General features: G+C 48.6%; 51 protein-coding genes, 10 pseudogenes and 2 riboswitches (1 of these 63 cut by a window edge). Of the genes and pseudogenes, 17 read left to right on the forward strand and 44 right to left on the reverse strand.

From position 1 onward, the window contains the following. Positions 1-188 (forward strand): hypothetical protein (locus METLU_RS28875; RefSeq protein WP_231383722.1); only part of this gene is annotated, 188 nt, incomplete at its 5' end. Between the two features lie 35 nt (positions 189-223). On the opposite strand, the pseudogene METLU_RS29260 reads toward METLU_RS28875, so the two are convergent. The 5 genes and pseudogenes from METLU_RS29260 to METLU_RS0123565 all read right to left on the reverse strand — a co-directional run. After that, positions 224-412 (reverse strand): annotated as a pseudogene (locus METLU_RS29260) (transposase); the annotation flags it as partial. Between the two features lie 319 nt (positions 413-731). Next, positions 732-1697: a ParB/RepB/Spo0J family partition protein gene (locus METLU_RS27005; RefSeq protein WP_051300324.1), complete on the reverse strand. Its 966-nt coding sequence runs from the start codon at positions 1695-1697 to the stop codon at positions 732-734. A 17-nt stretch (positions 1698-1714) separates the two neighbouring features. Next, on the reverse strand, positions 1715-2599 hold the full coding sequence (locus METLU_RS0123555) for a ParA family protein (protein ID WP_027160334.1): 885 nt from the start codon (positions 2597-2599) through the stop codon (positions 1715-1717). A gap of 220 nt (positions 2600-2819) precedes the next feature. Continuing rightward, positions 2820-3448: pseudogene (locus METLU_RS28880) on the reverse strand (IS630 family transposase); the annotation flags it as partial. Positions 3449-3857: 409 nt separating this feature from the next. Beyond that, positions 3858-4211: pseudogene (locus METLU_RS0123565) on the reverse strand (helix-turn-helix domain-containing protein); the annotation flags it as partial. Between the two features lie 338 nt (positions 4212-4549). Between METLU_RS0123565 and METLU_RS29265 the strand changes: the two are divergent. The 3 genes from METLU_RS29265 (at position 4550) to METLU_RS26420 (ending at position 6249) form a co-directional block, all read left to right on the forward strand. Beyond that, the gene (locus METLU_RS29265; RefSeq protein WP_407939124.1) at positions 4550-4804 is read left to right on the forward strand and encodes a hypothetical protein; all 255 of its coding nucleotides are present in this window, start codon (positions 4550-4552) and stop codon (positions 4802-4804) included. Then, the gene (locus METLU_RS0123575; protein ID WP_027160336.1) at positions 4794-5747 is read left to right on the forward strand and encodes an IS5 family transposase; all 954 of its coding nucleotides are present in this window, start codon (positions 4794-4796) and stop codon (positions 5745-5747) included. The genes METLU_RS29265 and METLU_RS0123575 overlap by 11 nt, the downstream gene beginning before the upstream one ends. Positions 5748-5841: 94 nt before the next feature. Further along, the gene (locus METLU_RS26420; protein ID WP_081679265.1) at positions 5842-6249 is read left to right on the forward strand and encodes a transposase; all 408 of its coding nucleotides are present in this window, start codon (positions 5842-5844) and stop codon (positions 6247-6249) included. Positions 6250-6363: 114 nt separating this feature from the next. On the opposite strand, the gene METLU_RS0123585 is transcribed toward METLU_RS26420, so the two are convergent. Continuing rightward, a complete protein-coding gene (locus METLU_RS0123585; protein ID WP_231383724.1) occupies positions 6364-7896 on the reverse strand; it encodes a cobyric acid synthase in 1533 nt (510 codons plus the stop codon). A 39-nt stretch (positions 7897-7935) separates the two neighbouring features. Here METLU_RS0123585 and METLU_RS28190 point away from each other — a divergent pair, with 39 nt between their 5' ends. Then, positions 7936-8550, forward strand: coding sequence for a hypothetical protein (locus METLU_RS28190; RefSeq protein ID WP_155920780.1), 615 nt, complete (start codon positions 7936-7938; stop codon positions 8548-8550). Between the two features lie 303 nt (positions 8551-8853). Here METLU_RS28190 and tnpA read toward each other — a convergent pair whose 3' ends face one another. From tnpA to METLU_RS0123685, 18 genes are all read right to left on the reverse strand, one after another. After that, complete coding sequence (gene tnpA / locus METLU_RS0123605; RefSeq protein WP_027160339.1) at positions 8854-9285, reverse strand: IS200/IS605 family transposase; 432 nt, start codon at positions 9283-9285, stop codon at positions 8854-8856. An 80-nt stretch (positions 9286-9365) separates the two neighbouring features. Continuing rightward, on the reverse strand, positions 9366-10775 hold the full coding sequence (gene cysG, locus METLU_RS0123610; RefSeq protein WP_027160340.1) for a siroheme synthase CysG: 1410 nt from the start codon (positions 10773-10775) through the stop codon (positions 9366-9368). 54 nt (positions 10776-10829) lie between these two features. Continuing rightward, positions 10830-11822, reverse strand: a complete 993-nt coding sequence (gene cobD / locus METLU_RS0123615) for a threonine-phosphate decarboxylase CobD (RefSeq protein ID WP_027160341.1) — start codon at positions 11820-11822, stop codon at positions 10830-10832. Next, a complete protein-coding gene (cbiB, locus tag METLU_RS0123620) occupies positions 11815-12732 on the reverse strand; it encodes an adenosylcobinamide-phosphate synthase CbiB (protein WP_027160342.1) in 918 nt (305 codons plus the stop codon). Before cbiB ends, cobD begins: the two co-directional genes overlap by 8 nt. Next, entirely contained in the window at positions 12729-13148 is a 420-nt protein-coding gene (locus METLU_RS26425) for a (2Fe-2S) ferredoxin domain-containing protein (RefSeq protein WP_231383725.1), read from the reverse strand. Before METLU_RS26425 ends, cbiB begins: the two co-directional genes overlap by 4 nt. Next, the gene (gene cobJ, locus METLU_RS0123630; RefSeq protein WP_027160343.1) at positions 13141-14502 is read right to left on the reverse strand and encodes a precorrin-3B C(17)-methyltransferase; all 1362 of its coding nucleotides are present in this window, start codon (positions 14500-14502) and stop codon (positions 13141-13143) included. The genes METLU_RS26425 and cobJ overlap by 8 nt, the downstream gene beginning before the upstream one ends. Beyond that, on the reverse strand, positions 14499-14891 hold the full coding sequence (locus tag METLU_RS0123635; protein WP_027160344.1) for a cobalamin biosynthesis protein: 393 nt from the start codon (positions 14889-14891) through the stop codon (positions 14499-14501). The genes cobJ and METLU_RS0123635 overlap by 4 nt, the downstream gene beginning before the upstream one ends. Before the next feature lie 10 nt (positions 14892-14901). Next, positions 14902-15639: a cobalamin biosynthesis central domain-containing protein gene (locus tag METLU_RS0123640; protein ID WP_027160345.1), complete on the reverse strand. Its 738-nt coding sequence runs from the start codon at positions 15637-15639 to the stop codon at positions 14902-14904. Further along, positions 15632-16408: a precorrin-2 C(20)-methyltransferase gene (gene cobI, locus METLU_RS0123645; protein ID WP_027160346.1), complete on the reverse strand. Its 777-nt coding sequence runs from the start codon at positions 16406-16408 to the stop codon at positions 15632-15634. Before cobI ends, METLU_RS0123640 begins: the two co-directional genes overlap by 8 nt. Next, positions 16398-17705 carry a bifunctional cobalt-precorrin-7 (C(5))-methyltransferase/cobalt-precorrin-6B (C(15))-methyltransferase gene (locus METLU_RS0123650; RefSeq protein WP_027160347.1) on the reverse strand — a complete coding sequence of 436 codons (1308 nt, stop codon included), beginning with the start codon at positions 17703-17705 and terminating at the stop codon, positions 16398-16400. The genes cobI and METLU_RS0123650 overlap by 11 nt, the downstream gene beginning before the upstream one ends. Before the next feature lie 2 nt (positions 17706-17707). Then, positions 17708-18805, reverse strand: coding sequence for a cobalt-precorrin-5B (C(1))-methyltransferase (locus METLU_RS0123655; RefSeq protein ID WP_027160348.1), 1098 nt, complete (start codon positions 18803-18805; stop codon positions 17708-17710). A gap of 10 nt (positions 18806-18815) precedes the next feature. Further along, entirely contained in the window at positions 18816-19484 is a 669-nt protein-coding gene (locus tag METLU_RS0123660) for a precorrin-8X methylmutase (protein WP_027160349.1), read from the reverse strand. 6 nt (positions 19485-19490) lie between these two features. Beyond that, complete coding sequence (locus METLU_RS0123665; protein WP_027160350.1) at positions 19491-20312, reverse strand: sirohydrochlorin chelatase; 822 nt, start codon at positions 20310-20312, stop codon at positions 19491-19493. After that, complete coding sequence (cobM, locus tag METLU_RS0123670) at positions 20309-21124, reverse strand: precorrin-4 C(11)-methyltransferase (protein ID WP_027160351.1); 816 nt, start codon at positions 21122-21124, stop codon at positions 20309-20311. Before cobM ends, METLU_RS0123665 begins: the two co-directional genes overlap by 4 nt. Further along, positions 21121-22422 carry a cobyrinate a,c-diamide synthase gene (locus METLU_RS0123675; protein WP_036244112.1) on the reverse strand — a complete coding sequence of 434 codons (1302 nt, stop codon included), beginning with the start codon at positions 22420-22422 and terminating at the stop codon, positions 21121-21123. The genes cobM and METLU_RS0123675 overlap by 4 nt, the downstream gene beginning before the upstream one ends. Further along, complete coding sequence (locus METLU_RS0123680; protein WP_231383726.1) at positions 22422-23117, reverse strand: CbtA family protein; 696 nt, start codon at positions 23115-23117, stop codon at positions 22422-22424. The genes METLU_RS0123675 and METLU_RS0123680 overlap by 1 nt, the downstream gene beginning before the upstream one ends. Then, positions 23071-23247, reverse strand: coding sequence for a CbtB domain-containing protein (locus METLU_RS29270; protein ID WP_081679266.1), 177 nt, complete (start codon positions 23245-23247; stop codon positions 23071-23073). The genes METLU_RS0123680 and METLU_RS29270 overlap by 47 nt, the downstream gene beginning before the upstream one ends. A gap of 88 nt (positions 23248-23335) precedes the next feature. After that, positions 23336-23465, reverse strand: a riboswitch (cobalamin riboswitch). A 126-nt stretch (positions 23466-23591) separates the two neighbouring features. Continuing rightward, positions 23592-24545 carry an IS5 family transposase gene (locus tag METLU_RS0123685; RefSeq protein ID WP_027160336.1) on the reverse strand — a complete coding sequence of 318 codons (954 nt, stop codon included), beginning with the start codon at positions 24543-24545 and terminating at the stop codon, positions 23592-23594. A 461-nt stretch (positions 24546-25006) separates the two neighbouring features. Between METLU_RS0123685 and METLU_RS0123690 the strand changes: the two genes are divergently transcribed. After that, the gene (locus METLU_RS0123690; protein ID WP_027160354.1) at positions 25007-25957 is read left to right on the forward strand and encodes an NAD-dependent epimerase/dehydratase family protein; all 951 of its coding nucleotides are present in this window, start codon (positions 25007-25009) and stop codon (positions 25955-25957) included. A gap of 56 nt (positions 25958-26013) precedes the next feature. Continuing rightward, a complete protein-coding gene (locus METLU_RS0123695; RefSeq protein ID WP_081679267.1) occupies positions 26014-27162 on the forward strand; it encodes a nucleotidyltransferase family protein in 1149 nt (382 codons plus the stop codon). Between the two features lie 82 nt (positions 27163-27244). Here METLU_RS0123695 and METLU_RS0123700 read toward each other — a convergent pair whose 3' ends face one another. The 4 genes from METLU_RS0123700 to METLU_RS0123715 all read right to left on the reverse strand — a co-directional run bounded on the left by METLU_RS0123700 (position 27245) and on the right by METLU_RS0123715 (position 32287). Beyond that, positions 27245-28198 (reverse strand): IS5 family transposase, encoded by a 954-nt coding sequence (locus METLU_RS0123700; RefSeq protein WP_027160356.1) that lies wholly within the window; start codon positions 28196-28198, stop codon positions 27245-27247. Between the two features lie 245 nt (positions 28199-28443). Further along, positions 28444-30228 carry an ATP-binding cassette domain-containing protein gene (locus tag METLU_RS26430; protein ID WP_051300330.1) on the reverse strand — a complete coding sequence of 595 codons (1785 nt, stop codon included), beginning with the start codon at positions 30226-30228 and terminating at the stop codon, positions 28444-28446. Beyond that, a complete protein-coding gene (locus METLU_RS0123710; protein WP_027160357.1) occupies positions 30225-31220 on the reverse strand; it encodes a nucleoside-diphosphate kinase in 996 nt (331 codons plus the stop codon). The genes METLU_RS26430 and METLU_RS0123710 overlap by 4 nt, the downstream gene beginning before the upstream one ends. 170 nt (positions 31221-31390) lie before the next feature. After that, positions 31391-32287 carry a nucleoside-diphosphate kinase gene (locus METLU_RS0123715; protein WP_081679269.1) on the reverse strand — a complete coding sequence of 299 codons (897 nt, stop codon included), beginning with the start codon at positions 32285-32287 and terminating at the stop codon, positions 31391-31393. Between the two features lie 18 nt (positions 32288-32305). On the opposite strand from METLU_RS0123715, the gene METLU_RS26435 reads away from it, so the two are divergent. Further along, positions 32306-33424, forward strand: coding sequence for a hypothetical protein (locus METLU_RS26435; protein ID WP_051300331.1), 1119 nt, complete (start codon positions 32306-32308; stop codon positions 33422-33424). Here the strand turns inward: METLU_RS26435 and METLU_RS27615 are convergent. The 7 genes and pseudogenes from METLU_RS27615 to METLU_RS0123755 form a co-directional block, all read right to left on the reverse strand. Continuing rightward, on the reverse strand, positions 33381-34202 hold the full coding sequence (locus METLU_RS27615; protein WP_081679270.1) for a gamma-glutamyl-gamma-aminobutyrate hydrolase family protein: 822 nt from the start codon (positions 34200-34202) through the stop codon (positions 33381-33383). The genes METLU_RS26435 and METLU_RS27615 overlap by 44 nt on opposite strands. Next, on the reverse strand, positions 34189-35118 hold the full coding sequence (locus METLU_RS0123730; RefSeq protein WP_027160360.1) for a nucleoside-diphosphate kinase: 930 nt from the start codon (positions 35116-35118) through the stop codon (positions 34189-34191). Before METLU_RS0123730 ends, METLU_RS27615 begins: the two co-directional genes overlap by 14 nt. Beyond that, positions 35099-36205 (reverse strand): aminotransferase class V-fold PLP-dependent enzyme, encoded by a 1107-nt coding sequence (locus METLU_RS0123735; protein ID WP_027160361.1) that lies wholly within the window; start codon positions 36203-36205, stop codon positions 35099-35101. Before METLU_RS0123735 ends, METLU_RS0123730 begins: the two co-directional genes overlap by 20 nt. A 37-nt stretch (positions 36206-36242) precedes the next feature. Further along, positions 36243-36425, reverse strand: a pseudogene (locus METLU_RS29275) (IS3 family transposase); the annotation flags it as partial. A gap of 24 nt (positions 36426-36449) precedes the next feature. After that, on the reverse strand, positions 36450-37118 hold the full coding sequence (locus METLU_RS26445) for a transposase (protein WP_196806648.1): 669 nt from the start codon (positions 37116-37118) through the stop codon (positions 36450-36452). Positions 37119-37163: 45 nt separating this feature from the next. After that, complete coding sequence (locus tag METLU_RS26450; protein ID WP_155920782.1) at positions 37164-38066, reverse strand: GHMP family kinase ATP-binding protein; 903 nt, start codon at positions 38064-38066, stop codon at positions 37164-37166. 735 nt (positions 38067-38801) lie between these two features. Further along, positions 38802-39356 (reverse strand): hypothetical protein, encoded by a 555-nt coding sequence (locus METLU_RS0123755; RefSeq protein WP_027160362.1) that lies wholly within the window; start codon positions 39354-39356, stop codon positions 38802-38804. Between the two features lie 708 nt (positions 39357-40064). Then, a riboswitch (cobalamin riboswitch) is annotated at positions 40065-40273 on the forward strand. Between the two features lie 248 nt (positions 40274-40521). Between METLU_RS0123755 and METLU_RS0123760 the strand changes: the two genes are divergently transcribed. Then, a complete protein-coding gene (locus tag METLU_RS0123760; protein WP_036244113.1) occupies positions 40522-42633 on the forward strand; it encodes a TonB-dependent receptor in 2112 nt (703 codons plus the stop codon). Positions 42634-42780: 147 nt separating this feature from the next. Continuing rightward, entirely contained in the window at positions 42781-43734 is a 954-nt protein-coding gene (locus METLU_RS0123765) for an IS5 family transposase (protein WP_027160336.1), read from the forward strand. 125 nt (positions 43735-43859) lie between these two features. Here the strand turns inward: METLU_RS0123765 and METLU_RS0123770 are convergent, their stop codons facing one another. Then, on the reverse strand, positions 43860-44117 hold the full coding sequence (locus tag METLU_RS0123770; protein WP_027160364.1) for an acyl carrier protein: 258 nt from the start codon (positions 44115-44117) through the stop codon (positions 43860-43862). A 181-nt stretch (positions 44118-44298) separates the two neighbouring features. Here METLU_RS0123770 and METLU_RS0123775 point away from each other — a divergent pair. Then, positions 44299-44666 (forward strand): annotated as a pseudogene (locus METLU_RS0123775) (transposase); the annotation flags it as partial. 17 nt (positions 44667-44683) lie between these two features. Here METLU_RS0123775 and METLU_RS26455 read toward each other — a convergent pair. After that, a pseudogene (locus METLU_RS26455) lies at positions 44684-45031 on the reverse strand (IS110 family transposase); the annotation flags it as partial. Positions 45032-45497: 466 nt separating this feature from the next. After that, positions 45498-46481, reverse strand: a pseudogene (locus METLU_RS26460) (IS481 family transposase); the annotation flags it as partial. Between the two features lie 233 nt (positions 46482-46714). Here METLU_RS26460 and METLU_RS0123790 point away from each other — a divergent pair. From METLU_RS0123790 to METLU_RS0123800, 3 genes are read left to right on the forward strand one after another with little or no spacing between them, the layout of a single operon-like run. Beyond that, a complete protein-coding gene (locus tag METLU_RS0123790) occupies positions 46715-47794 on the forward strand; it encodes a zinc-dependent alcohol dehydrogenase (RefSeq protein WP_027160366.1) in 1080 nt (359 codons plus the stop codon). 8 nt (positions 47795-47802) lie between these two features. Continuing rightward, positions 47803-48492 carry a cupin domain-containing protein gene (locus METLU_RS26465; protein ID WP_051300337.1) on the forward strand — a complete coding sequence of 230 codons (690 nt, stop codon included), beginning with the start codon at positions 47803-47805 and terminating at the stop codon, positions 48490-48492. Beyond that, on the forward strand, positions 48493-49689 hold the full coding sequence (locus METLU_RS0123800) for a Gfo/Idh/MocA family protein (RefSeq protein ID WP_027160367.1): 1197 nt from the start codon (positions 48493-48495) through the stop codon (positions 49687-49689). 3 nt (positions 49690-49692) lie between these two features. Here the strand turns inward: METLU_RS0123800 and METLU_RS0123805 are convergent, their stop codons facing one another. Further along, the gene (locus METLU_RS0123805) at positions 49693-50640 is read right to left on the reverse strand and encodes a phosphotransferase enzyme family protein (RefSeq protein ID WP_027160368.1); all 948 of its coding nucleotides are present in this window, start codon (positions 50638-50640) and stop codon (positions 49693-49695) included. Between the two features lie 37 nt (positions 50641-50677). On the opposite strand from METLU_RS0123805, the gene METLU_RS0123810 reads away from it, so the two are divergent. Together METLU_RS0123810 and METLU_RS26470 are read left to right on the forward strand one after the other, a co-directional pair. Beyond that, positions 50678-52348 carry a class I adenylate-forming enzyme family protein gene (locus tag METLU_RS0123810; RefSeq protein ID WP_027160369.1) on the forward strand — a complete coding sequence of 557 codons (1671 nt, stop codon included), beginning with the start codon at positions 50678-50680 and terminating at the stop codon, positions 52346-52348. After that, the gene (locus tag METLU_RS26470) at positions 52335-54539 is read left to right on the forward strand and encodes a N,N-dimethylformamidase beta subunit family domain-containing protein (protein ID WP_051300339.1); all 2205 of its coding nucleotides are present in this window, start codon (positions 52335-52337) and stop codon (positions 54537-54539) included. The genes METLU_RS0123810 and METLU_RS26470 overlap by 14 nt, the downstream gene beginning before the upstream one ends. Before the next feature lie 13 nt (positions 54540-54552). Here the strand turns inward: METLU_RS26470 and METLU_RS0123820 are convergent, their stop codons facing one another. Both METLU_RS0123820 and METLU_RS27625 read right to left on the reverse strand, forming a co-directional pair. After that, complete coding sequence (locus tag METLU_RS0123820) at positions 54553-54858, reverse strand: hypothetical protein (RefSeq protein ID WP_155920783.1); 306 nt, start codon at positions 54856-54858, stop codon at positions 54553-54555. A gap of 195 nt (positions 54859-55053) precedes the next feature. Continuing rightward, positions 55054-55303 (reverse strand): annotated as a pseudogene (locus tag METLU_RS27625) (helix-turn-helix domain-containing protein); the annotation flags it as partial. A 99-nt stretch (positions 55304-55402) separates the two neighbouring features. Between METLU_RS27625 and METLU_RS27630 the strand changes: the two are divergent. Beyond that, positions 55403-55492 (forward strand): annotated as a pseudogene (locus tag METLU_RS27630) (transposase domain-containing protein); the annotation flags it as partial. 126 nt (positions 55493-55618) lie between these two features. Here the strand turns inward: METLU_RS27630 and METLU_RS0123835 are convergent. The 3 genes and pseudogenes from METLU_RS0123835 to METLU_RS0123850 all read right to left on the reverse strand — a co-directional run. Then, on the reverse strand, positions 55619-56518 hold the full coding sequence (locus tag METLU_RS0123835; protein WP_081679274.1) for an alpha/beta fold hydrolase: 900 nt from the start codon (positions 56516-56518) through the stop codon (positions 55619-55621). 526 nt (positions 56519-57044) lie between these two features. Further along, positions 57045-57382 (reverse strand): annotated as a pseudogene (locus tag METLU_RS0123845) (transposase); the annotation flags it as partial. Positions 57383-57416: 34 nt separating this feature from the next. After that, positions 57417-57671, reverse strand: partial view of an IS5 family transposase gene (locus METLU_RS0123850; RefSeq protein WP_027160356.1) — the end only. The gene runs 699 nt beyond the window's last position; the window shows 255 of its 954 coding nt (coding positions 700-954); its start codon lies beyond the right edge, outside the window; the stop codon is at positions 57417-57419.

Raw genomic sequence — 57671 nt, forward strand, 5'->3', positions numbered from 1 at the left:
CCACGAATCTTCTTGCCACCCTCCTATCCTCTGACGCCGCCTTGTTCGGTGGTCTTCACCGTCTGGCTGTCGATGACCCCAGCACTCGGTACGCGACGGCGCCCGGCGGCTTCGCGCACATTCTCTCGCAGCGTGTCATGGATGCGTTCCTAGACACCGGTACCCGCCACTCCCGAAAGTACGTGTAAACGGTCTGATATGGCGGATATTCCTTTGGCATCATTCGCCATTGACAGCCGCTCCGTAGGAGATAGACGATCGCATTAACGATGCCGCAGATATCCGTCGTCCGAGGCCTTCCGTTCGGTTTCGGCCCCGGAATAAGCGGTTCCGACACCGTCCATTCTGCATCCCCAAGTCGGTCGGATAGTCCTGTGCCACTGGAGGCCCTCCCATTCAAAATGGGTGACACACTACCATTCGGAGGATTTTTCAAACAGCCTCTTAAGAATGATAAATGGCTGTCCAATCGATGGGATCCACTTCTAACAACATAAAAACTGAGCGATCTTTACAGCGTCAGAATGATAAAACTCTACCGCGTCATACCGTTGTACACGAGTCGATCTTATTCCTGTGGTATTCTTTCTGAACTGTCTAACGGTGGTACACCTGATTGAGTTTTTCACTGGGCTGTCTAACCGTGGTACATTTGAGCTGGTCTTATTTTTGCGGGGATTTGGTTCAGAATGTCCTAACGGGACATTCTGAATTAATAATCCTATTTTTGATTATGCTGTAGTGATTTTTTGGGCAGAGAGTTTATTGGCAATAAAGTCGGATATTTCATTTACTAGATTGTCCGACAGGGCTGCTTGATCGATTTTGATTGTTATGCCTTTCACATCTGAAACAAAGCTGCCCACCTTTTTACCTTGCACTTGATAATGGCTTTTTACTGCTTCTGAGCTCATGCGTCTTGGATAGCTGATCTCGCGGACACATCGTTCAATGTCAGCCATGAATAAGGTAGTGGTTAATGCGTCTGTCTCAAGTTTTGTTAATGAATTCCTGATCGCCTCATCATAAGCTTCTTTATTTGCGGCATATTTGGCTGAAATAATCAATGTTGCTAATGGATCCGCGATTCGACGGCCAAATAAAAACGGATTGTTTTCAAGTCGCGAGAGAATCCAGTCAGGCAACTTAAAAAAGGCCAGATATTTATAGATATCTGTACGTGCCTTATTCATATGCTCGGCCATCTTTATTTTTGACTCAAAAAATTGCTCATTCTTTTGAATAGCTAATGCAACCTCATAATCGCTCAGATCTTCCCTTTGGATATTCTCAGCCAATGCCATTTCGGCCATGATCTTGTCATTTACTTCAAACACGGTCGCCAGTATTTCTGGCTTTTCACAAAGTTTAACTGCTTTAAGTCGACGTTCACCAGCTATCAATTGATATCGGCCATCATCCATTATGCGAACAGCGATCGGTTGAATTTGCCCGATCTCTTGGATAGATTTTGCCAGTTCTTCAATCTTCAGTGGATCAAAGCGAATTCTGGGTTGATAGGGATTGGGGTCGATCAAATCGACCGGGATATTTGTTTTTTGCGCATCTGGAGATTGGGCTGCCTTCTCAAAGTCCTGACGATTCCTCGCCTGCAACTCGCGAGAGGTATTGCCAGAAATGCTATTTTGCAATGCTGCCAATCTTTTATTGACAGGCTTTTGTTGATCTTTATTCATCTTCCAGAATCCTTTTATTAAGCGACTTCATCAATCATAGATTTTTGTAAGGCCAATTTTTCCATTAAGAAATGAGCAAGATTTTTATAATCCTCAGCCACTTTATTTGATCGTGCAATTTTACGAACAGGCACCCTTAAGATGGATGCTTCACCCACTTTGCTAGAATTATGAATGTATACGGGAAGCACGCCCCCATTCCCGGTCGAACCTCTCATGTTTTCTTCGATAGACGAGACTTCAAATGCGACAGCCTTTTGGGCATTGATTGATGCTGAGTGACGCGTCAACAAAGCCCCTAGATACATTAAGTCAGGATTAGTATCAGTCGATGTATATTCAATAAAGTTTGCCAATCGGAGCAAACCGCTTCTTGAGTAATCCGTACTGGTATCAACAGGAATAATATAATGTGTTGCGGCCGAGATGGCGTTACCTGTTAGCAGATTTAGCGAAGGTGGGCAATCTATTAAGATAATATCGAACACGTCACGTATTAACTGGAGCCTGGCTTTTAGTTCTTCAACTGGTCTATTAGATTTTGTTCTTAGCGTTTCGGTAATACTGTCCATATCTTCACTGGAAGGAATATAGCTAACATTTTCAAAACCAGGATTAACATCGGTTTGAATAAGTTCAGCAACCAATCTTTTATCAAGTCGAGTGTTGCGATCACAAAACAAGTTCATGGCATTTTTTTCATACATATTGGGATCGATTTTTCCAATATGCGATGAAGCATTTCCTTGTGGGTCAAGGTCAACTACAAGTACAGAACAGCCTTTTCTGCTAAATTCAGCAGCAAGATTAACAACCGTAGTAGTTTTGGCAACTCCGCCTTTATGGTTTGCGCAAGCAATAATTGGAGCCAAGTATTGTGTTTCTTCTTGTTTATTTGGCATTGTTATGATTCCTTTTTTATTAATTATTTGTGTGCCACTGTGTCGATTGGGGTACCACCGTGGGACAGTTGCTTTTAAATAAATACCTTGTATTCATTCCATAAAAATTGTAACAATGACTACAAATAATGCAAGACAACCTTTTTCGTGTACCACCGTTAGACAGTTAGATTGAAAAACTCAATCAGGTGTACCACCGTTAGACAGATCTAGTACTCAGTCATTCTTTTAATGTCGGGTAAAGTTTTTTCAATTTTACCCGAGCCTCTTCAGTGATAAATCGCCAGTCCATAGGGCGAACCATGGCATTTCTGGTTGCTTGCCAGGCAGCGATTTCCTGCTTCAATGCTTCCTGGTCGGGAATGCGCCGATCCAAACATTGCCGAGACAGAATACTCAGTTCTATTTCCGCCATGTTGAGCCAACTGCCATGCTTGGGTGTGTAGTGGATGTCCAGCTTATCCAGGATTCTCCGCGCTTCCCCAGGCGGGAAAGCCTTATACAGCGAAGCACCGGTGTGCGTGTTTAAATTATCCATCACCAAGGTAATGCGCTCAGCCTGAGGGTAAAGCCCATCGACCAGCTGTTTAATTTGGTGCGCCCAGTCCACCGCCGTGCGTTGATCGTTGATCGTTGATCGGTGACCGCCACATGCCGTTGTCCCGCTAACGGATCAAAGAACATAAACAGATGACTGACGCCATTACGTTCATATTCCGTATCGTATTTTTCCACTGAGCCTGGCTTGGCCGGTATCGACTGTCGCACTTCTTTAATCTGTTGCTTGCTGCTTTCGTCCATGCAAATCAACGGATGAGTTGCGTCATAGGAACGCTTGTAAACAGCCAGGCGCTGCGAGGCGGGAAGCCGAGTAGTCCCCAGAAGCGATAGGGCTGGGCGTTTTCCCGAAGCGCTGTTTGCGTAGGGAAAATGCAAAGCTATCCGACATCGCGTCGAGTCATTGTGGACGGATGCCTTAACCCCTGGCTGGGTTAAGGCGAAGACCGCAGGACGGCTGGGGCGCCGCAGGCATGAGCGGTCGCGTGATTTTTGCTGCTTGCTTGGGCTGGGATGCCCAAAACAAGCTGTCGCAAAAATAGCGACTCCCCGGATGTCTTCCATGGCACAGACAAACTCAGCATTCTGTTGAGCAGGAATGCACCATTCTTTATGTTGCCAGGGTTTTAATTCGTTTTTTTAAAGTCTGTCGAATGGTTTCGTGGGATACGCTTTCCACATAGCCCAACTCTACCATACGTTGTCCAAGCAGACGTAAGGTCCAACGGCTGCGGCCATCAGAGGCATCTCCACAAGCTAACGCGATGAGATGGGGTTCATTTTCGCCATCAATTACACAACTTCTGACTCGGACCGGCTTGGCTCGATTAAGGGCGGCCTCTAGCCCTTCTTGCACTAAACGCTGCCTGACCCGTTCAACCGTGCGCGTTGAAACACCAAAGGCGTCACTGATTCGGCTATCTGTCCATTTTTCACCGAAGTCACTGACATCTGCCTTGAGCAAAATTTCAGCATGAAGCCTTTTATGAGCCGCTACTTTGCCTTTGTGAATCAAACCTTCCAAATACCTACGCTCATCCTTCGTTAGTCGCACAATATATTGCTTAGCCAAACCGGTACTCCCATCATGTAAATTCCTTTACATGGGGGGCACTTACCCGACATATCAAGACTGACTGAGTACTAGTACTACAGTTGTAGATTAAGGGATATTCCTATCGCCTCGGTAGTCCGATGAGTTTCGGTTTCTGTGCCTTGGCGGGATGAGATGAATGCGATAACCAGACAGTTCGCGGTCCGGTCGGCGAACTGGCAAGCGGACCTGCAGGCCGGGTTTGCCAGAATCGGCCGGCACTTTGGCCGGCAGGCCATGCGGCAGCGAGCGCTCGATTACGTGACGGGCTTGCTCAGCCCGGTTGAGTGCAAGACCAGTTGGCAATTGTCGGAAGTGGCGGGACGCCAGACGCCCTACAGCATCTGCTGGACTGGGCACGCTGGGAGGCCGATGCGGTGCGTGATGACGCGCGAGGCTATGTGATCGAGCATCTGGGCCAGCCGGACGCAGTGCTGGTGGTCGATGAAACCGGCTTGGCGTTGTTGAATAAATCAGGTTTTCAGCATTCAAGTCGTTTATATGACATTATCTTGGATCCATTACTTCAATCGATTTCACCGCATGCCGTATAAACATAACGAGAGCCGCCGCCATAAAATCAAAAAATCTCGTTATCAAGTGACGAACTGGCATGACTACAATAATGGGTTACGGCGACGTGGTGATTTTACGATCTGGTTTACTGAAGAAGCGATAGCGGGGTGGCGCCCAATCAAGACTGGTGCTCGCGGGCGGCCACGTGAATATTCTGACATCGCGATAGAAACCGCCGGGTTTATTCGCCAGGTTTTTCATTTGCCGCTACGTCAAACCGAAGGTTTCATGAATTCGCCGGCTCGTGTTATGAACGCAGGTATCACTATTCCTGACTTCAGTAGCATTGCCAAGCGCAGCATTGTCTTTCCCAGGCATATCCTGAGCAAGGCGAAGGAAGCAGGCAGTATTGTGATCGTTGACTCCACCGGACTCAAAGTCTATGGCAAAGACGAATGGCACCAGGAAAAACATAATGTTCCTGCTCGGCGCACCTGGCGTAGACTGCATCTTGTGATTGTTGAAAATCATAACGTTCTGGCCTGTGAACTCACTACGCCAGAAGTGGGCGACCCGACTGCAGTTCCCGATTTGCTCGACCAAATTGACACGCCTTTCGATATTTTCATGGGCGATGGCGCCTACGATGGAGAGCCAGTTTATAAGGCGGTTTTAGCTAAACAGTCGCATGTACATGTAGTGGTTCCGCCGCCCAGGAACGCAGTTTGTTCAGACGCTGGTGACACGCAGCGAGACCAGCATATTCAAACCCTTGCTGAACAAGGTCGCATAGCGTGGCAACGAAAAACGGGTTACAACTTTCGAAACTATGTTGAGCTTGCCATGCAGCGTTATAAGCGCATTTTTGGCAACACCATGAAAGCACGTGCGTTGCCTCAACAAAAAACTGAAGCATGGTGCAGTGCGTCTGCTCTCAACAGAATGACAGGCCTGGGTATGCCTGTGTCTATCAAAATCTAGTGCAAAAGCTAGAAATGATGTGCTTCGGCCAAATTTCGATTTATTCAACAACGCCGAACAAGGCGGCGTCCGAGGATAGGAGGGTGGCAAGAAGATTCGTGGGCGCAAGCGGCATCTGGGGGTCGATGTCTTGGGGTTGCTGCTGATCATCAATGTTCATTCGGCGGGCCTTCAGGATCGTGAGGGCGCCAAGTCGGTTCTGGAAATGTGGGCGGCGAAATTTCCCGCATTGGAGCTGATCTGGGCGGACGGCGGTTATGCCGGCAAACTGGTGGACTGGGTATCCACGAATCTCCAGCGGGTACTTTCGATCGTGAAACGGCCTCGCAAAAGTGGCTTCAAAGTCCTGCAATGGCGCTGGATTGTGGAACGTATGTTTGGTTGGCTGAATCGTTCCCGCCGCTTAAGCAAGGACTTTGAGGCGTTATGCGAGACCTCGGAAACCTGGATTCGAATTGCCATGATTCAGCTCATGATCAGGAGGTTAGCCAAGACAACATAGACTTTTCAAACAAGCTCTAACATTTTTTAAGAGCAGCAAATATCATGCTTATCTTATATACTCAAATCGAATGTTTCTGCACAAATAAGCGGATAGTCCAACTACTTGCCCGAGCTATTTTGCGTGGAATTTCTCCAATTTTGCTTTAAGGGTATCAAAATTAAAGTGTTCAGATAGTTCATCGGCAAGTCGATTGATGCTATCCTCGCGTAAAGCATTTAAGTCAACGGCTTGTTTTAATTTGTATCCTGCCCAATATAATAGAGCGTTGCAAGATTCCGGCAAATCGAATAATCCATGTAAATAACTACCTGCTACGTTATTGTCAGCAGAAATTGCGCCATCCTTTTCATTGCCAAGTTTGAACAAGGGTTCCGATAATGCTGGTCCATAGCTAATTCCCATATGAATTTCATATCCGGAAACGGCGGTATTGTGCCTAAAAAAATGCCCTGTCACCTGCCTTAAAATTTTGTGTTTCTGTAATGTGGTTTCCATGTCCAATAAACCTAAACTTTCGACGCTACCAGATGGGCCTTCAATGGCATCTGGATCATGAATAGCCTTGCCCAGCATCTGGAAGCCGCCGCAAATACCCAACAGCTTACCACCATAACGCAAATGACGATGAATATAAGCCTCCCAGCCCTGCTGTTTTAGGTGAGCGAGGTCTCTGTGCACCGCCTTGCTGCCTGGTAATATGAGCAAATCAACTCCCTTAATCTGTTCCGGGTTTTTTGCAAAACTTACTTTGACGCCTGGATGCAATTGCAGCGCATCAAAATCCGTATAATTGCTAAGGCTGGGCAGATGCGGAACAACAATATGGAATGCTTCTGATTGATGCTGTTGAGCATAACGTATTGATAAGGCATCCTCTGCCTCCAAAAACAGATCGTGCATATAGGGCAGTACCGCCAGAACTGGCTTGCCGGTTTTAGCCTCTAGCCAATCCAAACCGGGTTTCAGCAAGGCCATGTCGCCGCGAAAGCGGTTGATGACAAAGCCGATTACCCGTTGCTGTTCCGTTTTGGATAGCAAGGCCAACGTGCCTACTAGATGTGCAAAAACGCCACCTCTATCAATATCGGCAATTAAAATCACAGGGCAGTTTACGGCTTCGGCAAACCCCATATTGGCAATGTCACCCTTGCGTAAATTTATTTCTGCTGGGCTGCCGGCACCTTCAACTATCACGGTTTGGTAGTTGGTGGTCAATCTCTGCCAAGAGGCCAGCACCGCGTTCATCGCGACTTTTTTGTAATCGTGGTATTGCTGGGCTGACTGATTTTCCAATACTTTTCCGTGAATAATCACCTGAGCGGTTCTATCGGCAGTTGGTTTGAGAAGTACGGGATTCATATCACTATGCGGAGACAACCCGCAGGCCACTGCTTGCACGGCTTGTGCGCGCCCAATCTCACCACCGTCTATCGTCACCGCGCTGTTAAGCGCCATGTTTTGCGGTTTGAAAGGGGCGACACGGATACCTTGGCGTTGAAAATAACGGCACAATGCCGTAACCAATGTGCTCTTCCCTGCATCAGAAGTAGTGCCCTGTACCATCAATGCTTTGATCAATACATTATTACTCATGGGAATTTTTAAGTGAAAAAGATAAATGGTTAATTGTTTAGTCCCATCCATAAATGGTGTAATCTATTCCCAACTGAAAGAGGAAAAGCGATGGGACGGCTACTACACGGAACAGCCACGACCACGCACGCTATCCGAGAAAAAATTCAAGACTCTCAAGAGAGTCTCGTTAAACTCACCAAGCGCTACGGCACCAACCCCAAAACCGTCCAGAAGTGGCGGAAACGGGAATCGGTCGAAGACCTCAAGTGCGGCAGCAAGCCCGGTCAAGGCAGTGTGCTGACTCCGGTGGACGAAGCCGCCATTGTGGAAACCCGACGTAAGACCTTACTGCCCCTGGATGATCTGTACGATCTGTTGCTGCCGCAGATACCGGTGCTGACCCGCTTCAACCTGCTCCGCTGCCTGCAACGCCACGGTGTCAGCCGCCTTGCCGACCTGTTGCCGGATGAGGAAAAGACCACCCCCCGCACGTTCAAAACCTACGAACCGGGCTTCCTCCACCTCGATACGACCCAAATCAACTTGGGCAAAGACAAGTGGTACCTGTTCGTTGCCATCGACCGCGCCACCCGCTACGTCTCTGGAGCTACACGACAACAAGCGCATGGAGACCGCTACCGCCTTTCTGGAAAACGCCCTGGCGCAATATCCGTTCAAGGTCGAAAAGCTGCTCACCGACAACAGCATCGAGTTCAGCTATAACCCCGCCCGACGGCAAGAAGCCTAAGGAACAGCCGTTCGTGGCCCTGTGCAAGGCCAAACAGATCGAACACCGCCGCCACCCTGGTTAAACACCCGTGGACAAACGGCATGGTCGAGGCGATGAACAAAAAGGTCAAGGCCAACACGACCCAACGCTTCCACTATGACAACGTGGACGCGCTAAAGACACATCTGTACCACTACCTGCTAAACTACAACTTCAACTAAACAACCACCCGCTCAAGCGGGTGGGTTCGAATAACGGACTGAAAGTCCGGATACGCGTCGACTAAACGACGCGTCTTAATCCGGCTCCATTTTAAAATTGTCGTTTGGATTAGGTTCAAAATGATGCTCCAAATAGTGTTTGATCATCTCATCGGTCATCTGGCCAACGGTGGCGCAAAAATAACCGCGCGCCCAAAAATGGCTTTCCCAATACCGCTTTTTCAAGTGAGGAAACTCCTCAAACAGATAACTCGAAGTTCGTCTCTTAATCCGCCTCATGATTTCGCTGGGCGCCATATTCGGCGGGGCACTCACCAAAATAGGGACATGCTCTTTACTGACCACGCCTTTTATAATCCGTATCTCAAACGCTTCGCAGGTTTGGCGCACCAAGTCTCTTACTCGCTCTGCTATTTCACCACTCAGTACTTTGTAACGATACTTGGTTACCCAAACAAAATGGTACTCAATTTGGTAAACCGTATGGCTGCCGTATCTATAGTCCATTGCCACCTCCTTGGCCAGATTATCGCAGCTAAAGCTGACCGGCTAAAGCCGGTGGTTTAAACCTTATGATGGAAAATTAATCAGTTTTCTTGTAGAAAATTGTTCTTGTTCGATTGAAACCAGTCCAATTGTTGCCGAAGGCTGACTACTGTACCCACTATAATCAAAGCCGGCGGTTTTATTCCGGCAAGCTCTGGATGTTTAGGCATATCCGTTAAGGTGCCTGTTAAAACTAACTGGTTACTGGTTGTGCCTTGTTGAATGATAGCAATAGGTAAATCGGCAGGACAGCCGTGGTCTATCAGTGACAGGCAAATATAGTCCAATCCCACCAACCCCATATAAATAACCACTGTTTGGTTGGGTCGAGTCACTTGCGGCCAATCTAGATTGACAGTGCCGTCTTTTAGGTGGCCGGTGACAAAAACACAGGATTGAGCATGTTCACGGTGAGTTAGAGGAATACCTGCATAGCTTGCACAACCCGCTGCAGCTGTGATGCCGGGAACAACCTGAAAGCTGATACCTTCTTGCATCAAGGTATCGATTTCTTCACCACCTCGGCCAAAAATAAAAGGATCGCCGCCTTTCAGCCTCGCCACTCTTTTGCCGGACAGAGCTAGATCGGCTAGTAAGCGATTAATCGACTCCTGAGGCAGACTATGATTATTACGCTGTTTGCCAACATAAATTTTTTCCGAATCACGCCGCACCAACTCCAGAACGCCCGCTGAAACCAGTCTGTCATAAACAATGACGTCAGCCTGTTGCATGAGTCGCAAGGCTTTGAATGTCAATAAATCCGGATCACCAGGTCCGGCGCCGATTAAATAGACCTCACCTCGAATTTGAGTATTTTCAGTTTGTGCTAATTGAGTACGAAATTGATGTTCTGCTGTTTGATCCTGACCTAAAAAAATCAGTTCGGCGACACGACCTTGCAAGATATTTTCCCAAAATATTCTACGCTGTGCGGGTTGTGTAATGTGCTGTTTGACTAGTTGCCTGAATTTTTCGGCGAACTCGGCTAACCGTCCATAAGAAGCTGGAATGGCACTTTCGATTTTCGCTCGTAGCAACCGAACCAGCACAGGGGATGCACCGCCCGATGAAATGGCGGCAATCAAGGGAGAGCGGTCAATAATGGCTGGAAAAATAAAACTGCACAAATCCGAATTATCAACGACATTGACCGGGATTTGCCGTGAATTTGCCGCATTTGCAATCTCAACATTGGTCGAACGATGATTAGTGGCCGCTACAACCAATCGCATACCGTCAACCATATCACTCGTAAAAGTTTGTTGTCGAATGACAATTTGGCCCATATCGACCATTGCCACCACCTGATTGCCAATATCCGGGGCGACAACGACTACGTGGGCACCAGCCTTCGTTAATAATTCAATCTTACGGGCAGCCACTTCTCCGGCACCCACCACTAAACAAGGTTGATCTTTCAATTTCAGAAAAAGCGGGAAATATTCCATAAAAGGTTGTTTTTGCAGATTGAAAATATGAATTTTTATGATTTGTTAAAGCTTTCAGAGCGCAACCATATTCGGTTGGGACAAAGCCTGTGTCAAACGCCACCAGGCTGATTCATCGCCTGGTAAACCAAAACGTAAACTCGACGAATCATTAAACAATCTTGTCAAAATACCGTGCCTAGCCAGTGCATGATACACATTTACAGCATTGGTATGCTCTATCCATTGAAACAAAGCGCAGCCACCGTTTGGTTGCCATCCGCTTTCGGTCAACAATTTCTGCAAGCGTTGGCCCTGACGATTTAACGAAAACGCTGTTGCTCGTTGCCATTTACTGTCTGCTAAAGCCATGGCAGCTATATAGCGAGAGGTATGACTAATCGCCCATGGTCCTAAGCGTTCAGCCATAGCATCAAGCAGCTTATGTTCGGAAATCACAAATCCACAACGAATCCCCGCCAAGCCGAAAAACTTTCCAACCGAGCGTAATATAATCAATCCCTTTTGCACGGGCAGCGATGACAAGCTATGCTCAGGCATTCCATCAATAAAAGCCTCATCCACAATCAGCCAGCCGCCCTTGCCATTTAGTGTTTGGTGCCAATCCAATAACTGCTGACGGCTCCATAATTTGCCCGTGGGATTATTGGGATTGATGAGAATCAATACATCAAGAACCGCCAATTCCACTTCAATCTTATCCGCATCGACAGTCATCATCTGATGCCCGGCCTTTTGCCAAGCTGCGGCGTGTTCAGCGTAAGCTGGATTCAGTATGCCGACACGGGACTTTGGCCGTAATAATGGCAATACTTGAATAGCGGCTTGAGAACCGGCTACCGCCAAAAGCGACTCATTTTGATAATAGTGGTGGGCAGCAGGCAATAGCTCGTCATCGTCTTCCGGCAAGCGTTGCCAGCATTCAGCCGGCAATGCGGGAACCGGCCAACCATTAGGATTTATACCAGTCGAAAGATCAAGCCAGTCAGCTAATGGAATACCATATTTTCTTGCCGCTTGACGCAAGCGTCCACCATGCTCAAGCAAGGCTTTCTCCTATGAAGATCAATACCAGCCATAAACACAACGCTTGATAAACTAATCGCACGGCACAATCGATATCGGTATCTTGAGGTGTTTCAACGCCTCCAAACCAGGGTTTGTCTTTGTGTTGGCCGTGATACCAAGCGGGGCCTCCCAATTGTAGATTCAACGACCCGGCACCCGCAGCCATCACCGGCCCGGCATTGGGGCTTTCGAGTTTCGGTGCGTGGTAGCGCCAGGCTTGTAATGCGCTTGAGGTATTGCCAAGCACGGCATAACTAAGGGCTGTAAGCCTGGAGGGTATATAGTTCAGCAAATCATCGAAACGTGCGCTTGCCCAGCCGAAATGATTATATCGCGTGTTTTTGTAACCCCACATTGCATCTAGCGTATTGCTCAAGCGGTATAGCACCGCACCAAACGGCCCAAGCAACACAAACCAAAACAAAGGCGCAAACAATGCATCTGCGCCATTCTCCAACACCGATTCGATCGTTGCTCGGCGTACATCAAGCAAGGTCATTTTCTCGGTCTGGCGACTGACAATCTTGCCGACCTGTAAGCGAGCAAACGGCAAATCCTCAGTTTGTAAGACTATCCGAACTGCTTGCGCGTGTTGTTGCAGGCTCCGGGCCGCAATGCAAAAATAAAGCGTTAGCACGTTGGACAGGGTTTCCAGTAATGATGGCATAGCTAGCGTCCCTAGCCAGGCTAGACTAGGTAGCAGCGCCAAAACCAAGGCAAGAATCCCGGAAAATCGCTGGCGAATAGCCGAATCATTAAGATTGAGATAACGGTTTTCCAAACGTTTTGACCACCTGCCGAATACAACCAGCGGGTGATAGGCGTTTCCGGGTTCGCCCAACCAATAGTCCAGTGCAACCGCCAATAGAATGATTAAGCTAAGTGTCATACCGCTGCATTTATTAACTGAAATTCGATGCGTTTAAGGTCGGCAGGATCACTGATTGCTTCATTCGAACAAGGGCTCTGATGGTAAATATGCTCTTCAACGGGTTTACCACCCACAAAATGTTCATCGATAATGCGCTGTAAATTCACTTCGTTGACGTTGTAGTACCAGACACCATCCGGTTGTACGCACATGATAGGTCCGGATTTGCAGGTGGCGAAACAGTGGGTGCGGGTACGCTTAACCCTGAGCTCGCCTTTATCGATGCCGGCCGATTTAAACTTCTCGCCCAGTGTTTCGAATAAGGCCTGCGCTTCGCCATTCTCGGTGCAACGAGGGCCGGTACACACCAGCAAGTGGCGTTTGTAGTCACCCATTTTGGGTTTTTCTGGCATGGGTATGTTGTTATCAGTCATGGTGCGGAGGTTCCGTGGAAGTTAGGGCGCTAAATTGCCTTCGGTTGTCGCGGTAATGCTGTAGGGCTGTGTTGTCGAAGCCTGCATCGTCAGCAACTAACCATAAGTTGAATAAGGCGTCGCCTTGCTGATCGAGCACCTGAATGCCATAAGCTTGATCCTGTCGGCTCACAAACCAGATCTGCCATGCTTTGCGCCAGTCGATGTGCAAATGAAAGGCGTCGTTGACGATACTCACCCAGCCGTTTTTGGTTTGCAAATCAGCGGCGTTGATCAGCAATTCCGCCACGGAGCCGGCTTCGCTACGAACCACGGCACGTAATTTGCCCCAACCCTGGAATGACGCTAGTAAACGTTCATGACTGTCCGAGGCTGCACGTTGCGCACAGAAGATGCCGGCCTGATCATCCGGCGTGGCTTGGCTGACAGCATCGAGAATTTCCGCCAACGGTTGCGCGAAGTATGTCGCCGCCTGTTGTAACGTCACTTTAGGCGTGTCGCGCAAATATTGCCGGACACAGCCTTTCCAGCCGTCCAAGCCCATGCTCAGCGAGCGACCTGCCTGTTCACCTTTCCGTGTCTCGCCCGTCATCGCATCGTATTTGTTGGCGTAGCCACGCGGTGTCACCATCAACCCTTCGCGAACAAAGGTGCTGCTGTTACCGACCAATACCGTGGTCAACATGCCGATGTCGCAATCAGCCATCTCCGCCAAACGGACGATCTGGATTTGTTGCCGAGCGCGATAACCGGATTTGACGATGGCAACCGGCGTGCCCGGACTACGGTGACGCAGCAATATCGTTTGCGCTTCGACGATGTGCTGAGTGCGACGGCCGCTTTTCGGATTGTAGAGTGCCACGACAAAGTCGCCGCGTGCAGCGCTTTCCAGGCGGCGGGCGATCACCGGCCAAGGCGTCAACAAGTCGGACAATGAGATTGAACAAAAATCATGGGTCAGCGGCGCACCAACCAAGGATGCACAACTCGACAGCGCGGTACTACCGGGCACCACTTCCACTTGAATCGGATCATCCGGCGTCCAACCGCTGTCCAGCAGCAATTCGTAAGTCGGCCCGGCCATGCCGTAAACGCCGATGTCGCCGGACGACACCATCGCGACAATCTTGCCCTGCTTGGCATGTTCGAAGGCTTCGATACTGCGATCCAGTTCTTCGGTCATACCTTTTTTGATCACTTCCTTACCATCTAGCAGGTCTTGCACCAGTTTGATATAAGTGCTGTAACCAATCACCACATCCGCTTCCGCTATCGCCTGGCGAGCGCGGGCTGTCATCTGCTCGTGCGCGCCGGGGCCGATACCCACCAGTAAAATTTTTCCTGCTTTTGTCATTTAATTCTCACTATCGAAACGGTGGCGTTCTTGCCGTCAGCACCGCAATATTTATGTTTCTCGACCAGTAAATCCGACAACTCGGCATTGGCCGCTTTCAAAGCGGCCGCTTCGGCAACGGCCGGTGTGCCCATGTATTTCATGACGACCTCGGATGGATTCGGTACCGGGACGGCCGCCAACTCGTTGGCGGTGTAAAAATACAACGGCCAGCCATGTGCTTGGGCCAGTTGCAATAAGGCCACTTCATCGTTTTTTTTATCGATGCTGGCTAATCCTGCGACCGCGACCGCATCCAGACCGCATTGCTGCAGGGCCTGAACCAAGGCTTGCCGTAAGGTTTCCAGGCTGGCATTGCGGTCGCAACCCATGCCAATCATGACTTTCATACGACTGCTATTACTCTTGATCCCTGGGCGGCCGATACACCACCAGTCGCTCATCCAGTTGTTGCCAAACAGCCGGATCGATTTCCTGGTGTGTGACCCATAGAATCGACCGGAATTGCTCGGTATCGACATCCTCGAAGCGTTGGAACAAATGAATATTGGCCGGCAACGGCGTCGGCCGCGTCCACCAGTTTGAACTACCGGCTTCCTGCACAAAGGCAATCGGCAATTGATTGACCACATCCGCCGATACGCGAGTGATGTTGATTTTCGGCGCTTCCACTTGCCAACCCAACTCGCGGCCCAATATGTCCACCGGTATGGTTTTGCCAACATCCGAAGCAGTCGTCAGCACCGGTGTGGCATTTAACAACGTGGCGACTTTTTCCGCATAGGCATTGGCGCCGCCGACATGACCCGACAGCACTGGAATCACGAATTCAGCCGCATCGTCGATCACCAACACACCGGGGTCTTCATCCTTGGATTTGAGATGTGACGCGATCAGACGCACCACTGCGCCCAGTGACACCAGAAAAATGATTTGATCGTAAGATGCGAACAGCTCGCCGATTTGGGCACTCAATGCACCTTGATACACGCGGCGCGGATTGGCAAAATCCTCCAAATGCTCGGCTTGTTTCTCAGACACCACCACTTCCGCTTCGGGGAGTTGTGGTGCCAGCTGAGAGGCAATACCGGCGCCGTGTTTGGTAATCGCCACAATGGCAACACGCACATCATTCATTGCTTGTGTCCTTTTTCTTGCGGCAACCGCGCTGCATTTCGCTGCGCTGGCGACCTGGGTTTTTAATAATTAGTAAAGACAAGTAATTAACCTTTTGCCCTTGCAGGCTGGCGATGTCATGCACCATGCGCTCTTCCGGCGCCCCGGCTTTTTCAACGAACCAGCCGTGGGCCAGTAAATCGCTGCGGCGCAACAGATCGATAATGTCATCCAATAATGGTTTGACCTTGAGCAATACCAAGGTATCGAAGTCATTCAACATACGTTCGATCTGCGCTATGCCGTAACCGGCCGGCACAATGGCAATAGTATCGTCAACATCGGCCAAGGGTTTGCCCGCACGCGCCGCAGCGGCATGAAAAGACGACACGCCGGGCACGACCTCCACGCGGACATCAGGTTGCAACGCGCGTACGCCCCGTTGCAAATGGCCGAAGGTGGAATAGGTCGAGGCATCGCCTTCCACCAAAAACAGCACATCTTCGCCGCGTTGCAGTATTGCCAGCACGGTTTGCGCCGCTTCCAACCAGTAGTGGGCCAGAATATCCGCATCGTGAGTCATCGGAAAATGCAGCGCGGCATGAGCTTGGGGTAATTCAAGACCGGCGCGCAAGGCAATGTCCAGGGCATAACTGTCGCTATTTTTCTTACGCACCGGATAAGTCCAGTGACCAGCGCCGGAGAGTAAATCCCAGGCGCAACGAGTGATTAGGCCGGGGTCGCCGGGGCCGAGTGAGACGCCGTAGAGGGTGCCGAGTTTAGTGTTCATCGTGACCGCTTGTTATGGGCTGTAAAGGATTGGTGGCCGACACGATCCACACCGGATTTTCGGCCTGTAAGCGATGCATTTTCAAAATCGGGCTACTGCGCGAGGCTTGAATCTGACAGACGTCCCAGTCTGCGCCGAGCTGTTTCAGGGTATCGACGGCGGCCGACAGGTTTTCCAGCGTGACGAAGTTCATTACCAACCAACCCGCCGGGCGCAAACGCCCTAAACACAATGCGATCAATTCCGCCAATTCGCCGCCGGAACCGCCGATGAATACCGCATCCGGATCGGGCCAGGTGTCGAGACATTGCGGAGCTTTGCCATGCACAAAGCTGTAATTGCTGATGCCCCAGGTGGCCTGATTCTGCGCAACATTGGCAATGTCATCGGCGTTTTTTTCAACTGAAAATACATGCCCGTCTGGACACAATCGGGCCGCTTCCAGACCCACCGAACCGGAGCCGGCGCCAATATCCCAGATAATGCTGGATCTTGTCAATTGCATGCGGGCTAGCGACACCGCGCGCACTTCGCGTTTGGTGATCAGGCCTTTTTCCGGCTTGCGTTGCTGAAACCTGTCGTCGCTAACGCCAAACAGTACCGGTGTGGGCACAGCCGTTTTGCGTTTCAGAATGACTACGTTGGGATCGCGATAGGTGTTTTGAGCCACCTCAGCGATGGTCAGCCAAGCGCTGACGCGCTGTTCCTGTTGTTTTAGGGCCTCGGCAATCGCCATCTCGAACACATTGGCCAAGCCCTCGATTTGCAATAAGCGGGCGATGCGCGCCGCCGTGTTGTCCGGGCTGGTCAATATTGCCAGTAAATCCTGCTGGCGGCAGCGCTGAGCCAATTCGTACAAGCCGTGATTGGACATAGCTCCGCGTGTCCATTCGCCGGTATCCCGGCTATGTACCGAGACGATTTTTGCGCTTTGCCAAGATAGTTTCAATTCGGCAAAGGCTAATTGTATCGTGCTCAGATTCGGCAAGATGCGCACACGGTTTGGGTCCAATTTGTCGACCAGAAAACCGGCGATGCCGTGACACAAGGGGTCGCCGGTCGCCAAAACCGCTACCGCTTCATTGCGTGCCAATGCGGCATTGATCCAGTCCGGCACTTGTTTGAGCTGCCCGGTCAAATCGTAGTGTTTGGCCTGGGCGATGTCGTCAGCCAGGGTGTGAAGCAGACGATGACCGGCGATCACATATTTGGCTTCGCGTAAAACCAGCAAGGCCTCTTGACTCAGGCTGGCGGCGCCGCTGTCGAGTACGCCGATAAAACTGCACATCGCTTGCATGATCAATTCCTTCCGGCTTCGGCCAGTTTGTTGCCATCAAAATCACAGACCAGAACGCGGATATGGAAGCGGCCGGGGTAGCGGTTTTCCAACGCGGCGATGACTCGGCTGGCCAGCTCGACATGAAACTCGTATTCCAAACCCAGCTCCGCCATGCATTCGGATGCATAACGGGCAGTTTCCTGCGTGGCGATGGCGTTGCACACATCGTCCGGCGCACCGATACTGCGAGCAATATCCGCAACCAGTTCCACGTCGACCGGCGCGCGACCGGCGTGAGTAATGGTTTCACCTTGAGCCATTTTAGTCAGTTTGCCGACCATGCCACCGATAATGATGTTTTGAATACCGCAACGATCGGCGGCGTCCAGTGCCGGTGTCAGGAAATCACCCATTTGCACGAAACAGCTTTCATCCAGCTCGGGCAATTCGCGCATCACGAATTTCTCGGTACGGCCGCCGGTGGTCAGTACCACACTATCCTGACCCTGATTAGCCGCCACTTCCACGCCTTGCACCACACTGGCACGGAACGCCGCCGTGGAATACGGATGGACGATCCCGGTCGTACCCAAAATGGAAATGCCACCGAGAATGCCCAAACGATAGTTCAGGGTTTTTTTCGCCATTTCTTCTCCGCCCGGCACGGAGATGGTCACTTGTAAGCCTCTGGTTTTTAGGGCTTCTCCGGCAATCAGGCGGATGTTGTGTTCAATATTTTTGCGAGGTACCGGATTGATGGCCGGGCCGCCGACCACCAGCCCCAAACCGGGACGCGTGATTTGGCCGATGCCTTCGCCGCCTTGCAATACGATCTTGTCCGGTTGTTCTATCCACATCACATCTGCCGTCAGCCTGGCATGATTGGTGCAATCCGGATCGTCGCCGGCGTCTTTTTCGATGACGGCATGCGCTTGCCCGTTCTGTACGAAGCCTTCTTCGACTTTGAACACCACGTCTTGTCCATTTGGTAGCACACAGTCGATAGTGTCCGGCACGCGACCATTCAGCAAACCCTGCACTGCCGCCCGCGCCGCCGCCGCCGAACAGGCGCCGGTGGTGTAACCCTTGCGAGTACCTTTGGGTTTTCGTTCAGGCATTGCCATGCTATTATTCGGTTTTTTGCCAGGTTTCCGCCAGACTCAGCAAGGCATGGATTGCCGCAACCACCAGCGTCGAACCACCTTTGCGGCCACGGGTGATGATCCATGGCACATCGTGTAATTCGGCGAGTAAATCCTTGGATTCCGCTGCCGAGACAAAGCCGACTGGCATGCCGACGATGAGCGCCGGTTTGATGCCTTCTTCTTTGATCATATGCAACACCTCCAGTAAAGCGGTCGGTGCATTACCGACGGCGACGATGCCGCCATCGAGCAATCCTAAGTTGTGCGCTTTGCGCATGGCTTGCACCGCGCGGGTGCTGTTGACTTGTTTGGCCGCATCGATGACATCCGCATCAGCGATGAACTGACGGGCGCTGACGCCAAAATGCGCCAGACGCGGCTGCGATAAGCCGACGCAAATCATTTCCACATCAGCGACGATCGGTGCACCGTTCAAAATGGCTTGAAGTCCGCCTTCAACCGCATGCGTGGAAAACTCGGTCAGGCCGTTGAATTCGAAATCGGCGGTGGCGTGGATCATGCGCCGTACCACCTGCCATTGCCCAGCGGAATAATGGTGCTCGCCCACTTCGCGATCGACGATGGCAAACGAATCGTGCTCGATCTGTTGCCCGGCCTGGGTGAGTTGTTCTGTCTGAATGTTTTGGCTCATAGCGGATCAATGATGGTGGTGATGTTCAGCTTGTTCGCGGTACTGACAGCCGTCGCATTCCAGCATTTTCGGCGCTATCGGATCGGTCGCTTCAGTAACCCGTTGATCGAGCAATTTAAAAATCGCCGGATCAAAACCAAAATAAGTACCGGAACCGAAAGCAATGTGCGGATATTGGCTTCGCAAGCGCTCAATTTGTTTGCCGATTCGCTCGATCAGCAGGCCTGTGAACAGGTAATAAGGCAAAATCGCGAGCTGAGTCATACCGAGACGCACCTGGCGTTGCACGGCGGTTTCCAGACGCGGATGGGTAATGCCGGTAAAAGCGATGTCGACCAGTTCATGCTCGGTGGCCTCGAACAGCCAACGCGCTAATTTTGCCAATTCACTGTTGGCAACTTTGTCAGATGAGCCACGGCCTAAAATAATCACGCCGGTGGTTTTCGGGTCGGGCATGGACAGGGTTTTCAGTGCGCTTTTTAGCTGTTTTTGCAGCACGGCCAGCAGAGTTTCATTGCTGCCCAGATGCGGCGCGTAGATGAATTCGACAGTTGGAAATTTTTCGCGCGCTACCTCGATATGCTCGGGAATCTCCATCTTCACATGCCCGGCGGCACTGATGATCAGCGGCACCACAATTACGCGCTCAGAGCCTTGTGCGGCGCGGCTCAAACCTTGTTCCAGCAGCACCTCGGCCAGCTCGATGTAGCACAAGTCAATGCGCCAATCGGGATGCTGGGCTTGCCATTGCTGTTGAAATTCGCGAATTTCGGCGTTACCGGCCTGGTTGCGCGAACCGTGGCCGACTAAGAGGACGGTGGTTGTCATGCTTGTTCCTTTGGGTTTGGCCACTCGGCACGGCGAAAACGATGGGTAAAACCGGCATCATAAAGTTTGGATTTTTTTAACGACGGCCAATGACGCGCGCCCAAGGTGGGACTGATGACGATCATGGCCTGACTGTTGATTTTGGCGGCCCGGCAGCGTTCGCGAATATCGGCCAGCGTGCCGCGGATAATCTGTTGTTCGTCCGGCCAACTGGCTTTGTGGACTACCAATACCGGTGCGTCATCCGCCCAACCGGCGGCTTTTAATTCGCGCTCGATTGTCGTCAACAAGGTGATCGATAAAAACAGGCATAAGGTGGTGTGATGGCTGGCCAGTTCTTGCAAGGATTCACCGTCCGGCATTGGCGTGCGGCCTTCAACGCGGGTTAAAATCACGGTTTGCGTGACTTCGGGTAAGGTCAGGCTCTCCACTGCGCAAGCCATCGCGGCAAAAGCCGACGATACGCCCGGCACCACTTCGACGGCAATATTAGCCACATCCAGCGGTTGCACCATTTCGATCAACGCGCCATACAAGCCAGGGTCGCCGGTTTGCAGGCGAATCACGGTTTTTCCCGGCCCGGCCTGATCGATCAGCCAGTCGGTAATCTGCTCCAAGGTCATGTCTTTGGAATCTTTAATCACGCAAGCGCTGGGTGCCCATTGCGTCGCGGCGGCTTGTACTAATGAGCCTGCGAACAAAATGGCGTCAGCCTTGGCGATTAAGTCGCGGCCTTTGACGGTGATTAAATCGGGGTCGCCGGGACCTGCGCCCACAAACCAGACTTTCGGTTGAGTAGACTGAATGGTCATAGAAAAAATCCAGCCGCAACCTGCGGGTTGTACGGAAAATAGGTGTGCAGATAAGAAGCCTGCAGCGAACCCATACGGTAAAAATTTTCGCTGCGGCTACGATTGCGTTGCGGATTCGATGTGGTGAACAGCTGCATCGTCGTTTCCAGTTGTGAGTGATGAAAACTGTGCCCGCGAATTTCGCCTTGTGCCAACTGCAAGCTGTGCATGCCCAGATTGACCAGCCGTTTTTGCATCTGCGCGCTGCCGGGTAACAGTCCAGCCATCGCAGCCGCATGGCCGTCTTTATCGGTCAAGCGTTCCAGCAAATATAAAAAGCCACCGCATTCGGCGTAAATCGGTTTACCGGCTTGATGATGTGCATGCAAGGCTTGTTTCATGGCAACATTGTCGGCCAATGTTTGGAGATGCAGTTCCGGGTAACCACCGGGCAGATAGATACTATCGGCTTTGGGTAAAACAGGGTCGGTCAGTGGCGAGAAAAACGTCAGCTCAGCGCCCATGGCTTGCAAACAATCCAGGTTGGCCTGATAAATAAATGAAAATGCAGCATCGCGAGCCACAGCGATGCGTTTACCGGCTAGTAAAAGTGGCTGCGGTGTGGTAGCGATCGGCGCGAATGCGACGGGCTGCGGCAATCGGCACGGCGCAAGGCTGCTCAGTAATTCGGCAGCGCGCGCTAAGCGAAGATCAAGGTCGCCGATTTCATCGGCCTGCAACAAACCCAGGTGTCGAGACGGCAAACCGATTGCGTCATCTTTCGCCATCGCGGCCAGCAAGGGCATGTTTTCCCGCAACGCTTCTTCTAGCAGTTTGGCATGACCAGGACTGCCAACTTTGTTGGCGATGACGCCAGCAAACGGCAAATTGGCCCGGTAATATGCCAATCCGTAAGCCACGGCAGCAAAGGTTTGCGCCATGCCGCCAGCATCGATGACAACAGCAACCGGAACATTTAGTTTTTGCGCTAAATCGGCGCTGCTGCTATCGCCGTCGAACAGGCCCATCACACCTTCAATCAAGATTATGTCCGCGTCGACTGCCGCGTTATAAAGTATCTCTCGGCAATGCGCTTCACCCATCATCCATAGATCAAGTTGATAGACCGGTTGTCCGCAAGCAAAGCTAAGAATTTGCGGATCGATAAAATCCGGGCCGGCCTTAAAGACATGCACCTTACGGTTTTGCTGGCGATGATAATAGGCCAAGGCCGCGGCAATGGTGGTTTTGCCTTGCCCGGAGGCAGGGGCGCTAATCAACATCGCCGGGCAATGACGTGCTGCAGTGGCATTCATCATTAAAACGTCACTTTGCGCAGCAATTTGCCCGATATTGCGCCCAAGGTTAGCCAGAAAATGGCGTTGTTGATGGATGTCAGTACGACAAAATGCAGTTGTAATGCTTCGGGTGCTAAGGCGTGGGCAACGTCCGGATGAGGCGCGCCGATTAAATGCGGTAAAGCCAGCAAGCTAGCGCCGCCGATTTGCAGCCAGCGTTGTTTGGTCAAAACCAGTCCAAACAAGCCAATGGCTGTAACCGCTGCAGTTAATAACCACCACGCTTGGCGACTATGCAATTCGGCACTGTCAGTGCCGGGCAATTCCGGCGGCAAGCCCAATGATGGCGCGACAAAAAACACCAAATAACCGGCAAAACCCCAGCCAAGTCCATTCAGATAACCGCGTTGATCCCGCCAGTACATAGAGGCACTGATTAACAAGGCAAAACCAAAGCCGGTCAGGCCATTGAACAGCAAGGTAAAGCCATTGCGTTGCCATCCATCCATCGGTTGCCAATCATGCACATGCTCAGCCGATGGCGTTTCGAACTGCTCAGCGGCCAAAATCAACGGCAGGGTTTGATAGTGTTGCAGCACGCTGATTAACAAGCCGCCCAATAGTCCTGCCAGTAGCGAGACTGCAACCAGCTTACGAAAATCAGCCACGTTAATGGCAGGGAAATGCAGCGCTGTGACGCCCGTCGTGAGTGGCATTATGCAGGTAATTGTTGGCATCCTGTAAGAAACCCAAACCTAAAACGATGGTTAGGCCTAATACAATGGCGCCAATGCCGGGCAGGAATTTTGAGGTTGATATTGAGGCGGTTGCAGCGGGTGTTTTCATGGTTGAGATTCCCGGGTCTTAATAGATGGAATAACAGTACGGGAAGACAGACAAAAAAACCAATTTGACAGATCGCCCTCCGCAATACTGTTGACTACAGTTTTAGGCCTGTCTCCGGGCTCGTGACGAATCACCTAGCGTTGCGTGGGCAGCGTCGGGATTTTACCGACTTCCAGTTTCACCCTCGAAGAGCAGGAACCTTAAAACTCATCATGATTCTAGACTGGCCGCGGTTATATGGCAAACAATTTGTGCGGAGCAGCTTGCAATATGGGGATTGAATCTGGAGGGCGTTGTTGAATAAATCGAAATTTGGCCGAAGCACATCATTTCTAGCTTTTGCACTAGATTTTGATAGACACAGGCATACCCAGGCCTGTCATTCTGTTGAGAGCAGACGCACTGCACCATGCTTCAGTTTTTTGTTGAGGCAACGCACGTGCTTTCATGGTGTTGCCAAAAATGCGCTTATAACGCTGCATGGCAAGCTCAACATAGTTTCGAAAGTTGTAACCCGTTTTTCGTTGCCACGCTATGCGACCTTGTTCAGCAAGGGTTTGAATATGCTGGTCTCGCTGCGTGTCACCAGCGTCTGAACAAACTGCGTTCCTGGGCGGCGGAACCACTACATGTACATGCGACTGTTTAGCTAAAACCGCCTTATAAACTGGCTCTCCATCGTAGGCGCCATCGCCCATGAAAATATCGAAAGGCGTGTCAATTTGGTCGAGCAAATCGGGAACTGCAGTCGGGTCGCCCACTTCTGGCGTAGTGAGTTCACAGGCCAGAACGTTATGATTTTCAACAATCACAAGATGCAGTCTACGCCAGGTGCGCCGAGCAGGAACATTATGTTTTTCCTGGTGCCATTCGTCTTTGCCATAGACTTTGAGTCCGGTGGAGTCAACGATCACAATACTGCCTGCTTCCTTCGCCTTGCTCAGGATATGCCTGGGAAAGACAATGCTGCGCTTGGCAATGCTACTGAAGTCAGGAATAGTGATACCTGCGTTCATAACACGAGCCGGCGAATTCATGAAACCTTCGGTTTGACGTAGCGGCAAATGAAAAACCTGGCGAATAAACCCGGCGGTTTCTATCGCGATGTCAGAATATTCACGTGGCCGCCCGCGAGCACCAGTCTTGATTGGGCGCCACCCCGCTATCGCTTCTTCAGTAAACCAGATCGTAAAATCACCACGTCGCCGTAACCCATTATTGTAGTCATGCCAGTTCGTCACTTGATAACGAGATTTTTTGATTTTATGGCGGCGGCTCTCGTTATGTTTATACGGCATGCGGTGAAATCGATTGAAGTAATGGATCCAAGATAATGTCATATAAACGACTTGAATGCTGAAAACCTGATTTATTCAACAACGCCCCATATCATCAGCCTGGTTCGTTTGGGAACAATTCATCAACCAGATACGCCGCTTCTCTTCAACTTGCAAACACCAGATTCATTTATAGCTTTTCAATGCCAGAGGTATTATGACAAGTTCGCAAATCGCCCTGTGTTGAGCTGAAGTTGCTGGTTAAAAGATAAGCGCAAGAAGCATAACGCGGTTGTTGCAATGTATATTAACTTTGCCCATAATATCAATGCCCGAGCTCAAGCTCATGAGTGGTCAAACAGTTTTCTTTTCAGTCTGAATAGCAGCGGTTTTTGTTATTAGTTTTTTGTAGAAGCAAAATTTATGGAAGATGAAGTTCTCAGTGCGCCAATCATAGCGCTATCAATGGGGTGCGCCAGGATATGAAACGCGTACTTATTACCGGCGGCAGCGGATTTATAGGATCTCACATTGCTGACTATTTGCTAGTGAGAGGTTATGGAGTTGCTATCTTTGACAAGATTTCTCCTGTTTTTCCTACCGAAGCCGAAACAATCGTCGAAGACGTATTGAACTTCGATGCAATCAGCCAGGCAATCAAAAACGTTGACTGCGTCGTTCACGCCGCTGGTGTGCTCGGAACGCATGAAACGGTTGCAGCTCCGATAGTGTCCATTAATGAAAATGTCATCGGTACGTTGAATGTACTGGAGGCTGCTGTCCGATTTGATGTTCCCGTAATTTGCCTTTCAAAACCAAATGTGTGGCTGAATCCATATTCGATCTCAAAAGATTGTATGGAGAAGTTCTGTTTCATGTATATTCATGAACATGGTCTGAAGGTATCCATCCTGAAACTATTCAACGTCTATGGACCACGCCAAAAATACAATCATATCCAAAAAGCGATACCAACCTGGATTATGCAAATGCTCACTGATAACAAGGTTGAAATTTTTGGCACCGGAAATGCGACCATGGATCTGGTGCATGTACGTGATGTGAGTGTTTGTATTGAAGGCGTATTGGATAACCTTGAGGCATGTCTCATTTCCACCCATCAGCCCATCGCGGATGATATCTATACAACATTCAGTGGTCTGAATGAGCAAATTCTTGAGTTGGGCAGCGGAGAAGAGATATCCGTTCTCGATGCGGTTAGAAAACTGGGTTCGCTGGTGGGTAAGGACTATTCGATTAATCATTTGCCTATGAGGCGTGGCGAGATTGATGGCACTCGACTATGTGCGAACCTGAGTCGTTTGCAGCAGCTGACAAAATATAAACCTTCGGTGGCTTTGGCGGAAGGTTTTGAAGATACCATATCGTTCTATCGCGAAAGTCTTTCTGCCATCCTCGGGGGAAAACTATGACATCAATAAATATATCCCATCTGATTAGCGCGTCCCGACACAAATAAGTGAATGCTATGAGCAGTCTGATTGCTAACCCGATGTACAATGGGGCATCAAACGAAAAGCGTATTTTAATCATGCTCTCGATGATTCGAAATCCTCCCTCGTATGAGGAGTTCGAAAATGTGCTTAAGGCGCGCTTGAACTGGCCATGGATTATCATGCAAGCGATGCATCATCGCACGATCTGCATTCTCTGGCATACATTAAAAAGCAGAAACTTACTGAACCTTGCATGTCGGTCGGGTCTCGGAAAGAATTGGATCACCTATTGTGAGCAACTTACGCGAGGGAGCCACAAAAAGAACAGGCTTTGGCTGGAGTGCTTGAATAACACCCTTGAGCATCTGAAAAAAGATGACATTGATATGGTGTGTATCAAGGGCAGTGGCCTCATTGGTGATATTTATGAGCCTGAGCTACGGATGCTTGGAGATATCGACACGCTTATCCGGACAAAAGATCGTGCAAGGATCAGTGCGCCGCTGAAAGAGCTGGGCTACCAACATGGTGTCATCGACCCTATCACCAATACCATTAAGCCCCTATCCAAAGAAAAGCTAAGATTTTGGAATTTTCACTCGAAGATCATGCCAAAATTTACGCTTCTCACTGGCAAAGAAGAGGTTCCGTTTGTGCGCCTGGCGGTGGGGTTTGATCTTTTTGATCCTGGGGCTGAATACGGAATTGGTAGCGATATACTGTTGGATCATGCATTGCAGCATCCACGTTACGAAAATTTAAAGGTGCTTGATTCGCTTGATACATTTGTGTGCCAATGTGCCCACGTATTTCGCGAGGCGACTTCGGAACTTTTTGCGTACATTTCCGATAGCTGGCATCTATGGAAGTTTTGTGATTTGCGGGAGTTGCTCTACGCTTATGACAGCGAGGACTTTAGGAGCGCAGCAATAGAGCGGGCGGCCTTGTACAGTGTATTGCCGGTTGTGTACTTTGCCCTAATGCATACTTATGCTGTGTATGGTGACCCACTGTTATTGGATTGGATAGAGACACTGGAAGCATTGGATACGCCGCTTGCTAAGTTTTCACGAGTAATAAGCGATGAGTTTGCAGATGCTTTGTTTGATCCGCACCCTATTGCCTTAAAAACCCAGAAACCGGAATGGTCGAGCGTAATAGAAGACGGAGAATGGTGGTAATCACCAGAAAGCGAGTCATATCCAGTGGGCGTTGTTGAATAAATCGAAATTTGGCCGAAGCACATCATTTCTAGCTTTTGCACTAGATTTTGATAGACACAGGCATACCCAGGCCTGTCATTCTGTTGAGAGCAGACGCACTGCACCATGCTTCAGTTTTTTGTTGAGGCAACGCACGTGCTTTCATGGTGTTGCCAAAAATGCGCTTATAACGCTGCATGGCAAGCTCAACATAGTTTCGAAAGTTGTAACCCGTTTTTCGTTGCCACGCTATGCGACCTTGTTCAGCAAGGGTTTGAATATGCTGGTCTCGCTGCGTGTCACCAGCGTCTGAACAAACTGCGTTCCTGGGCGGCGGAACCACTACATGTACATGCGACTGTTTAGCTAAAACCGCCTTATAAACTGGCTCTCCATCGTAGGCGCCATCGCCCATGAAAATATCGAAAGGCGTGTCAATTTGGTCGAGCAAATCGGGAACTGCAGTCGGGTCGCCCACTTCTGGCGTAGTGAGTTCACAGGCCAGAACGTTATGATTTTCAACAATCACAAGATGCAGTCTACGCCAGGTGCGCCGAGCAGGAACATTATGTTTTTCCTGGTGCCATTCGTCTTTGCCATAGACTTTGAGTCCGGTGGAGTCAACGATCACAATACTGCCTGCTTCCTTCGCCTTGCTCAGGATATGCCTGGGAAAGACAATGCTGCGCTTGGCAATGCTACTGAAGTCAGGAATAGTGATACCTGCGTTCATAACACGAGCCGGCGAATTCATGAAACCTTCGGTTTGACGTAGCGGCAAATGAAAAACCTGGCGAATAAACCCGGCGGTTTCTATCGCGATGTCAGAATATTCACGTGGCCGCCCGCGAGCACCAGTCTTGATTGGGCGCCACCCCGCTATCGCTTCTTCAGTAAACCAGATCGTAAAATCACCACGTCGCCGTAACCCATTATTGTAGTCATGCCAGTTCGTCACTTGATAACGAGATTTTTTGATTTTATGGCGGCGGCTCTTGTTATGTTTATACGGCATGCGGTGAAATCGATTGGAGTAATGGATCCAAGATAATGTCATATAAACGACTTGAATGCTGAAAACCTGATTTATTCAACAACGCCGCGCTGTGGCTGCGCGTGATTTTCTCCAACCGGGCTTTTTGTTCGTCTGTTAATAGGATTTTTATGGCTTTTCTAGGCATAAGGCCTAGTATAAACTATAACCAATTCTATTAGTGCAATTAAACACTAGCTCTAACTTTTCAATCACACGCGGATCTCCTACACTGAATCCACAGCAATTTGGCGCTCCCAAGCACTTTGATAGTACCCACTTTCAGAACAAAGGTCCTGGTGTGTTCCTGACTGAATCACTTTACCGTCTTTAACAACATATATGTAATCCGCATCGACAACCGTAGAAAGCCTATGGGCTACAATAATAGAAGTCAGGCCTTTTGAAACTTTTTTAAGTGTTCTTTGAATGGCAAATTCGGTAGCCCCATCAAGAGAACTCGTTGCCTCGTCCATTATTAGCACCTTAGGATTCCTCAACATCGCACGGGCTATACCAACACGTTGGCGCTCTCCACCTGAAAGCATTACTCCCCGCTCGCCTACTAATGTCTGCAGACCATTCGGAAGTTTTTCGACAAGTTCACTCAGCTCAGTCGCCGCCAGCACGCGATAAATTTCTTCCTGCGTAAGCTCAATACTACCCAAAGTCAGATTCATTTCCAAAGTATCATTAAAAAGCGAAACATCCTGTGGGACAACGGCAATAATATTTCGCAAAGTGGCAGGATCCATTTCAGCCAGGTTCTCGCCATTTAGCAGTACTTGACCTTCCACAGGATCAAACAGCCTGGCTGTCAGGTTCAGTATGCTGCTCTTGCCTCCGCCAGAAGGACCAACAATCGCTGTTCGCTTTCCCTGGCGAAAACACATTGACAGATTTTCAACTACCGGTGCAGCACGACCGGCATATGAATAGGTAGCGCCTTTAAGTTCTATTGATGGCGGTGAGGAGATTTCGTTCTGCTTAATTAGCCCGGTTTTGATCTGCTGAAATGCCGGCGGTGTGCGCCTGATCTCCAACGCCTTCTCCAAATCTATGGTCGCCTGTTGCATAGATCGATAATGATAGCCAAGCATTCCCAGCGGATAGAAGAGACCCCGTATCAGCAGAATTGAGGTTAGTACATCACCAACTTCATACTTTCCATCAAGTACGCCAAATCCTGCCATCACGACAATAATCGTAAGACAGATCCGCATAACAGAATGCTGGAGAATTGTGATTACATTAAGAATTCCAGCAGATCGCGCCGCCGCAACGGCATACCTTTGTGCCGCACGCTCATGCCTCGACATCACTGCATCCTCAGCGCCCAGCAACGTTACAGTGGTGAAATTGGTAAGTCCGTCTAAAGCTAAGCCAGCAACCTTACTATCAAGCTCATTCTGAGCACGGCGGGAAGAGATCCGTCTCTCGTCGGCCCACCGATTAACTGCCATATAGAGAATGACTCCAACGGAAGCAACCGCCGCAAACTGCCAATCCAGTTTATATACCAAAACTACCAGACCAAGCGTAAATTCAATTGCCGTAGGTGCAAGGCTGAATGCAGTGCTGCGAATAAGCTCTTCCAGTGATTGAACGCCTCTTTCCACTATCCTTAATACAGAACCACTTCGATGGTTACTATGGAATTCATGGGATAGTTGAAAAAGATGGGCAAATGAGGTGACCGAGAATCTACACTTAAGGTCTTCAATGACCGGATCCACGACCAGATCACGAAGATTGGACGCGGACGATGAGAATGCCGCTAGCACCACATAAAGCACCGCTCCCCAAAAAAACATGCTGGCCGTGGCAGAGGTTTGTTCGGCGCTGAGTAGATTCACTGCATCACCTAGCACCACTGGAGCCAGGACACTCGCGACCGGTCCTGTAACCAGTAACACCAACGCCACTGACAAGCGCAACTTAAGATGGGGGGTATGGACCGTTTTCAGTAATGCAATGCATTCTTTCAGCGCTCCACCCTTTTTATTGTTCATGAGAATTTCTTTCTCTTTTCCAGATTGGCTGTATATTCATTCCAGTGACTAAGCTCACAACTCGGAAAAGCCTGTGATTTTATCTCTCTCTTCATCGCAATGGATCTGGAACGCAATACGATTCTATCAATATGAGGGACACCCAGCTTGCGTTGCTCCAGCAGTTCACTTATCAACAGACAAGATTCTGTATCGCCGGCAAAACAGTTTCTTAACGCGGCGCTCGCTTTATGCCTGACATCAGGGGCGGGGATAAGGCCCAGCGCGGCTCCCAGTCGCAGCTGGCAATCTTTATCACTGAGCGTATAACCGGCGTCAGGCTTCAGTTTATCGAGAGTATCGTTATCAGCAGCAAGTTGTTCGTTATTTTTAATTGCACAAAGCAGTTCCTGCAATTGTTCAGAGTTCAATAGTATTCCCAGTTCACGCACTACATCACATGGCTCATCAGATGTATGTATATAGTTTAGGAAGATACTCTGCATACCTCCACAGACCGCTCGCAAACAATCACCCGATCGCTCTCGAGGATCCGTACTTCCTTTTAGATCAGTTAAGCGAATCGATAGTGGCAGCCGCTCGTCAATCTGCGAATGCTTAACGACAAACAAGACTGAAGGACCTGCCCCCATAAGCTCAACCAACAACTGAAAACGTTCGTCTGTATAACGCCCTTTGGCGTAGCGCCATAAGTGATGCGTCTTTTCAGCATCGATATTGAGACGTTCAATGGCTAATGTTTGATAACCGGCATTATGCAGGAAGTCCCTGATAACAATCCCTTTCCCGCTTTCAACAGCTTCGGGCTTGGCAAGCAGCAATCCCAAGTTCCAAAGATAATCTCTTAGCAGCTGTTCTAAACCAAACGCGGAAAGAAAGTGGCTCCAGCCCCTCATAAAGTATTCATCGTGATAGTAGATCACGCGTTTTTCTTTAAAGCAGGACAACCAGTCAGAAATAGCGTTATCGTTATCGTTTGAAATATTAGCCATGCTCAATTGCTTATTTCGATATTTCTCTTATTAAAACCGATTGAAACCGATTGTATGGTAGGCAATTATACCTGCTTTGCATCAAGCATGGCACAGCCACTTCAGCTCCACAATATGCAATGCTCCATTCAGAGCCCTTTGTTCCCAACAATAATCCGTGTAACGGCTTGCTAAAGGGGCTCCAGCTTTTCACTTAATAAATGTGCGTCGAGAGGAAGCGAACATTCCGGGTCATCGGGTATGATGGCATCTTTTCCAATATAAGCATGACCACTGACAAAATTAACACATGTCAAACCATCCCGGATGATATTGCGCCATATTTCGCGAATACCTGCATAGTTATCCTCGGGCAACGAGGCCGTATTTAACGAATCGAGCGAAAAAGCCCCCTCGGGCACCAGGCTTTCAATTACCTTCAGAGACTGGCAGGCAAGCTCCTGTTTGTCGACACATAAGCTGGATTCGCGTAGAAGGTCAGCCATCTGCTCATCTGAAAACAACAAAGCCTGCTCTCTCAACAGATCCGCGGGATCATCTGCAATGTGCAGATAGGAAAAAACATTGGCAATAGCCGGGCCTGCAACGGTACGCAGATCTCCGGGTTTTCTTCGATCGATTCTGGCTGTACCTTTGAGGTAGGTAAGATGAACAGTGGCTGGTGCCGAGTATCTTACCGTTGTATCTCTAAACAGGAGGTAAAGCGCTTCACCCGCATCCATAATGCGCTTGAGCAGGTTCTGGCGCTCCTTGGTTGCAACATTCCATTGATACTTCCATAACGCTTCAACCTGATCCTCCGATACTTTTACAGTTCTAACCGCACACGGAAAAAAGCCATGCTCCCTAAGCAGTGGAAACACGTTGCCCGCCATATGTCCGGCGATTGCATCCGGACGAATAATCAGCGCGGCCGTATTCCATAAGTAGGAAATTTTTTCTGCATCAGATCCGAACATTCGAGACAAAAGTGATAAGGCTCTCAAATAGTTCTTGTCTTTGGAAAAGTATCGCTGTTTAATTGAATTAGGCGTTAATACAACGTTCAGATCGTCAATGGGGTTCATACAGTATCAAATTATCTTATGGCAACGAATAACAAAATCCACCCTTCATCAACTTATGAACACTCAACTATAGTTGAGAATAACATTCTAAAAGGGCAGGTTCGCCAAGGTAAACTCGTTCTACCCGCAGCGAGATTAAGTTTACCGGTAACGGAGATTCTCGAACAAGCCTATATTGAAGAAGGCGATATCCTCTTTTGTGCAGGCACTTTGATTGAAGGCCAAGGTAACCCCTGTTCAGATCTTGACGTATATGTCATTACAAAGCAATTACGTGAAGCTCGCACCATTTCCATAAAGAAGCATCACCGGGTGCTCACCGATAGCCGCGACATAGTTCGTGCAGCAGATGGCAATTCAAGCCCTGTAAGGCTTATTCACACTGCGATTCCTGATTGTGCCACGAAAATAGATATTGAGTTCAGAACCTTTGCAGAAGTTGAGCAACTGTTTGGTAGCATTCAGGATATCTATGATTATGCCACAAAGAATCTTATACTGCTTACAAAACGCGTAAGCGAACGAGACGAAAGTTTTATTCACAGATTACAGGCCTCAATTTGTCTCGCAGGACACTCCGCCTACGACTTACTCCTGGCAGCACTCCCCAAAGAGCAGTACAAGTACCTTGGCTACAGATGGGTTGCCTCCGATTTTTCTGTTCTTCTCGATATTGCCGGTGCTGTGTCTTTTAGTGATTGGCTACGGGCAGTGGATTTATCCAGGGAGAATCTGATTGCGCAAACGTCCGGTTTTATGCGGGCCCTAGGCCTCGCGAACTTTCGAAGAAAGTGGATTACATATTATGTAAAGCAGTATCTTCCCAAAGAACTCGTGCAAGAGTTTCAAAGTTTATATCTCCTTCAAGATATAGACGCGTCGCCCCGGTCTTACCAGACTTTTGTGCAACGCACCCTTGATTTTGTAGATAGAATATTCGAGTACACATCCCCTGTTTTGGAAGAGTTGCCACTGTTCCCCTCTGGAGAGGATGCCTTACGCAGGCTTGATGCTGAGCAGGAGGGGCATAGTGACCTGTATTCAAAACTGGAATTTGAGTATAGAAGGAAAGCTTACGGGCAGGCCATCCGCCCTACCACTGATTTTGAAATATTCGAATGGAAGAACTTTGATTAATTGAGCGGCCGGCAAATTCTCTGCAAGCCATGCCAAAGCTTTTAAAGAGCTGTGCATTGATTGGCATAAGATCTTCATGCCACTCTGGATGCCATTGCACGCCAATTAACCAATGCGATGAGTTAACACTGCAAACCGCTTCTGTTACTCCGTCTTCGCTCCAGGCTTCGACACGCAAGCACTTGGGGATTATGTGCACACACTGATTATGCAGAGAGTTCACATTAACTTGCCTTTCAAGCCCTGCGTTTTTCGCAATATCATCCAGCATCCCGCCGTCGCTAATATGAATTGCGTGCACTGGAAGATATTTTTCTTCGTAAGTAGATACCGTTGGCGTATGATGATTGAGTATTGGGCGTTGCAAGCAATCCAAATCCTGGTGAAGGCTTCCACCTAATGCACAGACTATTTCCTGCATTCCCCTACAGATACCAAATAAAGGCATTTTAGTCTTAACGGCATATCGAACAAGGGCAAATGCTACTTCATCCCTCCGCGAATCAAACTCATGCTGTTCGTAGGCCTCTTCTTCACCATAGGCCGAGGGATGCACCATCGTTCTTGCGCCTGGCAGGAGAATGCCATCCACCCTTGTTATCAGGCTCGGTATGACCACCATCTCAGAGGTGGTTGGGATTAATAATGAGTCGCATCCTGAAATGCGGTTTAGCGCATCAAGATATTTATCTAGAACTATATTGAAACAGCCATCATTGATTAACCGGCTTGAGCATAAGACCCCAATAACCGGCCGATTACTACTATGGATCATCATTGCGCACCTGATTGTTCTTTAGATAACTGTCCAGTGTCATAGCAAGATCTTTACCATCGGGTATGATCGCCTGGTATGGGTCATAGGCTTCTCCGCTCACATAGTCAATGCAACACCTTGCGCGCTCCATGAAGGCCGGCCAGCTTATTGCGGACGCCCCAAACTTACCGGCTTCAACATCCCTGCGGCAGAAATCCGCGTGCTTGAGCAGTAAATCTTTGGTCCGCTTTTCGGTATCACTATAACAAAGCCCCTGTTTGGGCTGAGTTGACCCAGTTTGACCAAGCAAATTCAACATAGTATCCGCACCCAGCAGCAAGCACATTTCCCGGACCATGTCGGCAGGGTCATCCGAAGCATGCAGGTATGACAAAATGCTGGCCGTAGCAGGGGCAACAATGGAGCGGAGATGCCAGGGTTTTCGCTTCCTGGCAATTGATGGCCCTTTCAAGTATGTGAGATGCGCAGTGGCAGGAGCCGATATGCGGGGGTTATCGTCATGAATCAGTAAAAGTACGGAAGGAGCCGAACTTAGCAGTTCCCCTAGTAAGTCTTTTCGCTCCTCGGTCATCACATTGCTTTGATAAAGCCATAATGCTTCCGCCTGAGAGCGGGTTAGCAATACCGTTTCGCATCCAACGATACTCATGTGGCGCGAATACAATTCCTCAACTATATGGTGTGGATACCCTACGAAAAAGGCATCAGGACGCACAAGCAACAGGCAATGATTCCACAGAAAGCGCTTTAACAGTGCTTCGCTGCTTAATGCGTTCCGCAGAATATGCATACCATTTAAATAGTTGATATCCTGAGGATAGATATCTCTTTTATATCGATTGACAGTAAGAACGTCAGCCAGTGACAGTGCTTCCAGCTTCAGTTCATACTGTTTTTTAGTGGGTTGGCAATCCATCGCGTATTCCCCTGTCAAGGCGATCTGCAAAGAGAAGCAGGTCATTCTCAGAGGTATAGCAGCCAAACGATACCCTCAGTATTCCACCGTATTCACCCACAATAATTCCCTGAGAAAAAAAATAGTTTTGCCAAACACGCCCCGGCAAATCGAGCAGATGTATATGCGGTGCGTGCATTCCCTTATGCAAGAGAAGATTTGGGGGCTTTACTAGTGCAGTAAAGCGCTGGGAAAGCCACCTTATATGTGCATGTAATTTTGTTCTTGAGATGGAGTCCAGAATTCGAATGCTGACAGGTAATGCACTTAGCACATGTTGGTTTCTATCGCCAAACTCACAAATACTGCCCTGTTCTGTATCCCACGCTTTCGAAAAGCATACAGCCCCAATTCCCGGCGGACATAGAAAGCCCTTCTGCAGTGTAAAACAATGAGCGGTGGGGCAATGGGTTTCTGCCAACTCGTAAATACCAGCAGACTGGGCCTCATCCAGAATGAGGGCAATTCCACTGCCGGCCAGTACTGATGCAAGATAGGATACATCATACTGTTTACCATTGCTCGATATGCGGGGAGCACATAAAACCGAAACGCCAGCCAGTTGCTTTTCAAAATGGTCAGACTCCATTGCTTTTTCAGGTACCCGTATTTCAACCACCTCAGACAGGCCGGCAATCTGCCGCACTACCGCTAACACCGAGGGATGTGAACCTTCAATAACGCCTATCCGACCTCGGGCCGAATCTCCCCTGGAAGATAAAGCCAGCACAACTGCATCGCTGGTACTCGACGCAAAGCGCAATTTATTAGTATCAACATTCAGGTAGGCGGCCAAAACGTCTCTGGCATATTTTGTCTGCTGCATATGAAGCGATTTCGTATCACGACAATTCAGCGCCTGTTCGATATACGCACTCATCGCGTGGGCAGCTTCACTCGAGAGAGGAGCTTTTCTCGCAGCATCAAGGTAGACCACTTTTTTAAGACTGGGAAAGCATCCTCTTATACATGACAAATCGGAGTCTGAAACAGGGCTTTCACTCTCTTTGCCAGATGGCATATGGGTGTGCTGTTGATTACTTTTCATGTATGTTTGTAATGGTCAACCAAAACCGGACACCTGCTTAGGCAGTGTTTCTAACAAAATCCCGTTCGAATTCGATAGGGGATTGGTAGTTCAATGTTGAGTGAGATCGGCGGCCATTATAAAAAGCCAAATAATCGATCACGCTCAGTTTTGCCGCTGCTTGGGTTTTGAATGTTTCGTAGTTGAGCTGTTCATGCTTCAAACTGCGAAAAAACCGTTCAGTCGGCGAATTGACGCTCCTATGTCAAGCCATAAAAGCGGCCTCTTTCAGATCAGCCAGGATAAGCGGATAAAGCTCTCGAACAATGTAGCGCTTTAAGCAACGCTGAATTTCTTTGGTTGATTTACCTTCGGCGGTTCGGCGAGCCACATAAGCGCGGGTTCGCGGCTCACTTCGCATTCTGACTAAGGCAATCGTCCATAACGCATTGTTAGCGGTTCGATCACCGTTGCGGTTGAGGCGGTGGTGGATTGTTTTTCCTGATGACGCAGGCAGCGGATTAGTGCCACATAAAGCGGCCAGGGCCGCCTCGCTACGCAAGCGGTCAGGGTTATCACCCGCCACCGCAAGAAGGGTAGCCGCCGTTTGCAGGCCTACGCCAAACTGGCTGCGCAATCGTTTAGCCGCCTGCTTGGTTAAACTTTCCAGTGTAGCATCAAGCTCGCGCAGCTCTGCGGTTAAAGACAACCAGCACTTAACCAGTAGCCGAAGAGTTGTCGCTAATGTTTGAAGCGCCACTGTATCGCCTAAACTTAGGATCTGTGCGCACGCTTTTACGCAGTGCTCGGGTTTGGATTTCCAGAGCTTGGCTCTTATGTCATCAGGAGCGCTGATCAGCAGTGCCCGTAATTGATTAATTGCCTGTGTTCTGGTTTTCACAGTGCTGCGTCTGGCGGCTGATATCGTTCGCATCGCTTCGGCAGCCCCTTTCTGTAATTTTTAATGCGGATCTTTATTTTATAAAGCATTGCGAGAGGTGGAAAATTGCCATGTAGTATTAATTCCAATTTCTTTTAACAATGTGATGGCCTTTGTTTTCTGGCAAGCAAATTGATTGTTTTTAACATCAAAAATAAATCCAGCAATGCTACCACTGTGCGCAATCTGCAGGCCATAGGCTCCAACTTGTTTTTGAATTTCTAATAATTCTGAAAAATGTGATTTAGGAAGAAATTGTTGGTTGATTACTGCACTTTCTGTACATATCTTGCCCAGAAGAGGCACAGATTGAGAATCAATAGCTATTCTTAATTGCTTAATTAGTTGTTTAAATGCTCTAATTTCAATTTTCCCATAATCTGGATAAGGCAAATCCAATGTTGAGACGCCATTACCAAACGGGCATGTATCAAAACCAAGAACAGCCGTCGCAGGCAAATTGTTAGCAAAAAACTCCTTAACCAAGCCATCTCGTTGTAAAAATACAACCACTTGATTATCATACATGCAAGGGTCGCAAGCAAATTCTGCCTGCACTGCTATTCGGGAGATTTCCTCGGCACTCAGCCTGCAATCCAAAGTTTGAGCAACTGCTCTGATTGTTGCCACAACATCGCTGGTGGATGTGCCAAATCCTAAACACGGAATTGAATTTGATTCAATCTCTAACAATCCCTCTTGATTAGAATATCCCGCATAAGTCATCGTTAAACCAGCAGCCCGGAGAGATTTTGTTTTCCATTCTGGTTGAACTTTTAGAGCATTAGTCTTGGACAATGTAAATTTAGCTCGAGATTTAATGTCTGGGCTTATAAGAGAAACCAAAAAGTGTTTCTGCCCAACAAAAGGCAGATCAATCATTCCCTGAAGTATTTCTCCGTGATGACCAATTGCATAGCCTAATCCTATTTTTGAGGACATAAAAAATCACTTAATTTAAAATCAAAATAAACCACTCTGTACACGACAAATTTTCTAACTTAAACTCTGAGCACGATTCTGTCGGAAAATGTCGTTTTCTTAGCTTTTCAGGGACGACTATCTAGTGTCATCCAGATAAACATTCCGGCGCCGACCGTCAATTTTTATCGACCCGCCTCTGCGCTTCTTTTTTTATCCACGGTCGGTCATCTTTATTCCTGGCAAAGGTTGGTCAAGTAGCAGCCTGTCGACATTGTCTGGACTGACGATTGCTTGACCTCGGTCATGGAAGCTTTGAGAGCAAAGATCAAGGCGCATTTCAATTGCTAACATTGATGCATCGCCTGATACAGCCCCTAAACAGGACGTCTGTTCGGACCATGGTTATCTCAATCCGATAAATAAGCCTGTACCGCATTCATCGCAGCATTCGTTTTGGATGATTGCTTGCTTCCTCCACTAGGCTTATTATTCAGGGTGTATTTCAGCACAGAGAGGGCAGTCGCGTAATTCAGCGTATATTTTTCCACCAAATATTTGTCACCCCTATCCAGCAGAGCAGCAAAGGGGTTTCGAGGTGCCTGTCAGAATTGGAGATTTTATTATAATGTGATTTATTCAGCGCCGACTAAGTACAGATGATTTTTTATCTCAGCCTCAATATCCATACGAGCACTTGCAAATTCTTCATTCGCCAAGCGAGATAGTTCAAACTTCCGGTTTGAGCATGTCAGATTAGTTTCTATGTCTGTCAAGTTCAAGTGGGATTAACTCCGCAAATATCCTCTGTGCAGAAGCCGATATCACTCCAGATATGTTCTCGCATGTTGTTTTGTCGTTAACTTGATATATAATGCCACCATATATATTATCATTTATATAATTGCAAATCTGGAAGTTATCATCGACGAAAATGAATATCTCGCTGTAATTGATTAATTTTTCTATAAGATTGCATTTTGAAAATATCCATGCACTATCAACAAAATGAATATCATTATAGTAGAGTCCTATTTGCTTTAAATTTCTGATTCTTTTCTGGCAAAATTCGGATGGAAAACCAGTTATAAGAATTATTTCATGGCTTATTCCAAGGTGCCTAATAAGAGAAACATCAATTAGCGGTTCTAATTGTTCACAGAAATTGCTCATTAAGAAATTATTCCAGACCCATGACCATTCATCCTCTGTGCCTTTATTGATTTTTTTCTTAAGATTAATTTCAACGAAGCTATAAAAAGAAGATTCCAAGTCAAGTATTACACCATCAATATCCAAGAATATTTTCATCCGATAATCCATTGCCAGCAATATTCAATCAATATAAAATTGAGGGATTTAAGTAATTTCACAAAACTAATTTTAAAATTTGCGCCGATACTATTCAATGGCTTTGTTGCATACATGGACGGAAGAATACAAATATTAACACATATTTTTTATCCCATTGAGCATCCTCCTCGCTCTTTCATTTTAATCTACATTCCAGGTTTCAGATACGACCAAATAAAGCCCAATTGGTTTCGGAACTTAATTACTGTTCCAATAATGATTAGACTAGGTGATTTTATACATTTAATTTCCAACTTTTCAGAAAGATTTGATAGAGTGCCGGTAACTGTAGCGGCCTGAAAACATAAATCGCAGGACCTGTAAACATCGCGATTTCCGGCCCGAATTAATTGCCAATGAGCTTACATTATTTGCCAACAGCCTGCAAATATCGCTCAGGACCCACATTAATTGCCAATAAGAAAAAACAGACTATTCCAATAAAAGCAGCCATTGGAAATTAATAACTTTACGTTAAATTGTGCTACTGCCACTGGATGATCAAAAAACTCCACAGTTATCTGCTCTGATTCGTACAGTGGCAACCTGTGACTACTGAGGAGTTACATGGACAACACTATGACATGGATAAGTTGCCGAGAATTGTCATTGCTTTTGACATCAAGCACTACGCCGGAAATTTGCTTTATCTTGGTTACCCCTTATAATTGCCGCCTGTTTTCAGGTTCTGTCAGGTTTTTTACCTGATGATTAAACAGGAAGTCGGTCAGGTCACACCAAAGCCGACGCTGCCCCCGCAACGGTAGATAAGTAAAAGAATCGTTAAAAATGCCACTGTGCTATGCATGGGAAGGTGACGATTCAGGCTTCCGCCACTTATAAGCCCGGAGACCGGCCTGAAAGTTTGATTCGATGCAGCGGAGGGCTGTCAGCGAAAATGACAGTGCAGCTTCGCATTTGCGCCCTCTCTCATTTTCCTTAGTCCTCTGTTGTGTACTACAACCTTTATGCGCGGGCGGCGCAGGGGACACATGCAAGAACTTATCTTCGGCAGCTTATTACCTACAGGTATTACTGCCCGGTTACATCGCAGGAAACACCCAAAAGCCTTCCCGATAGGATGGTTATCATGTCCAGATTGAAAGTCAGGACATGAGTTGCCATGCGTATTAAAAAACAAAACTCTAAAATCTGCCTGGCTATAGGTGGGCTGTTGGATCTGAGCTGTGCCATGGTTAATGCCGATTCTCAACCTGTGGAACTAGAGGAAATGGTCGTCGAAGCCGGGCGAGAAAATGATCTTATTGGCACGACTGGTTCAGCGTCACAGGGCGAAGTCCGCCAGGCACAACTCGAATACCGCCCGATGTCCCGTAACGGCGAACTCATGGAAGTAGTGCCAGGGGCGTTAGCCAACCAGCACAGCGGTTCCGGCAAAGCCAATCAGTATTTCCTGCGCGGCTTCAATCTCGATCACGGCACGGATTTTACGACCTACGTCGACGGCATTCCCATGAACATGCCTACCCATGCCCATGGGCAAGGTTATATGGACATCAATAGCGTCATCCCGGAATTGGTAAAGAAGATTGATTACGGCAAAGGCCCGTATTATGCGGAAATCGGAGATTTTTCCTCAGCCGGTTATTCGAAAATGTTCTCGATGGACCAATTGCCTACAGGCTTGTTGAAGTTTACCGGCGGCGAGTTCGGTTATTACCGTGCTTTAGTAGCTAATTCCAACAAAGTTGGCAGCGGCGATTTACTTTATGCTGGCGAGTTCAATTTCTATAACGGCGTCTGGCAGCAACCGGAGGATACAAAAAAATTTAACGGCATGCTGCGTTACACGCTTGATAAAGGCGACTGGGGGTTATCGGTTAACGGTAAGGGTTATACCAACAGCTGGACGGCAACCAACCAAATCCCTCAAGCCTTAATTGATAACGGCACGCTCGACCTTTACGGCACCATGGATCCCACGGATGGTGGCAAAACCAACCGCTACAGTTTTTCAACCAATCTCTGGAACAAAAGCGATAACTGGAAAAATGACGCCAATATCTATGTGCTGTACTACGATGTGGATTTATTCTCCAATCTCACTGGCTATTTAGACAACCCGGTCAACGGTGATCAGATACACCAGTTTGAACATCGGGTACAGACAGGTGGCAATATCGAACATACCCGCTACAGCCAGCTGTTCGGTTTTGACATGGACAACACCGCGGGGTTCCAGCTTCGCCATGATGAAATCATGGGCTTGGGCTTGGATCATACTGTCGGTCGGCACTATCTCAGTACGGTCAGTCGCAGCAATGTCAGCGAGACCACTGCCGGAATTTATCTCAAGAACCAGACCTATTGGCACGAAAAAGTGCGTACCATTGCTGGTTTAAGAGGGGACTTTATCCATGACGATGTCACGGTGCTCGACACGGCTACGCATGACCCTGCTGTGAATGCGGCAAATTCAGGCAGTCGAGGGCAAGCGCTAGTCAGCCCAAAGCTAAGCCTGGTCATCGGCCCTTGGTACAAGACTGAATACTTTATCAATGGCGGTTTCGGCTATCATTCCAACGATGCGCGTGGCACGACGCTGCAATTCGATCCCAATACCGGTACCGCACTAGACAGCAGTGCCGCCAGAATCTCGCCTATGGCCCAGTCACGCGGCGCTGAAACAGGCATTCGCAGCAACTTTATCAAAGGCTTGAACAGCACTCTGGCATTCTGGTGGCTGGAGAGCGATCAGGAACTGGTGTTTACGGGTGATGCTGGTACCACTGAAGTCAAAGGGAAATCCCATCGTTACGGCGTTGAGTGGACCAATTACTATAAGCCGACCGATTGGCTGACGCTGGATGCTGACTTTGCCTTTAGTTCGGCACGGTATGTGGCGATGCCAGAGGGTGAAACCAACAACTATATCCCAAACTCCGTCGGCACAGTTATCTCAACGGGCGCTACAGTGGTTGCCCCTAACGGCCTGTTCGGCACGGTACGGTTGCGCCACTTTGATGACATGCCGCTGGACCCTTCCGGTGCATTCTGGTCTGGCTCGACCAGCATCGTCAATTTAGGGGCGGGCTACCAGCAAAAGAGATATAAACTGGAAGTCGATATTTTCAATATTTTCGATTCGACCGCCAACGATATTGCCTACGCTTATCAATATGCCTATTCTGCTGGTGCTTCGCCGCAGACTGGTATTCTGAAACACCCAGTTGAACCACGCATGGCTCGGGCAACTGTCACGATCCCTTTCTAATGAAAGCTTAATGAACAGTCAAACGTTTGACATAACAACACTCACAGGAATGTCTCTTATAGGCGTTGTTGAATAAATCAGGTTTTCAGCATTCAAGTCGTTTATATGACATTATCTTGGATCCATTACTTCAATCGATTTCACCGCATGCCGTATAAACATAACGAGAGCCGCCGCCATAAAATCAAAAAATCTCGTTATCAAGTGACGAACTGGCATGACTACAATAATGGGTTACGGCGACGTGGTGATTTTACGATCTGGTTTACTGAAGAAGCGATAGCGGGGTGGCGCCCAATCAAGACTGGTGCTCGCGGGCGGCCACGTGAATATTCTGACATCGCGATAGAAACCGCCGGGTTTATTCGCCAGGTTTTTCATTTGCCGCTACGTCAAACCGAAGGTTTCATGAATTCGCCGGCTCGTGTTATGAACGCAGGTATCACTATTCCTGACTTCAGTAGCATTGCCAAGCGCAGCATTGTCTTTCCCAGGCATATCCTGAGCAAGGCGAAGGAAGCAGGCAGTATTGTGATCGTTGACTCCACCGGACTCAAAGTCTATGGCAAAGACGAATGGCACCAGGAAAAACATAATGTTCCTGCTCGGCGCACCTGGCGTAGACTGCATCTTGTGATTGTTGAAAATCATAACGTTCTGGCCTGTGAACTCACTACGCCAGAAGTGGGCGACCCGACTGCAGTTCCCGATTTGCTCGACCAAATTGACACGCCTTTCGATATTTTCATGGGCGATGGCGCCTACGATGGAGAGCCAGTTTATAAGGCGGTTTTAGCTAAACAGTCGCATGTACATGTAGTGGTTCCGCCGCCCAGGAACGCAGTTTGTTCAGACGCTGGTGACACGCAGCGAGACCAGCATATTCAAACCCTTGCTGAACAAGGTCGCATAGCGTGGCAACGAAAAACGGGTTACAACTTTCGAAACTATGTTGAGCTTGCCATGCAGCGTTATAAGCGCATTTTTGGCAACACCATGAAAGCACGTGCGTTGCCTCAACAAAAAACTGAAGCATGGTGCAGTGCGTCTGCTCTCAACAGAATGACAGGCCTGGGTATGCCTGTGTCTATCAAAATCTAGTGCAAAAGCTAGAAATGATGTGCTTCGGCCAAATTTCGATTTATTCAACAACGCCCGTGGACTACGAATTGCGGCATAAAGCCGCTTAACCATATGTCCGGAAAAGTGTTGACGCATCAGTTAACCTATTGCACGGATAACAGCACTCGAGCAATTCCATCCAATGTGCCCATTTCATAGAGATTGAAGCGCTCATCCGATATGCTCACTGCAAACTCTTCCTCCAGCCCCACGAGAAACATGAATAGCCCCATGGAATCCAAATTTTCCTTCAATGGTGAATCGATTGGCCAGTTCAGACACTCAGGATCACCAACAAATTTCTCGAGATATACGCGTAGTTTGTCGCATATCTCTTTATGTTGAACGTGTAACTCAGTCATATCTGCTCGCTGTCAGGACGTGGGTAATTTCGATTCGACCGGCTTAGAATTAACACCGGAACTCTACCAAGTCTATATGTTCGGCATAGTATAAGTGATGGTGCCGAAAAATTGAACAGGCCGTCAAGTGAAAGACCCGCTACTTTTGAAAGTCCGCGAGGACAGAGAACTGGAGCAGAAAATGTCCAAAAAACCGAGAAGAAAACATTCACCGGCCTTCAAGGCCAAAGTAGCGTTGGCGGCCTCAGCCGGTGATAAAACCCTGGCGCAGTTGACCCAGGAACTCGAAGTTCATCAGAACCAAATCGTCGATTGGAAGAAGCAACTGACCGAGCGGGCTGCCAAGGTGTTTGGCAAGCCGGCGGAGTCCGCGTCGCCGCTGGTCGATCTGCAAGCCCTGCACGCCAAAATCGGCCAGTTGACACTGGAAAACGATTTTTTATAAGGCGCGCTCACCAAGGCGGGATTGCTGAGCCCAAAACGATGATAGACCGTGAATCTAAATGGTCGATTGGTCGGCAGGCAAAGTTACTGGGCATCAGTCGCGGTAGATACCGCCTTTCGAGTCAAGCCCTAATAGTCATTTTTTGTTGGAAATCGGCCTGATAGGGCAAACGGTTTTTAACCACATCGAAGCACAAATGCACCAATTTGCGCATGACGGCCCCCAATGCTGACATTTTGCATTTACCACGCGCCTGCAGGCGTTGATAAAGGGCTTTGAGCTGTGGGTTGTATTGAATGCCGACAATCGCTGCCATGTAAAGTTTGGTTCCCACATAAGCCGGGCCTGCCTTGGACAATCGGGGTCTGGCCAATACGGACGAACCCGACTGCCGTTCGATCGGCACCACACCCAAATATGCTGCCAGTTGCTCCGCCGAGTTAAAACGGTGATTGTGCAGTATTGATACGAACTCAGGTTTACCTAAGTCCAACGAAGATCCGTGTTCTCTCTAAACGAAACGTTTCCTTGCAGCGAGCGGGAATGGCTAAACATGGCATGCGGAGCCATCAGTGAGCACCTGTTCAATTTAATTTTTTCACAAAAACAATTCGCACAAGGTAATGCCGCACTGCAAACGATAAACTGAACGGTTACCCTGCATGGAAAAAGCAAAGCAAGAATACTGTGCTTTCGATAATGGCCGATCCGGGAAACGGCACCGGAAGCTCATAACAACCCACACTAATAAGGTACTCAGATTAAAAAATCTGTAACGCCAGTCAGCTGAGTGCAGTTGGATGTCGAATCCCTTTTCGCCATGCTTACCCAGCTTGGCTTGGAATTATCCAACTCCCGATGCCCGCACCGACCATAGCTTGTACAGTTGGGCCGCAATTCTGTACATTCTTTATATAATATATACCACTAGAGATGTTTAGTCCCACGATGTGCTGGATGGGGTCGATTCTGAAGCGATCAGGATCTTTTGTCCAGATCTGACAGATGTATTCGTAGGGTGTCAGCCCTTTGAGCATTTTGAGCCGCTTGGCGAAGTTGTAAACCATAACGAACGCGTGCAGATGTTGCTTGAGTTGATCATGTGAGCCGTAGTGATACTGTTTTACAGTCGCCTCTTTGAGCGTTCGATTCATGCGTTCGACTTGGCCGTTTGTCCATGGATGCTTAGGTTTGGTCAGCCGGTGATCAATATCGTTCTTAGCGCAAGCCAGTTCAAAGGCATGTGCGCGGAAGATATGCCCGGCCTCCAAAGCCTCTTTGAGATCTTTTGCGGTGGAATGCCGATTGCCCGGTGTGGTGAAGTGCGTTCCGTTGTCGGTGAGAATGGTGTGGATTTTGTAAGGAACGGCGATGATAAGCTCTTGCAGAAAGTTTCCCGCAATTTGACGGGTTGCCGTCTCGTGAAGTTGTACGAAGACAAACTTGGACGTACGATCAATGGCAACAAACATGTAGAGCTTGCCCTCCTCAGTGCGCACTTCGGCGATATCGATATGAAAGTAGCCGATCGGATAGTCTTTGAATTTCTTTTTATCTGTGGCGTCTTTCGTATCCGGTAGGCGACTTATCCCATGCCGCTGGTAACAACGATGTAGAGATGACCGTGTCAGATGAGGAATGCTGGCTTGCAAACTGTAAAGGCAGTCGTCTAAAGACAGGAGAGTATGCTGCCGAAAGGCGACGCAGGCGGCTTCCTCCTCTTTTGTCAGAACTGTTGAGCGAACCTCTTTGGGACCCATAGGGGCATCTTGAACCGTTTGCCGCTTGCGCCACTTGGCAACCGTTTTCGGGTTGATCCCGTGTCGAGCCGCCAGTTTGTTCAGGCTCTCTTGACTATGTTGTATCGCTCGACGCACCGCCTCTGTCGTGCGGGCGCATCCGTGTAAAACTTGTCCCATAGTTCCTCCCGTTGTAGCTGGCTATACTTTACACCAGCACATCGTGGGACTAAACATCTAGCAGGTTGGTGAAAAACTCTTTTTCGGCGCTAATTGAATCTATATGCAGTAGAAGAAGTGCGGTCTTTTCACTAAATAAAGCCTTCCTCCTAACAAATTAGTAGCTACCGTATGGTTTTTCACCAACCTGTTAGGTTACAATTTGAAAAATCCATTATAATGAATTTGATCTAATGACCAGAATGTTGCATCCGCAAGGCACTCCTGCTTCCCGCCTCATTTTTAAAGCCAAGCGTCAACCCGTCATTGAAGAATTTTCTCTTTCTCCTCTTGGAGAAAATGACGTACTACTGAGAACTGAATTCAGCGTCATAAGCCCCGGAACGGAGCGGGCGTTCCTGCTTGCGGAACCCAACACAGACCCCCATGAAGTGGGATTCCCATTTGCTCCAGGTTATTCCAACGTCGGAAGGGTTATCGAAATTGGTAGCAGCGTAAAGCATATTCAACCAGGCGATATGATCGCGACAATGACTCCTCATCAAAGTCACTCCATTGTTTGTGTGCCGGAACTTAACGGGCAACACCTGGGTAATGTGTTCGATAAGATGCCACACAGCCAACTGGGCTGGAAGCTACCGTCATCTACAACCACGGAAAACGAGCTTTCGCAAATAGCAGCATTCATGATTGCAACGGTCTCGCTCTATGGCATACGAATCGCCAAGATTGATTTCGGGGACCATGTCACTATTGTTGGACTAGGCCCCATTGGCCTCATTGCCGGTCAGCTGGCAATGCGGGCTGGCGCTACTTCGGTAACAGGTGTGGCCGGCGACGCAAGACTCCGGGAAGCCGCCACACAGTCTGGTTTCGACCATGTCCATAAAACCATGCCCACGGATTATAACCCGCAAAGCAACTTTGGCTGCCATATTGTCATTGAATGCACGGGCAGAGTCGAGAGCCTCATTGATACCATCGAAAAATGCCCCCAAGGGGCAACGTTGGTGCTGTTAGGATGCACAAGAGGGGCCTTGCCCGATGTCAATTTCTATAATCTCATTCAACGCAAAGCAATAACCATAATCGGCGCTCATCAACCGACACGGACTGAGCCTAATTATCTGGAGCGCCGCGTTAGCCTGTATCGGGACGCCCGGATAGTCATAGAGATGATTGCAAATGGAAAACTGGACATCGGGCCTGCTCTGGGCATAACATCCGACATTGATCAGTTCCAAACTGTCTATGAATCAATTTGCAATCGCGAATTGACCGGAGCGGTCGTATTTAAGTGGAATGAGCACTAGGAGCATATATGGAATTTATTGAACTATCGCCAGACGATTCAAACTCAACTCTGGAAAAGCTCTGCATAGCGGAGCAACTAGTCTACTGGAATGAGCACACCACCCATAATCTTCCGCCAAAAAGCAGATTTGGGTTCGTCCTTTCAGGCAAGACCGAAGTGCAGTTTGACAATGGTGTAACATGCACGCTGCCGGAACATGCCTGTTTTTCATTCGATCAAGGTGCAACATTGAAGGGTGGAACAGGCTTTCTGATTGAACTCCAGGGTAACTCGCCACTGCATTTAATTGGTGGGCCGGTCGAAAAATGGGGTCGCTTAAAGTATATAGACGGTTGCACAGATACACTGCTCCTGCCGCCTTCCAGGCTGGGGGAGCCATGCCTGAATGCACTTTACTTTCCAGCAGGCGTCACTCAAACCATTCACACACACCCTTCTGTTCGCATTGGCGCAGTGATTAACGGCCACGGCATGTGCCGAACACCTTCAGGCAATTACTCCTTGCGTCCAGGTATGTTATTTGTCATACCGCCGAATGCTTTGCACGGGTTTGTTACCACCACATCCGCAATGACGATAGTAGCCTACCATCCGGACAGCGATTCGGGGCCCCGCGATGATGACCATCCCATGATTAATCGCACCATGGTTAATGGCACTTCCGCAAAGTATCTTGAAGCAATCAGGACTTCTTGAATGAGCGACCGTAAGATATTACTGGTTGGGGCCGGACAGGCCGGGCTGCGCTTTCTGCGGGCGTGCATGGTGCTTGCGAAATCCGGCGCCGAACTGAAGATTGTTGGTATTGTCGAGTCTTGCCCCGAGCGCAGAAAGCAGCTGGCGAACCAGTTGAATCTCGGTGTTTTCGAAAGTTTATCGGAGTCGCGTCGTCTTGGATTGCGTCCGGATGCCGCGATTGTCACCGTACCAGAGCCGTCACATGCGGAAGTGCTTCTTCAACTTGCGCAGGAATACCCCGAGCTCGAAATCGCTATTTGTGAAAAGCCGCTGACACACACACTGGAAGAAGCACAAGCAGTCGCACATGCCTACAAAGGAAAACTTTTGACTGTCAATTTTGTCGAGAGATACAGCCCTGCAATCGAGCATCTCATTTGCTTCCTCCGCAATAATAACCGAAAGATCCTTAGGGCCAGTTGCTGGTGGGGAAAATATCGTATAAAGGATGCGCGCCCAACCAAGGGCGTTGTTTCAGTTGAATTGGCACACCCGGTGGATCTGCTCTTATATTTATGCGAAGTTGCACCAGGAACACCCTACCACATTAACGGCGTCATCTCAGGAACCAGCAATTTCTCCACAGGAGACCCTTGCGAGGCGCCATTAGACAGCATCTACGCATCACTGACTCTTGACAACAAGGTGCACATTTTTATCAGTAGCTCCCTGCTTTGGTCTCAACGCGATCGACGTATAGAGCTGATCGTTGGCAATGAACGCAACGAGGCCACTGAAATTGTTCGTTTCATATTTGATAGTCCCGCCTGGGATATCGATACACTGGAAATTTACGACATTACGGCGCAGGGGGGGGCTCTGCAATTGATTGAGGCGGTGCACATTAAGAAGGAATACTGGCCCGAGGAAAAATTCACTATTGGCAAGGTGTGCAATTTTCTGGAAGCTGCGCTGAATATAAGGAACGTCTTGCCGAGCGTTTCACTACCCAACGCAGAGCACTGCGTTTATGTCCAGGAAATTTTAACGAAACTGGAGCTCATGGCCCAAATGCAAGCATTCCATCAGAATATATTTACCGATCCTGAAATTCACGACCAGAACAGTGTTAGTAAAAAATTAACCACTTTGCAGAAAATGGAAGATAATACATTGACTGATAAAGCCATGTATATTTGGGACAAGAACTATTAATCATTATTTGTATAATTCAAAGTGTTTTTTAATTCTAGGAAGAGATTCCATTAGAAAGTAAGCAAAGTGATCCAACTGGCCTTGCTTCCTTTTCGATATTGTACGAGCGGTATCGTGTAAGAAAATATGAACAGGATGCAAGTAGAGCCACTCTTCCAATGCACCGTAATCTTCTATTTCACGTTCTGATCGGTACCCCAGGAGAAATCTCGTGATATTAGTATCATTACAGTTGCCAAAGGCGGTTAGAAAATAATATATGGCCTGTGCAATGTCGGAGTATAAGGGTCCGAAACACGACTTTTCCCAATCTATGACAAAAATCTCCCCCTTGTTCACGATCAAATTACTTGGCGAGAAATCTCCATGCGCGAGCCCTACCGGGGAAAAAGGCAAGTTTGAGTTAGCACGCAGAGTAACAATCTGAATGGCAACATTGACTATCTCCAGTGCTTCGGGATGGTCATTCAGTACTTCGGGCGCCTGCACTATTAATTCCCAGCTCGACGCTGACCTGTTATAGATTGGCATATAGAAGAACTGTCGACCATTCGGCGGCATGGCTTGCAGCGTTGTCTTGTGGATGCGCGCCAGGGTTCTTCCGAGCTCATGCAGACGCTCGCCGAAAACAGCACCAATATCGGCTTGAGCTGTTCCTTCTATCCATGGTCTTACCGATACTGTTATGCCGCCAGTGAATGTCCACGATTGATGGCCCACAGGAGTGCCAACCCCCTGCAAACTGGCTTCATTCATAAGCAGGTCGTCACAGGCAATGCCTCTCGCACTTCTTTGCTCATCAATGCGCACCAATGCAGTCAATCCGGATGCCAGATGAACCTTATAATTTCGCGCGGCAACCCCCCGTTCACACCGCTTGCATGATAATATATTGGAATTAAAATAGTTTTTGCCTACATGCTCAATAATTCCAATATCATCGCTTATCATGGTATGCTAATCATTCTCTGTTTGCATAGGAACTGAAATGGTAGAGCTGGTTTCGCAATCCGGTACCCCTTGGTCCTACGGCCAGAAAGGTTACATGGAAAGACTTATAGACGTCGACACTATACCAAAGATGCTCTTAGGATTACAGGCAGAACAACTGCACGACCAGCCCTCGCTTACCTGGTACAGTGAGGGAAGCGCCAAACGCAGTTGGAATTATGCTCAACTTATACATCGTGTAAATGCATACGCAGCCGATATAAGTACCAGGCTTGGCGTGTCCCATGGTGATCGGGTATTGGTTATTTCCGCCAACTCACCTTTTGTTTTCCTCACACATCTTGCCATAATGAGCCTAGGTGCGATTACTGTACCTGTTGGGCCAAACGAGTCTCCCGCGGTACTCCGCCATATAGCAAAGCTGGTTTCGCCCAAACTGGCCCTGCTGTCGTCACAAACCGATGACGCATTACTTCAACAGTTGGACGTAGAAGGCATTCCCAAACATACCATTACATCCCTCAATGAGAATCCTCCCTCCGAGCGACGCGAGCCCCCCCCCGTCAATCCTGATGATGTTGCTGTAATTATTTTTACTTCCGGAACTACGTCTGCTCCCAAAGGCGTAACACTTAGCCATTATAATTTGCTTAGTAACGCTGAGGGTCTGAAAAGATCACATCATTTGGAACCAGGCCATGTACATGGATGCGTACTCCCCTTGTATCACAGCAATGCTTTTGGCTTTTCGATGGTTACCTCAATGTATGCCAGAAGCCACGTGGTGCTATTTACGGACTCAATCGGCCCCGGCTTATGGGCTGGCTTACAAGATATGAAGGTCAATGTTGTCTCGTTAGTCCCCAATATCATTCACTTGCTTGCAAAACGAAAGCCATCCTCAAGGATTTCCGAGACTTTAAAGTACGTGGTGTCGGCCGCTGCTCCCCTTCCCTTACGGACGTTGCAGGAATTCGAGGAGAATGTCGGCATCGCAATTCACCAAGGGTATGGACTCAGCGAGTGCACAAATTTTGCCACCACTATACCTCACAACATAAACCCGGCACTGCGGCAGCATCTGATGTATAACTGGCAGGTTCCAAGTATCGGTACGCCACTGTATGGCACAGATGTAAACGTAATATTACCAGACGGGAGTCCAGCGAAAGCCGAACAAGAGGGCGAAATCGTAATCCAGGGCCACAATATCATGAAGGGCTACTGGTCCGATCCTGCGTCGAGCTCCGCTGCGTTCGAGGGGGGAGTATTTCATAGTGGGGATCTGGGCTTTTTCGTCGAGTATCAAGACTGGAAGTACTTCTTTATCACAGGTAGAATTAAAGAGATAATTATAAGAAACGGCGAATGTATGTCACCGCTTCACATCGAACGTGAGCTCATCGGGCTCAGCAGGATCGGCGCTTATGCCGTGTGCGGATTTCCCAATGATTATTGCGGTGAAGAAATTGGTTTGTATGTTCATTCTGATAAAGATGAGGCCATTTCTGAAATTGAAGCCATGCTGTCTTCCTGCTCGAGTCGCTATCGCCCCAGAATGGTTGTCGTTGGCACGCAACCAGTTCCAACTTCAGTAACTGGAAAGGTTCAACGAACGAAACTTAAGGATTTCTTTGCTGGTGGTAAATCTACTTTTTTCGGCCAGCCGAAAATTATTAGAATGAAATGCGCGTATGAAGACCTATGATTTAATGGGGTACGCTGACCGCTGGAGCGCAAGACCAAGCGATGAGATTCAGTTTAAGGTCCACTGTGATGATCCCCGGGGATATGCTGTTCAGATCGGTCGATTATGGGGCCCCGCTTTACCGGATGAACCCCATTCAAGCTATTTTGAGGCGATTAGCGCTGCATGTAATGGCGAGCAGCCGGCAGGAACACAAACAACATTATGCGGCTCCCTGGCAGTCTTTCCACCTCTTGACATAGACTATCACCGGGGCTTCACTTGGTTTTTCTTCTTTCGCCCTACGCTGCTTGCGCATACCTGCCCGCAAACATTATCCCGGCTGTGTCTGGACCGCGGGATAACGACAACGCTGCAGGTCGCTGCAAATAGCCAATTGGAATTAGTCATTGAACATCGTGATGGTCTTAGATTAGTCCCTCTACCCGTCAAACTTACTAAAGAATGGTTCGCCTGTGGGATTTCATATTCCTTGGCCTCCGGCGAACTGATCCTGTGGTTTAAGGGAATTTTTCAGGGCGCAAATCCTCCCTTTGAGTACCATCTGCAAATTCAGCTACGATTCGATAATCTTGCCATCGCTACTAAACTTTCAGTAACTGTAGCTGGATTGGCGCACTCGGAAACCACCAACCTCGGCTCGCGCCAATCCTTCAACGGATTAATCGAGTACCCGACTGTGTTCGATAGTGCGATGTCCCCTGATCAACTCAGACGTATATCGGCTTTGGATTTTGCAGAACTGCATCTGGATAATGTCATCGCATCCTGGGACTTTAGCATAGGTATTTCAGGTGACATCGTCTTCGACCGGGCGATGCGGGCGCTGCACGGTAAACTGATAAACCAACCTGCAAGAGGAGTCCCGGGACGGACCTGGCACCCGGATTCACCTAGTTGGAAGTTTGAACCGCGTTGTTATGCCGCTGTCCACTTTCATTCAGATGATATGATTGATGCCGAGTGGGAAACGAGCTTTTGCTACACTGTGCCACATAACCTTCCTTCCGGCATATATGCAGCAAGACTTTTTCGCGACGAAACACAGTTCTACATCCCCTTTGTTGTGCGTCCAAGCACAACAGCTAGCTGCAGAATCGCGTTTCTAGTGCCAACTGCCACCTATATTGCGTATCAGAACCACCGATCGCGCTACTTCAGCTCAGCCAATGAACGCCTTCATGGACGTTTGAATATTTTGGATAGTACGGACTTAATGTTTATTCGAAATGAGCAGTTTGGCCTGTCAACCTATGACACACATATTGATGGTTCCGGTGTGTACTACTCGTCTGCTTCACGACCGGCTTTCAATATCAAGCCCGGGGGCCGATTGTGGAATTTCGCCGCTGATCTCCTGATTGTTAAGTGGCTCAAAGCTATTGACATGTCCGTCGACGTACTGACGGACGAAGACCTAGATAGGGAAGGCCTTCCTGCGATCGCCAATTACGATGTTTTATTCTCGGGCTCTCATCCAGAGTACGTATCCACATCAATGTATAACGCCCTGGAGCAGTTTGTGTCTAAAGGCGGTTCATTGCTGTATTTGGGCGGTAATGGGTTTTACTGGCGGATTGCTTTTCATCCGACAAAACGGGGCGTGATTGAAGTGCGACGCACTGAGGGGGTCCGCTCCTGGGACGCCGGACCAGGCTGTTATTACACCAGTTTTTCAGGAGAGCGCAGCGGCCTGTGGAGAGCGAACGGTAAGCCCCCTCAGAAATTTCTTGGTGTGGGTTTTATCGGACAGGGCTTCGATATTTCCTCTTATTACAGGCGAACATCCACAGCCAAAACATCAGCGTGGGCATTCGAAGGTATCCGATCCGATATTTTAGGGGACTTCGGCCTTATGCTCGGCGGAGCAGCGGGACTGGAGCTTGACGCTGTTGATTATGAACTGGGTACACCGGAGGACACTATTATTCTGGCAACCAGCGAGAAGCACTCAAACATTTATGAACTCGCAATTGAAGAGGTTCTAACGCCACACGGCGCTACAGACGCCATTCTGTGTAATCGAATACGCTCAAATATCGTGTTGACGCGACCGTTTTACAATGGTGGCTGGGTATTTTCCGCGGGTTCAATAGCATTTGTTGGAGCCCTTGCCTACGGGGATATAAATAATAGTATCTCCAGGCTTGTACAAAACGTTTTGCAGCGGTTTCTCGCCCAAACGACCTAGAAGACCGCTTGGTCTAGCAAATACCCTCTAATGTATTCCCGCCAAGTGCATGCCATCGAAGCTTAAACACATGCCACTCAGCCTGTTCCACTGTTGAAAAACGCTCTGTACCAATGATATGGCAAGCACGGGCCATATGTTGCATTTTCCCAATGGCCCATTCTTCTCCGGGAACTGTTTCGATGAACACAAAGTGCGGATACTTACTTGGCTCACGCATAAAATTCAACAGATATTGAAGGTCGGCACTATGGCGGCCATACAGATTTCGGTAGAATTCCAGAGCCAAGTCTGTTCGAGTAGGATCAAAGATATACATCAACGCATCACCCAACACCAGTATAAAAATTAACCAATTTTCAAAGGCAGTAACCTGGCAAGCGACAGAATACCTGCAATGCTCGAGCAAGAAAACAAAATCAGACTGGCCAAATTCAGAATCATCAGTCCCGCGGTGAAGCAGTATGGAAATAATTACTTCAGAGAAGAGTTACGTACATTTTAATCCTTCGTCCTTTTCCAGGGCGGCGACTTGTGCTTCGGTCAGAATCAACCCTTGATCGACCACTTTGGCTTCCAGCGCTTTCAGACGATCCTTGAAATTGGCCATGCGCCGGATAGTCCAACGCATGAGCTAGCACCGCTTGCTCCGTTCGCTCATCAACGCGATTTTTCAGATTCGGTTGTCTGCGGCTTTTGTCGAACAGGTTTTCTACACCACTGGATTCAACCGCCGCTTTGTAGCGGTAAAACGTGTCGCGCGACTTCTACATCTTATTATGGGCGGTGAAGTGAAGATATGATTAGATGTACTGGTCCCGCTTACACAATTTAGCTTATGGCGCCGGATTCTGTCAACCATCGTCATTCAAACCCTACTCGGCACCACCAAGCTCAACGGCCTCGATCCGGTGGCTTGGTTAAGAGATACCCTAGAAAAACTCCCCACCTAGCCCAACAGCCGCATCGACGAACTGCTGCCTTTCGGCTCACTGGATTAAATCACAGCGCTGACTGCTTGACGATGTGGATCGGCTGGCCGCTTACAAAGCATATACGTAGATATACTGGTACTTGGATCAAGAGAAAAAACTATAAGTCGCGAATGCTATCTCATCACTATGACTAAAGACTGGCGCATGACCGGCATTGGCCAAATCGTATGTGCGCACACTTGCAATGTCCCTTACAGCTTCGTGAACTTCCGCGGACACAACAAAGTAATCTTCCTCAGGTAGAATCAGAAGTACACGCGTTCGCTTGAACAGCGCAGCAAAATTTTCGGAGTTCTCGTAGTTTTGCGAAGTGTTTCTCTTTAGCTTCGCAGCAACAAACGCTCTAAACTTCTCCGCTGTATCGAAGTTGAGGCCAAACACCGCGTTCATCAACTCATCATCCCGGGACAAAGTCGCCGTCGACTTGATAGACAACTGAAAAAGTTTTCTTGCTCGAGACACTTCGAGATCCGTTAGTCCATCGGCAGCCCCAAACACTGACGGTGTTGTCTGAGGGTCAGTACCCGCAATGCCACTAGGCGCCAAAAGGGATATTCTGTCGGGCGCGATCACACCCGTTCTGACGGCTTGCGCGATAACTTTCGCGCCATTACACCAACCAAATAAACGCAATGGACGTCCAAATTCGTTATAAACATCCGACAAATCCGCAACAAGTTTTTCAACCCGGGGGAGCGCAAAGCCAGCGTTGTCCGGGCCAAGAAAAGCACTGCCACGAACTTCATAGGTTGTAACTAGATAGTGCACAGACAGTGCCTCAATCACACGAACCAATGCAGCAGCTGGAACGTGCAAAGGCGGTACAATTAAAAGCGGTTCCGCACTTTCCTTGCCCGCTTGGTAGCAAATCAGTTCTCCGCCCACGGAAGACGGGATAGCGGTGCAAGTAAGAAAGGACGAAGTAATATCAGACGGGATTTGCTTCCAGTAGCTTGGAAATGTCCGTGGCAATCTAGCATTCATGACAAAACTCGAAGCTTACACTCACATCACCAACTGACGTTAGGAGCATATGGATACCCCCATCCAAAAAACGGTCCGGCAAAGGAAAATCCACCAAAAGGTCACGAGAAATATCAGAGGGGGCAGTTTCCCGTACGACTCGAAATGAAGCGTTTACAATATCGTGCTGGCCTGTAATGGAGTATGTTCCGGCGTATTGGATCCCTCCCCAATCCAGGCCTCTGATCTGTCCACCCTTTATGGTAAAGAATGCACAGGTGCTTCCCCTCCAGCCAGAAAAATAAGCTTTGTAAAGGCCTTCTTTCATTAATATCCTTATTTCACTACATCGTTTCTGGATTTTATCTTATCGACAGAGTATATCTCACAGCTGACCAATATCTAAGCCGGACAAGGAAGTATAGCCCTGGGTTACCAAACGGCCAAGATAGGACTGATAGTACACTTTCTGAGCGACATTGACCCGGCTGCTATGAATGTAAAATATTTAATGAATTATTGTCAAATCTGATGTTCAGGAAGTTGATCAAGCAGCGATCTGGTTAGTGTTGTTGATTTCAATGCCGTCCTTGAATCGGACGCCGGTGGTCACTTTGACTAGATAATCAAATCCCCGCTGCCGTCGCCAGGTTTTCTCGGCGACTGGCCCAGTTTAAACATCATGTGCAGCATCCCGTCCCGAGAGAGACAGCCTTTGGCTCGCTTCGTCCGGTGGCGGATAGTGGCGAAGGTTGATTCGATCGGATTGGTAGTGCGGATGCTCTGCCAATGTTGCGCCGGGAAATCATAGAAAGCCAGCAGTTCCTCTCGATCTTGACGCAAACACTGAACCGCCTTTGGATGGGCGTTGTTGAATAAATCGAAATTTGGCCGAAGCACATCATTTCTAGCTTTTGCACTAGATTTTGATAGACACAGGCATACCCAGGCCTGTCATTCTGTTGAGAGCAGACGCACTGCACCATGCTTCAGTTTTTTGTTGAGGCAACGCACGTGCTTTCATGGTGTTGCCAAAAATGCGCTTATAACGCTGCATGGCAAGCTCAACATAGTTTCGAAAGTTGTAACCCGTTTTTCGTTGCCACGCTATGCGACCTTGTTCAGCAAGGGTTTGAATATGCTGGTCTCGCTGCGTGTCACCAGCGTCTGAACA

This window comes from Methylobacter luteus IMV-B-3098 (assembly GCF_000427625.1).
GTDB lineage: Bacteria > Pseudomonadota > Gammaproteobacteria > Methylococcales > Methylomonadaceae > Methylobacter > Methylobacter luteus.

What these genes read in the sequence shown, in the direction of transcription:
- METLU_RS0123675 (WP_036244112.1), bottom strand. Translation starts at nt 22,422, where the DNA reads ATGATGAATGCCACTGCAGCACGTCATTGCCCGGCGATGTTGATTAGC.
- METLU_RS29270 (WP_081679266.1), bottom strand. Translation starts at nt 23,247, where the DNA reads ATGAAAACACCCGCTGCAACCGCCTCAATATCAACCTCAAAATTCCTG.
- METLU_RS26470 (WP_051300339.1), top strand. Translation starts at nt 52,335, where the DNA reads ATGAAGACCTATGATTTAATGGGGTACGCTGACCGCTGGAGCGCAAGA.
- cobM (WP_027160351.1), bottom strand. Translation starts at nt 21,124, where the DNA reads ATGACCATTCAGTCTACTCAACCGAAAGTCTGGTTTGTGGGCGCAGGT.
- METLU_RS0123735 (WP_027160361.1), bottom strand. Translation starts at nt 36,205, where the DNA reads ATGAAAAGTAATCAACAGCACACCCATATGCCATCTGGCAAAGAGAGT.
- METLU_RS26430 (WP_051300330.1), bottom strand. Translation starts at nt 30,228, where the DNA reads ATGAACAATAAAAAGGGTGGAGCGCTGAAAGAATGCATTGCATTACTG.
- METLU_RS0123655 (WP_027160348.1), bottom strand. Translation starts at nt 18,805, where the DNA reads ATGCCTGAACGAAAACCCAAAGGTACTCGCAAGGGTTACACCACCGGC.
- METLU_RS0123555 (WP_027160334.1), bottom strand. Translation starts at nt 2,599, where the DNA reads ATGCCAAATAAACAAGAAGAAACACAATACTTGGCTCCAATTATTGCT.
- METLU_RS0123820 (WP_155920783.1), bottom strand. Translation starts at nt 54,858, where the DNA reads ATGTATATCTTTGATCCTACTCGAACAGACTTGGCTCTGGAATTCTAC.
- METLU_RS0123765 (WP_027160336.1), top strand. Translation starts at nt 42,781, where the DNA reads ATGCCGTATAAACATAACGAGAGCCGCCGCCATAAAATCAAAAAATCT.
- METLU_RS0123710 (WP_027160357.1), bottom strand. Translation starts at nt 31,220, where the DNA reads ATGGCTAATATTTCAAACGATAACGATAACGCTATTTCTGACTGGTTG.
- METLU_RS0123755 (WP_027160362.1), bottom strand. Translation starts at nt 39,356, where the DNA reads ATGAAAATATTCTTGGATATTGATGGTGTAATACTTGACTTGGAATCT.
- METLU_RS0123665 (WP_027160350.1), bottom strand. Translation starts at nt 20,312, where the DNA reads ATGACAACCACCGTCCTCTTAGTCGGCCACGGTTCGCGCAACCAGGCC.
- METLU_RS0123690 (WP_027160354.1), top strand. Translation starts at nt 25,007, where the DNA reads ATGAAACGCGTACTTATTACCGGCGGCAGCGGATTTATAGGATCTCAC.
- METLU_RS27005 (WP_051300324.1), bottom strand. Translation starts at nt 1,697, where the DNA reads ATGAATAAAGATCAACAAAAGCCTGTCAATAAAAGATTGGCAGCATTG.
- METLU_RS0123800 (WP_027160367.1), top strand. Translation starts at nt 48,493, where the DNA reads ATGAGCGACCGTAAGATATTACTGGTTGGGGCCGGACAGGCCGGGCTG.
- cobI (WP_027160346.1), bottom strand. Translation starts at nt 16,408, where the DNA reads ATGAACACTAAACTCGGCACCCTCTACGGCGTCTCACTCGGCCCCGGC.
- METLU_RS26465 (WP_051300337.1), top strand. Translation starts at nt 47,803, where the DNA reads ATGGAATTTATTGAACTATCGCCAGACGATTCAAACTCAACTCTGGAA.
- METLU_RS0123680 (WP_231383726.1), bottom strand. Translation starts at nt 23,117, where the DNA reads ATGCCACTCACGACGGGCGTCACAGCGCTGCATTTCCCTGCCATTAAC.
- METLU_RS0123585 (WP_231383724.1), bottom strand. Translation starts at nt 7,896, where the DNA reads ATGGATGGGACTAAACAATTAACCATTTATCTTTTTCACTTAAAAATT.
- METLU_RS26445 (WP_196806648.1), bottom strand. Translation starts at nt 37,118, where the DNA reads ATGCGAACGATATCAGCCGCCAGACGCAGCACTGTGAAAACCAGAACA.
- METLU_RS0123730 (WP_027160360.1), bottom strand. Translation starts at nt 35,118, where the DNA reads ATGGATTGCCAACCCACTAAAAAACAGTATGAACTGAAGCTGGAAGCA.
- METLU_RS26435 (WP_051300331.1), top strand. Translation starts at nt 32,306, where the DNA reads ATGGCAACGAATAACAAAATCCACCCTTCATCAACTTATGAACACTCA.
- METLU_RS0123640 (WP_027160345.1), bottom strand. Translation starts at nt 15,639, where the DNA reads ATGAATGATGTGCGTGTTGCCATTGTGGCGATTACCAAACACGGCGCC.
- METLU_RS0123770 (WP_027160364.1), bottom strand. Translation starts at nt 44,117, where the DNA reads ATGACTGAGTTACACGTTCAACATAAAGAGATATGCGACAAACTACGC.
- tnpA (WP_027160339.1), bottom strand. Translation starts at nt 9,285, where the DNA reads ATGGACTATAGATACGGCAGCCATACGGTTTACCAAATTGAGTACCAT.
- cysG (WP_027160340.1), bottom strand. Translation starts at nt 10,775, where the DNA reads ATGGAATATTTCCCGCTTTTTCTGAAATTGAAAGATCAACCTTGTTTA.
- METLU_RS0123650 (WP_027160347.1), bottom strand. Translation starts at nt 17,705, where the DNA reads ATGCAAGCGATGTGCAGTTTTATCGGCGTACTCGACAGCGGCGCCGCC.
- METLU_RS0123760 (WP_036244113.1), top strand. Translation starts at nt 40,522, where the DNA reads ATGCGTATTAAAAAACAAAACTCTAAAATCTGCCTGGCTATAGGTGGG.
- METLU_RS0123835 (WP_081679274.1), bottom strand. Translation starts at nt 56,518, where the DNA reads ATGAATGCTAGATTGCCACGGACATTTCCAAGCTACTGGAAGCAAATC.
- METLU_RS0123810 (WP_027160369.1), top strand. Translation starts at nt 50,678, where the DNA reads ATGGTAGAGCTGGTTTCGCAATCCGGTACCCCTTGGTCCTACGGCCAG.
- METLU_RS0123790 (WP_027160366.1), top strand. Translation starts at nt 46,715, where the DNA reads ATGACCAGAATGTTGCATCCGCAAGGCACTCCTGCTTCCCGCCTCATT.
- METLU_RS26425 (WP_231383725.1), bottom strand. Translation starts at nt 13,148, where the DNA reads ATGACTGATAACAACATACCCATGCCAGAAAAACCCAAAATGGGTGAC.
- METLU_RS0123635 (WP_027160344.1), bottom strand. Translation starts at nt 14,891, where the DNA reads ATGAAAGTCATGATTGGCATGGGTTGCGACCGCAATGCCAGCCTGGAA.
- METLU_RS0123660 (WP_027160349.1), bottom strand. Translation starts at nt 19,484, where the DNA reads ATGAGCCAAAACATTCAGACAGAACAACTCACCCAGGCCGGGCAACAG.
- METLU_RS0123715 (WP_081679269.1), bottom strand. Translation starts at nt 32,287, where the DNA reads ATGAACCCCATTGACGATCTGAACGTTGTATTAACGCCTAATTCAATT.
- METLU_RS0123695 (WP_081679267.1), top strand. Translation starts at nt 26,014, where the DNA reads ATGAGCAGTCTGATTGCTAACCCGATGTACAATGGGGCATCAAACGAA.
- METLU_RS0123700 (WP_027160356.1), bottom strand. Translation starts at nt 28,198, where the DNA reads ATGCCGTATAAACATAACAAGAGCCGCCGCCATAAAATCAAAAAATCT.
- METLU_RS28190 (WP_155920780.1), top strand. Translation starts at nt 7,936, where the DNA reads ATGGGACGGCTACTACACGGAACAGCCACGACCACGCACGCTATCCGA.
- cobJ (WP_027160343.1), bottom strand. Translation starts at nt 14,502, where the DNA reads ATGACAAAAGCAGGAAAAATTTTACTGGTGGGTATCGGCCCCGGCGCG.
- METLU_RS26450 (WP_155920782.1), bottom strand. Translation starts at nt 38,066, where the DNA reads ATGTCCTCAAAAATAGGATTAGGCTATGCAATTGGTCATCACGGAGAA.
- METLU_RS27615 (WP_081679270.1), bottom strand. Translation starts at nt 34,202, where the DNA reads ATGATGATCCATAGTAGTAATCGGCCGGTTATTGGGGTCTTATGCTCA.
- METLU_RS0123575 (WP_027160336.1), top strand. Translation starts at nt 4,794, where the DNA reads ATGCCGTATAAACATAACGAGAGCCGCCGCCATAAAATCAAAAAATCT.
- METLU_RS0123685 (WP_027160336.1), bottom strand. Translation starts at nt 24,545, where the DNA reads ATGCCGTATAAACATAACGAGAGCCGCCGCCATAAAATCAAAAAATCT.
- cbiB (WP_027160342.1), bottom strand. Translation starts at nt 12,732, where the DNA reads ATGACACTTAGCTTAATCATTCTATTGGCGGTTGCACTGGACTATTGG.
- METLU_RS0123805 (WP_027160368.1), bottom strand. Translation starts at nt 50,640, where the DNA reads ATGATAAGCGATGATATTGGAATTATTGAGCATGTAGGCAAAAACTAT.